Annotated in this window: 38 protein-coding genes and 2 tRNA genes; 14 read left to right on the forward strand and 26 right to left on the reverse strand. The window is 40.2% G+C overall.

Annotation, left to right across the window (positions count from 1 at the left end):
• Positions 1–88: 88 nt before the first annotated feature.
• Positions 89–1639 (forward strand): YifB family Mg chelatase-like AAA ATPase, encoded by a 1551-nt coding sequence (locus B3Y13_RS05250; protein ID WP_296693170.1) that lies wholly within the window; start codon positions 89–91, stop codon positions 1637–1639.
• A gap of 119 nt (positions 1640–1758) precedes the next feature.
• On the opposite strand, the gene B3Y13_RS05255 is transcribed toward B3Y13_RS05250, so the two are convergent.
• Positions 1759–1841: transfer RNA gene (locus tag B3Y13_RS05255), tRNA-Leu, on the reverse strand.
• 85 nt (positions 1842–1926) lie between these two features.
• Here B3Y13_RS05255 and B3Y13_RS05260 point away from each other — a divergent pair.
• Entirely contained in the window at positions 1927–3909 is a 1983-nt protein-coding gene (locus B3Y13_RS05260; RefSeq protein ID WP_296668194.1) for a RecQ family ATP-dependent DNA helicase, read from the forward strand.
• Positions 3910–3995: 86 nt separating this feature from the next.
• Here B3Y13_RS05260 and B3Y13_RS05265 read toward each other — a convergent pair whose 3' ends face one another.
• Positions 3996–5312, reverse strand: a complete 1317-nt coding sequence (locus tag B3Y13_RS05265; protein WP_296693173.1) for a DUF1015 domain-containing protein — start codon at positions 5310–5312, stop codon at positions 3996–3998.
• 545 nt (positions 5313–5857) lie between these two features.
• Between B3Y13_RS05265 and B3Y13_RS05270 the strand changes: the two genes are divergently transcribed.
• Both B3Y13_RS05270 and B3Y13_RS09915 read left to right on the forward strand, forming a co-directional pair.
• Positions 5858–6076: a hypothetical protein gene (locus tag B3Y13_RS05270; RefSeq protein ID WP_296668191.1), complete on the forward strand. Its 219-nt coding sequence runs from the start codon at positions 5858–5860 to the stop codon at positions 6074–6076.
• Positions 6077–6150: 74 nt separating this feature from the next.
• Positions 6151–6348, forward strand: a complete 198-nt coding sequence (locus B3Y13_RS09915) for a type II toxin-antitoxin system YafQ family toxin (protein ID WP_414718187.1) — start codon at positions 6151–6153, stop codon at positions 6346–6348.
• 334 nt (positions 6349–6682) lie between these two features.
• Here the strand turns inward: B3Y13_RS09915 and B3Y13_RS05275 are convergent, their stop codons facing one another.
• From B3Y13_RS05275 to B3Y13_RS05285, 3 genes are all read right to left on the reverse strand, one after another.
• The gene (locus tag B3Y13_RS05275) at positions 6683–7375 is read right to left on the reverse strand and encodes a DUF6261 family protein (protein ID WP_296693176.1); all 693 of its coding nucleotides are present in this window, start codon (positions 7373–7375) and stop codon (positions 6683–6685) included.
• Positions 7376–7730: 355 nt separating this feature from the next.
• Positions 7731–9416: an AlwI family type II restriction endonuclease gene (locus B3Y13_RS05280; RefSeq protein WP_296693178.1), complete on the reverse strand. Its 1686-nt coding sequence runs from the start codon at positions 9414–9416 to the stop codon at positions 7731–7733.
• 3 nt (positions 9417–9419) lie between these two features.
• Positions 9420–10277 carry a DNA adenine methylase gene (locus B3Y13_RS05285; RefSeq protein WP_296667884.1) on the reverse strand — a complete coding sequence of 286 codons (858 nt, stop codon included), beginning with the start codon at positions 10275–10277 and terminating at the stop codon, positions 9420–9422.
• A gap of 402 nt (positions 10278–10679) precedes the next feature.
• Here B3Y13_RS05285 and rpoN point away from each other — a divergent pair, with 402 nt between their 5' ends.
• Positions 10680–12167 (forward strand): RNA polymerase factor sigma-54, encoded by a 1488-nt coding sequence (gene rpoN, locus B3Y13_RS05290; RefSeq protein WP_296693181.1) that lies wholly within the window; start codon positions 10680–10682, stop codon positions 12165–12167.
• A 317-nt stretch (positions 12168–12484) separates the two neighbouring features.
• The gene (locus B3Y13_RS05295) at positions 12485–13402 is read left to right on the forward strand and encodes an NAD(P)/FAD-dependent oxidoreductase (protein ID WP_296667887.1); all 918 of its coding nucleotides are present in this window, start codon (positions 12485–12487) and stop codon (positions 13400–13402) included.
• A 67-nt stretch (positions 13403–13469) separates the two neighbouring features.
• Here the strand turns inward: B3Y13_RS05295 and B3Y13_RS05300 are convergent.
• A tRNA-Thr gene (locus B3Y13_RS05300) sits at positions 13470–13542 on the reverse strand.
• A 116-nt stretch (positions 13543–13658) separates the two neighbouring features.
• Between B3Y13_RS05300 and B3Y13_RS05305 the strand changes: the two genes are divergently transcribed.
• Positions 13659–15059 carry an MATE family efflux transporter gene (locus B3Y13_RS05305; protein ID WP_296667889.1) on the forward strand — a complete coding sequence of 467 codons (1401 nt, stop codon included), beginning with the start codon at positions 13659–13661 and terminating at the stop codon, positions 15057–15059.
• Positions 15060–15073: 14 nt separating this feature from the next.
• Complete coding sequence (locus B3Y13_RS05310) at positions 15074–16324, forward strand: deoxyguanosinetriphosphate triphosphohydrolase family protein (protein WP_296018264.1); 1251 nt, start codon at positions 15074–15076, stop codon at positions 16322–16324.
• 49 nt (positions 16325–16373) lie between these two features.
• Here the strand turns inward: B3Y13_RS05310 and B3Y13_RS05315 are convergent, their stop codons facing one another.
• The 3 genes from B3Y13_RS05315 to B3Y13_RS05325 all read right to left on the reverse strand — a co-directional run bounded on the left by B3Y13_RS05315 (position 16374) and on the right by B3Y13_RS05325 (position 20814).
• Positions 16374–17216 carry a M15 family metallopeptidase gene (locus B3Y13_RS05315; protein ID WP_296693183.1) on the reverse strand — a complete coding sequence of 281 codons (843 nt, stop codon included), beginning with the start codon at positions 17214–17216 and terminating at the stop codon, positions 16374–16376.
• Positions 17217–17475: 259 nt separating this feature from the next.
• Positions 17476–19107, reverse strand: a complete 1632-nt coding sequence (groL, locus tag B3Y13_RS05320) for a chaperonin GroEL (RefSeq protein ID WP_296693186.1) — start codon at positions 19105–19107, stop codon at positions 17476–17478.
• 267 nt (positions 19108–19374) lie between these two features.
• Positions 19375–20814 carry an anthranilate synthase component I family protein gene (locus B3Y13_RS05325; RefSeq protein WP_296667895.1) on the reverse strand — a complete coding sequence of 480 codons (1440 nt, stop codon included), beginning with the start codon at positions 20812–20814 and terminating at the stop codon, positions 19375–19377.
• Positions 20815–21078: 264 nt separating this feature from the next.
• On the opposite strand from B3Y13_RS05325, the gene B3Y13_RS05330 reads away from it, so the two are divergent.
• From B3Y13_RS05330 to murA, 3 genes are read left to right on the forward strand one after another with little or no spacing between them, the layout of a single operon-like run.
• Positions 21079–21549: a DUF6174 domain-containing protein gene (locus tag B3Y13_RS05330; RefSeq protein ID WP_296693188.1), complete on the forward strand. Its 471-nt coding sequence runs from the start codon at positions 21079–21081 to the stop codon at positions 21547–21549.
• Between the two features lie 43 nt (positions 21550–21592).
• Positions 21593–22759 carry a tripeptide aminopeptidase PepT gene (gene pepT / locus B3Y13_RS05335; RefSeq protein ID WP_296693189.1) on the forward strand — a complete coding sequence of 389 codons (1167 nt, stop codon included), beginning with the start codon at positions 21593–21595 and terminating at the stop codon, positions 22757–22759.
• A gap of 40 nt (positions 22760–22799) precedes the next feature.
• Positions 22800–24083, forward strand: coding sequence for a UDP-N-acetylglucosamine 1-carboxyvinyltransferase (murA, locus tag B3Y13_RS05340; RefSeq protein ID WP_296693193.1), 1284 nt, complete (start codon positions 22800–22802; stop codon positions 24081–24083).
• A 130-nt stretch (positions 24084–24213) separates the two neighbouring features.
• Here the strand turns inward: murA and B3Y13_RS05345 are convergent, their stop codons facing one another.
• The 4 genes from B3Y13_RS05345 to B3Y13_RS05360 all read right to left on the reverse strand — a co-directional run bounded on the left by B3Y13_RS05345 (position 24214) and on the right by B3Y13_RS05360 (position 29069).
• Positions 24214–26037: a hypothetical protein gene (locus tag B3Y13_RS05345; protein ID WP_296693196.1), complete on the reverse strand. Its 1824-nt coding sequence runs from the start codon at positions 26035–26037 to the stop codon at positions 24214–24216.
• Complete coding sequence (locus B3Y13_RS05350; protein ID WP_296693198.1) at positions 26034–27035, reverse strand: hypothetical protein; 1002 nt, start codon at positions 27033–27035, stop codon at positions 26034–26036. Before B3Y13_RS05350 ends, B3Y13_RS05345 begins: the two co-directional genes overlap by 4 nt.
• A gap of 505 nt (positions 27036–27540) precedes the next feature.
• Positions 27541–28089, reverse strand: a complete 549-nt coding sequence (locus B3Y13_RS05355; RefSeq protein WP_296018205.1) for an STAS domain-containing protein — start codon at positions 28087–28089, stop codon at positions 27541–27543.
• A gap of 215 nt (positions 28090–28304) precedes the next feature.
• Entirely contained in the window at positions 28305–29069 is a 765-nt protein-coding gene (locus B3Y13_RS05360; protein ID WP_296667903.1) for an SDR family NAD(P)-dependent oxidoreductase, read from the reverse strand.
• Positions 29070–29184: 115 nt separating this feature from the next.
• Here B3Y13_RS05360 and B3Y13_RS05365 point away from each other — a divergent pair, with 115 nt between their 5' ends.
• Positions 29185–29934, forward strand: coding sequence for an RNA methyltransferase (locus B3Y13_RS05365; RefSeq protein WP_296693201.1), 750 nt, complete (start codon positions 29185–29187; stop codon positions 29932–29934).
• Here B3Y13_RS05365 and B3Y13_RS05370 read toward each other — a convergent pair.
• From B3Y13_RS05370 to B3Y13_RS05385, 4 genes are all read right to left on the reverse strand, one after another.
• Positions 29882–30853, reverse strand: coding sequence for a sigma-54-dependent transcriptional regulator (locus B3Y13_RS05370; protein WP_296693203.1), 972 nt, complete (start codon positions 30851–30853; stop codon positions 29882–29884). The genes B3Y13_RS05365 and B3Y13_RS05370 overlap by 53 nt on opposite strands.
• Before the next feature lie 155 nt (positions 30854–31008).
• Positions 31009–31782, reverse strand: coding sequence for a WecB/TagA/CpsF family glycosyltransferase (locus tag B3Y13_RS05375; protein WP_296667909.1), 774 nt, complete (start codon positions 31780–31782; stop codon positions 31009–31011).
• Positions 31767–32576 (reverse strand): RsmE family RNA methyltransferase, encoded by an 810-nt coding sequence (locus B3Y13_RS05380; protein ID WP_296667911.1) that lies wholly within the window; start codon positions 32574–32576, stop codon positions 31767–31769. The genes B3Y13_RS05375 and B3Y13_RS05380 overlap by 16 nt, the downstream gene beginning before the upstream one ends.
• Entirely contained in the window at positions 32573–34081 is a 1509-nt protein-coding gene (locus B3Y13_RS05385; protein WP_296693206.1) for a S41 family peptidase, read from the reverse strand. The genes B3Y13_RS05380 and B3Y13_RS05385 overlap by 4 nt, the downstream gene beginning before the upstream one ends.
• 132 nt (positions 34082–34213) lie before the next feature.
• Between B3Y13_RS05385 and B3Y13_RS05390 the strand changes: the two genes are divergently transcribed.
• Both B3Y13_RS05390 and lgt read left to right on the forward strand, forming a co-directional pair.
• On the forward strand, positions 34214–35353 hold the full coding sequence (locus B3Y13_RS05390) for a P-loop NTPase (protein ID WP_296667915.1): 1140 nt from the start codon (positions 34214–34216) through the stop codon (positions 35351–35353).
• 45 nt (positions 35354–35398) lie between these two features.
• Positions 35399–36403, forward strand: a complete 1005-nt coding sequence (gene lgt / locus B3Y13_RS05395) for a prolipoprotein diacylglyceryl transferase (protein WP_296667917.1) — start codon at positions 35399–35401, stop codon at positions 36401–36403.
• Positions 36404–36586: 183 nt separating this feature from the next.
• Here lgt and tkt read toward each other — a convergent pair whose 3' ends face one another.
• The 9 genes from tkt to B3Y13_RS05440 all read right to left on the reverse strand — a co-directional run bounded on the left by tkt (position 36587) and on the right by B3Y13_RS05440 (position 46417).
• Entirely contained in the window at positions 36587–38554 is a 1968-nt protein-coding gene (tkt, locus tag B3Y13_RS05400) for a transketolase (RefSeq protein ID WP_296667919.1), read from the reverse strand.
• A gap of 34 nt (positions 38555–38588) precedes the next feature.
• Positions 38589–39050: a PTS sugar transporter subunit IIA gene (locus B3Y13_RS05405; RefSeq protein ID WP_296667921.1), complete on the reverse strand. Its 462-nt coding sequence runs from the start codon at positions 39048–39050 to the stop codon at positions 38589–38591.
• A gap of 18 nt (positions 39051–39068) precedes the next feature.
• Positions 39069–40523 (reverse strand): hypothetical protein, encoded by a 1455-nt coding sequence (locus tag B3Y13_RS05410; RefSeq protein WP_296018113.1) that lies wholly within the window; start codon positions 40521–40523, stop codon positions 39069–39071.
• A 273-nt stretch (positions 40524–40796) separates the two neighbouring features.
• Positions 40797–41444, reverse strand: coding sequence for a CBS and ACT domain-containing protein (locus tag B3Y13_RS05415; RefSeq protein ID WP_296018107.1), 648 nt, complete (start codon positions 41442–41444; stop codon positions 40797–40799).
• Positions 41445–41522: 78 nt separating this feature from the next.
• Positions 41523–42233 (reverse strand): ABC transporter ATP-binding protein, encoded by a 711-nt coding sequence (locus tag B3Y13_RS05420; RefSeq protein WP_349675710.1) that lies wholly within the window; start codon positions 42231–42233, stop codon positions 41523–41525.
• Between the two features lie 33 nt (positions 42234–42266).
• Complete coding sequence (locus B3Y13_RS05425; protein ID WP_296018097.1) at positions 42267–43070, reverse strand: ABC transporter ATP-binding protein; 804 nt, start codon at positions 43068–43070, stop codon at positions 42267–42269.
• Entirely contained in the window at positions 43070–44101 is a 1032-nt protein-coding gene (locus B3Y13_RS05430; RefSeq protein WP_296667990.1) for a branched-chain amino acid ABC transporter permease, read from the reverse strand. The genes B3Y13_RS05425 and B3Y13_RS05430 overlap by 1 nt, the downstream gene beginning before the upstream one ends.
• 13 nt (positions 44102–44114) lie before the next feature.
• A complete protein-coding gene (locus tag B3Y13_RS05435) occupies positions 44115–45014 on the reverse strand; it encodes a branched-chain amino acid ABC transporter permease (RefSeq protein ID WP_296667925.1) in 900 nt (299 codons plus the stop codon).
• Between the two features lie 266 nt (positions 45015–45280).
• Positions 45281–46417 carry an ABC transporter substrate-binding protein gene (locus B3Y13_RS05440; RefSeq protein WP_296667935.1) on the reverse strand — a complete coding sequence of 379 codons (1137 nt, stop codon included), beginning with the start codon at positions 46415–46417 and terminating at the stop codon, positions 45281–45283.
• Positions 46418–46692 lie beyond the last annotated feature (275 nt).

Below are 46692 nucleotides of genomic sequence, written 5' to 3' on the forward strand. Positions count from 1 at the left end.
TTTTTTTGTGAATTTTTTGTAAAATTTTTACTTTTACGGCCACTTATTATTATAGAAACTTTTTGAGAATTATTAAGGGGTCGGTTTTATGAAAATTTTTTCTTTTTCGCCGTTTGGATATGAAGGCTCGCTTGTTGCCGTTGAAGTTGATTTAAGGCGTGGAATTCCTGCTGTGGACGTTGTTGGGCTTGCGGACGGCGCTGTCAAGGAAAGCCGGGAAAGGATGCGTTCGGCGATCAGAAATTCTGGTTTTGAGTTCCCTTTGGAGCGGGTTTTAATCAGTTTGTCTCCGGCAGATTTGAAAAAAGAAGGGGCCGGTTTTGATTTGGCGCTTGCGCTGGCAGTTCTTGATGCTCAAAAAGGCAGTTTTTCTGAAAGAAGCGTGCTTGTTATGGGCGAACTTGAGCTTTCGGGGCTTTTGCGGCCTGTCCGTGGAGTTCATGCTGCTGCCGGAACCGCAAAGCTGGCAGGAATTGATTATTGCATTGTAAGTTCGCAAAATGCTGGCGAAGCAAAGGAAGTTGCAGGAATGAAGGTTTTTGCGGCGGAAAATCTAGCAGAAGCGTTTGATGCGCTTTATAAACCGGAAGTTTTTTGTGAAGGAAGAGAATTTTCTGAAGACCAGGGAGCGCCAAAAGGTTCTGTTTGGATCGAAAATGTGCTTTTTCCTCCGGTTGATGAAGGTTTTGAGATGGCGGAAATTTTCGGACAAAGAAAACTGATTCGCGCTTTGCAGGTTGCTGCGGCCGGCGGGCATAATTTGCTTGCTTTTGGGCCTCCAGGCTGCGGAAAAACGCTTGCATTGCAGAAATTTCCGGGGCTTTTGCCTCTTTTGCCGATGGAGGAATCTCAAAGCGTAACGAGAATTCACAGTTTGGCAGGGCTTTTGCCGCCGTCCGTCTCAATAATGCGAAAAGGCGATTTTAGAATGCCTCACCAGACTGCAAGCATAGAAGGAATTTGCGGCGGCGGAGTTAATTGCCGTCCGGGAGAAATTTCTTTGGCGCACAATGGAGTTCTTTTTTTAGATGAGGCTGCGGAGTTTAGGACAAGTGTTTTGCAGATGCTTCGTGTTCCTCTCGAAACCGGGACAATTACTTTGAGCCGGGCAGGACGCAGCACTGTCTATCCTGCGAATTTTCAGCTTTTGATGGCGGCAAATCCCTGTCCATGCGGAAATTACGGAGTTGAAGGAAAAATCTGTCTTTGCAGCGCACGTTCTGTGGAAATGTACTGGAGAAAATTTAGCGGGCCTCTTTTAGACAGGGTTGATTTAAGGGTTTGCGTTTCGGCAGTTGAAAAAGAAAGTAAAAATGACGGTGAAGAAAATGAAAATTTTTCAACTGGGGCTTTGCGTAAAAAAATCGCAGTGGCGGTAAAAAAACAGCGGGAGTNNGCGAGGCTTAGTCCGCAGCAAATTTCCGAATTTTGCGGCTTGAACGAAGAACAGGAACGATTTTTAGAAAATCAGCGGAAAAAAAACAGCTTGTCGCAAAGAGGAGTGAGCGCATGCTTAAAAATTGCAAGGACAATTGCTGATATGGAAAATCATTTGCGGATTGAATTTTCTGATTTAAGAGAAGCTGTCGAATTGAGAGGAAACAGCGGACCTTTAGAATTTGTTTTGCCGGGAGAATAGCTTACTTTTGCGGACGAAAAAGCCATTCTTCAAGAAAATAGATGCGAGCTTGCGGAAAAGCGTTCAAAAAACTCGCACAAAGTAAAAAAAAAGAACCTGTTAAAAAACAGATTCTTTTATACCGAAGAAGGGACTTGAACCCTTACACAGTCGCCTGCAAAAGATTTTGAGTCTTTCGTGTCTACCATTCCACCACTTCGGCAAACGCAAGTGCTATTATAGCAGAAAAAAATATTTTTCTGCAACACTATAATGCAATTTTTTTGTATAATAGGCTCGGAATAACAATGAATAAAGATTATATTGGCTGCGAACCGGAAAAAGTTTTAAAAGAAATTTTCGGCTACGATTCGTTCAGGCTTCTGCAGCGGAAAATCATTTCCAATGTGCTTAATAAAAAAGATACTCTTGCAATTATGCCGACTGGCGGAGGAAAATCCCTCTGTTACCAGATTCCCGCCTTGATTTTTGACGGAATTACTGTCGTTGTGTCGCCTCTTATTTCTCTTATGCAGGATCAAGTGGACAGTTTATTGGCTTCTGGAATAAATGCAGTTTTTTTGAACAGCACTCTTGACTGGGATAAATATCTTGAATCGATGAATTCAATTCGTCGTGGTGAAACAAAAATTCTTTATGTCTCGCCGGAAGGCTTGAGTTCTCCGAAAATTCAGGATTTGCTTCACGACAGCCACGTAAAAGTCAGCTGCATTACGATTGACGAGGCTCATTGTGTTTCTGAGTGGGGACACGACTTTAGACCGGAATTTCTTGAAATTTCTGCTGTAAGAAAACAGTTTCCAAATGCGGTTTGCCTTGCGCTTACTGCGACCGCTACGGCTCAGGTGCGGGCAGATATTATTCAAAACCTTGCGTTAAAAGAACCTGAAGTTGAAATTTCGAGCTTTGACAGGGCGAATATTTTTTTGTCGGTTGCCAGAAAAAACGATCCTGTAAGCCAGGTGGTAGACTGTATTCGCAGGCATTGGGACGAAAGCGGAATAATCTACTGTTTTAGCCGCAAGCAGGTTGATTCTCTTACGCAGATTCTTTTAAAACTCGGATACTCGGCTCTAAATTATCATGCCGGGCTTTCTGACGAGGAGCGAAAAAATCATCAGAATCAGTTTATCCGCGATCAGGTGCAGATTATGGTGGCAACTTTGGCTTTTGGAATGGGAATCGATAAGCCGAACGTGCGTTTTGTAATTCACTATGACTTGCCAAAGTCGCTTGAACAGTATTATCAGGAAATTGGACGCGCTGGACGGGATGGGCTTCCGAGCGAAGCGCTTTTGCTTTATTCCGGGGCTGATATTTTTAAAATAAGGCATTTTTTTACGGATGCCTCCGACCCTCAAAAATCAGAAAATCTCTTGCAGTCAATGACAGATTATGCTTCGGCACGTGAATGCCGGCGAAAAAAACTTTTGGCGTATTTTGGCGAATTTTATGACAACGAAAAAGAAAAAAATGCCCGCTGCTGCGACATCTGCTCAAAAGGCCCAGCTGTTCTTTCTGATATGACAATTCCCTGCCAAAAATTTATGAGCTGTATAATCCGCACAAATTCGCATTTTGGAGCGGCGTATATTGCTGATGTTCTTTTGGGTTCTAGAAGTAAAAAAATTCTCGACAATTCGCACAATATGATTTCGACATGGGGAATTGGCCGGGAACTTGACAAAGCTCAGTGGATGGAACTGGCTTCTCTTTTAATCGAAAAAAATTATCTTGTAAAAACCGGAGATTACGGCATTTTAATGCTCACAAAAGAAGGGCTTGGCGTGCTAAAAAACCGGGATAAAATTCTTCTTCCTTTTGAAAATGCCTTGCCGTCTGAAAAATCTCTCAAGGCTACGGGAACTTTTGTTCCGAAAAACCGGGCGGGCGCAGGTTCATCCGGCGGACTTCTTTTTCCAAAGCCTTCTGGAAAAAATGGAAAATCAAAAAAAACTTCTCTTCGGGCTGATTTTGTTCTTCGCAAAAAAACGGAAACTTCTTCTTTTGAGGGGAATGATGGGAATTTTCAAAAAAAAGCGCCCGACCAAAATACGCTTTTTATGATTTCCAGCTTAAAAAAGTGGCGGAAAAACAAGGCTGAAGAGATGAATGTTCCTCCGTATGTAATTTTTGGCGACAGGACTTTGCACGAGCTTGCGGCAAAAAAGCCAAAGTCGATGGACGAACTTTTAGACTGCTATGGAATCGGAGAAAACAAGGCGGCAAAATTTGGGAAGGAAATTTTGGAGCGGATTCAAAATTTTTAAAATGCATTAAAAACAAAAAAGCCACGCTCAGAAAAATGTCTTTCCGCCGTGGCTTTATCGGTTTTGTGTAGAACTGGAATTAAAAACTAAAAAAGTCTTCTCGCTTCAACATAAAATCTTTTTTCGCTAGCTTCGCCCATGCTGAATGATTTTCGAGGAAGCGGACCTCTGCCGTTGATTGTCGCAAAAAAGCAGTCTTTTGCAATCGGAGGCAGCAAAATTCCTGTATTGCCTTCTGTTTTTCCGAGTCCGACAGTCTCGTCGCTTCCGTGAATGTAATCAATCTGCGTTTTTTGAGCCTTATTTTCGGTCATAAAGCCGTCGATCACAGGCTGAAGAGCGGCGATCGCCAGATCTTTGACCGGAGTTTCGAGCATTTTGAACGAAGTTTTTCCATTTTTTGTAAAGATAAATCCGTATCGCGCGCCGTCTGCGCTCCTGGAAGCAACTTCTTTTTCAAGCTCAGATTCATTTTCCAGTTCGCAGACTTTTCCGCCAAGTTTTTGAGCAACAGTCAAAATGAGCTTTTCGCTGTCAATTCCAAACAAAACACGGTGAATCGGTTCAAAAGTCAGCCCTTCGTCATAAATGTTTACGATTTCGACAAGGGCATAGCGCACAGGAGAATCAGAAGGAAGACGGGATTTGTTTTCTTCCCAGACAGCTTTTGCTGTCGCAAGAGAGTGGTTTCCGTCGCCGACTGCAAAAAGGAAGGTGTTTCCGTCAGCATCTGTTCCGGCTTTTGCCAAATCAGAGAGCGCGCTTTCGAGCAGTTTTTCAGCGTCGCTTCCTTTTACAGCCCAGCCTGTAATATGGCCAGAATTTTGCATCAAATCGCCGTCATAAACCGGCATCTGCTTTTTTGCAAGTTTTCCGGCTCCTCCGACAAGCTCATCTTTCGGGTCGTTTGCAAGAAGCATGATATGCGGAAGCTCAAGTTTTGCGCCGTTTCTGATTTTCATTCTTGGCGGAATTCTCTCAGGAACAGTTGCTTCTGTCGCGCGAATCAAGGCTTTTGAGCCAGGTTTCCATTCGTAACTGTCCAAATCGACGCACATAACCAGGCCTTTTCGCGTGCGGCCGTAGGCGGTTTTTCTTTCAATATAGACACATTCTTCCTGCGGAGAATCAAAAACGCCTTTTTCGATGTATTCATCCATTGCAGACTGAATTTTGTGAATGCGTTCATTTTTTGAATCTTCGTCCGACTTGTCCAGATAAACTTCCGGAAAAATCAAGTTGAGCGATGACGGTTTTTCGCCGGCAATTTTTTTTGCGTTTTCCCAATATTCGCGGTCTTGAGTGTATTGGTCGCAGGCAATAACCGACCAGGTTTTCAAATCAATGTTTTTTGGCAAAAGAATCTGCGGAATAGCAGTTCCAAATTTTTCAAAAGTTTTCATTGCTTTATTCTAGCGAATTTTTACCGTGTTGGGAATTCTCTGACATCCTTGTCAATTTTTTTGTATTTGGGCGTTTCCTGGCTTTTTTTACTTTTGTTTTGCCTTTGCCGTTTTAATTTTTTTTGGAAAAAAGTTTTTTTCCTGAAAGAATATGCCAGGCCGGGCTTTTCGTGGTTCCGCCTTTCGGCTTCATTGCTTCGCTCCGCCCTGCTCCGTTCCGCAACGGCTCCGCCGCCACTACAATCCCTAACGCGTTAGCGTTAGGACGTGCGCGCCCGCCCTTTGTCATTGCCATACTTGAAATCCTCTGTCATTGCCGTACTTGAAACCCTTTGTCATTGTCGGACTTGAAACCCTTTGTCATTGCCATACTTGAAAGCCTCTGTCATTGTCGGACTTGATCCGACAATCCCGTGCAATAGATTCCCTTGTCAAGCAAGGGAATGACAATCGTTAAAAAAACAGCCCCCGCCGCAAAGCAGAAGCCACATCTTTCTTTATGGAAAATTCCGCTTTTCTATGCTATATTCAAAAAGAGGCGAAACATGACTTTAGTGATAAAAAACGCGGACAACAAACTTGTGGAAATGATAGACGCGATAAACAAGATGAGCAAAAAAGTTTATTCCTACGTAAAAGAAGATGAATATCCGGCAGAACTTGTGGAATCAATCAAAGCAGGCGAAAAAGAATACAACGCCTCAGTCAAAAACGGCACGCTGAAAACCTACGCCACCGCTCAGGAAGCGTTCGCAGATTTATGAAATACAAAATCTATTTTACGTCGGCATTTAAGAAAGACGCAAAATAGATTGCTGCGGACGAAAAGTCAAAAACAATTGAAATTATCAACAGGCTTGCAGACGGCGAAATTCTTGAGCCGAAATACTGCGACCATCAGCTGACAGGAAAACTAAAATCTTACAGAGACTGCCACATAAAGCCCGACTTAGTCCTGATTTATAAAATCGAAAAAGACATTCTCCAGCTATCCGCTTTCCGAATAGGAACACACAGCAAACTGTTCGGGAAATAAAAAAAACAGCCCCCCCCGCCGTAAAGCAGAAGCTGCCTGAAAAAATACAATGCGAAGCAGTCTTATGCAACAGCTCTCCGGGTCAAGCCCGAAGATGACATAAAACTAGCCTGTCATTGCCGTACTTGAAACCCTCTGTCATTGCCGTGCCCGCTCTTTGTCATTGCCGGACTTGAAATCCTTTGTCATTGCCATACTTGAAACCCTTTGTCATTGCCGGACTTGAAATCCTCTGTCATTGTCGTGCCCGCTCTTTGTCATTGTCGGACTTGATCCGACAATCCCGTGCAATAGATTCCCTTGTCAAGCAAGGGAATGACATTGCGAATTGAACTCACTTTCCGCGTTTTGCGACTGTTTCGTTCACGCGGTTAATTTCAGTCTCAACGCCCTTCGCAAAGTCCGCTACCGCCGTGTTTCCCACAACCGCCATCGTGTTAAGGTACGGAACAATCTTGTCGTTTATCACAGAAAGAATCGGCTTCTTGTAGCTTGACGCGCTCGCGCCCTTGCTGCCTTCCGCCTTTACAAAAGCGTCGTTCGCCGCCGTGAAGTTGTCCTGCGCCGCTCTGATTGCCGAAACCAGCTCCGCAACACCGTCCAGCTTTTCAATGCTCGCCTTCGCTTCCGCCGATGAAAAATCCCCGATCAGGCTTTCAATCATCGAGCTTTCAGAAACGTAGCTCGCGCTCAAAATGCCCGACTTCGCATACTTGTCGTAAACCGCCTTCAAGTCAAGAGCCGCAGCTTTCTTCTCCTCCACCGGAAAAACCGCGTAGCCCGAAAGAAGCGCGCCCAGATTCTTGATTGCCTCGTCGCGCCTTGAGTCCGCCTCGTCAAGATTCGACACAGCCTTGTCCTGCAAGATTGCAGCCGTAATCGCGTCGCTTAAAGTTGTAAGCTCCGCTATCTGGCCTTTTAGGAAGGTGTCTTCCTGAGCCTTTGTATCTGCGCCGAAAATGCGGATGATTGAATCCGAAAGCCCGTCCACCTCGGTGATTCTGGCTCTAGCTGTAAGTTTGTTCATAAATTCCCCCTTAGAAAACTTTTTGAACTGATAAATCGCGCTGCCAATGCAGCAGCCGCGAAACCTGATAAAAATTATAGCACGGTTTTCTATATTGTCTGATTTTATCAGATAAGTTTTTTAGCGGATTTTTGCCGATTTAAAAAACTGAACTCCGCAATCGGCGCAACGCCGAAACTGGAAATTTGAAAAAACTGTAATCGGCACAATGCCGAAGCAAGAAAATTGTAAAAGACGGCATTCGGCGCGACGCCGAACAAAGAAATTTGTAAAAGTCAGCAATCGGCGCGATGCCGAAGCAAGAAATTCTCAAAAGCCGGCAATCGGCACAATGCCGAAGCGGAAAAAATTCCGGCTAACCAAGCCAATCCAATGCCTTTTCAGTGATTTTTCTATACCAGTCCTGTTCGTTAGAGCTTGATTTTGCAATTTCTTTTGAATGCTCAAAAAAGGCTTTCACTTGGTTGGAATCTGGCGTATAGTCAGCCTTAAATGAATCTTCAATCATTTTTCTGAAAATATTCAGCGGAAGAGGAACAATAGCCGATTTTCCGCCGTAATAAGAAATATTTGTGTGGTACAGCATATAAAACTGGGCAACGCAAGCCTCATTTATCGTCGGAGCAATAAAAAGTCCGTAAGTTTCCCTGCCGCTTTCTTTCTTCAATTTGCCTAAATGGCGAGAAACAGGTTCTCCTTCCATTTCATACTGTTTTTGACCGGTTGCCGTTGTAACTTCAACAATCAAGTCAAAATCATCATAATTGCAGACAATATCCGCCATGTTTCCTTGAGCCGTTGACATAGGGTTTCCAAAATCATCAAATTTCAGGTTTGCCTTTATGTTTCCGCCGTCAAGCATTGTCATTGCGCGCCAAGTGTTCCATTCAAACATCAGAGGAACATCTGAAAGCTCGCTGTTTCGCTTTGGAATCAAATCAAATATCTGCTGTATGTCGTCATACTGCTTGTAGTCTTTTATTTCGGAAACCTGATTTCTGATTATTTCGTTTTTCTTTGCAAGAAGCGCGTCATCAAGCTTTTCTTTTAACTCAAGAATCGAAAGATTTTCATTGATTTTTTCATAAGGAAGTTCTGTTTTAAGTTTTTCAATTAACGCTGTTTTATCATCTGTTAAAAGTTTTGGAAGTTCCGGATTGCCAAGATATTCAATATATTTTTCTTCATCATCAATAAAAACAGGTTCTCTGCTTACATTTTTCAATATAAATTCAACGTCAGCCTTTTTTTCCGGCATAATTGAAAGCGACTTTCCAAGCTGAGAGATTGAAACTAACCCTGTCGAACGCAAATATCTGACACAGGCGTCCGCATAATCACGCATATTGCTCATCTTTTTATTGAAAAATTCTTTTGCAGTTTTTGTCGTGCTTTCCCTTGTTGAAAATTCTTCAGCCTCGATTTCTTCTTTATATATTTCCTGCAGTTCGTTATAAAAATACGATTGTTTAAATTCTTTATATTTTTTCGTAGTTGTTGTGCGCTGTTTTCTGAAATCTTCTATTTTTTTAACAATTTCATCAAATTTTCTGTAGTCCGTAATCTGCAGACCGAAAATCACAAGCTCATCGAATTTCAATGTTCCAAGCTTGTGTATAAGCCTTAATATTTCAAGATATGGCTTTACAAAAAACTTTGCCGCTTTTTCTGACGGCTCATGGTAAGGAGATGGAATTTGAAATTTTAAAAGCTGGCGCAGGAATATTTCTTCTGTGCGTTTTGCAGAGACAAGCTGTTTTCCAGCAGGAGTTAGGTTTATTGCAGGCGCAAGTGTTATAAAGCCTAGAGATTTTGGAGCTCTGTTTATCCTATCGCGTGCACTAAAATCAGGAGAATTTTCGCCTGAACCATGAAAAAAGTTTTCATTTCGCAATAACTGCATGAATTGAACTTGCGTCTGAACATTCCATTTTTTTCCAGAGAAATTTTTTGCAAGCAAATTAATTTCCGGAATCATTTTTTCTGGTGTTCGTGGCGAAGTTGTCATAAACACAACTTTGCTGTCAATTGACTTTGCCAAGCTCTACTCCTTGTAATTTGCAACTAAAATATGTGTTGCAGCAGCCTTAAATCTATTTCTAATGTTTACCGCATAACTTTTTTCATATTCATCGATAATTAAATTTCCATACAACTCTTCTGTTAAATGAGTTCTTCCTATTACAAGGAGAGCTTTGCATGGCAAATTTTTAAAGTCCTGAGCAAGTTTTCTATGGGCATCATCATTAAAACCGTCTTTATACTGCTCATTTCCATAATCAGAAAAAACGCAGTCATAAGGTGGATCAAGAAAAATAAAATCATCAGATTTTGCCATATCAAATATATTCTTATAATCTGAATTAAAAATTTCTGCATTTTTCAAAAGTTCTGAATGTTCTTTTGTTACAAGGGAAGTATTTAAATGCTTGTAACGTCCATAAGGAACATTGAATTCGCCTTTTGAATTGTAACGAATCATTCCAGAATACGCGGTTTTGTTTATAAAATAATATAAAAGTGCATCAGAATATTTTTTTTCAGATAAGCCATTGAACATATCTCGGATTGAATAATAAAAATCTTCATTTTTATCTTCAACACGTTCATCAGGAGTTTTTGATTTTAACACTTCAAAAGCTGAGCGGTTTTCTTCGTATATTTTTTCTACATTATCAAGTTCAATTCTTAAATTTGAATAGTCTGACTGAACTCCTTTGTAAAAAGAAATCAGTTTTTCATTTATATCGTTTATAATTGCATTTTTCGGCTCAAGATAAAAATAAAGTGCGCCTCCCCCAAAAAACGGCTCTATGTATTTGCCAGAAAACTGAGGAATGTGCTTTTGAATATTCGGAATCTCTTTAGATTTTCCGCCACGATATTTTATAAGCGGTTTCATTATAAAAACACTATACACATTTTTTGACAAAACTTCCATAGTGTTTTGCATTAGGGATTTGCAAACCTGCGGTTTGCTGCGAGATTTTGCTGACGNNTGACGCAAAACTCGGGTATTTGACGTGTGCGCTTGCGCGCACGTCCTAACGCTAATGCGTTAGGGATTGTAGGGGCGGCGTAGCCGTTCCGAAGCGTAGCGTAGGAATGGAGCGAATAGCGTAACCCCGAAAAGCCCGGCGGAGCGAGTTTGCTCTGCAAACTCGTGAAGCAAAACGAAGTTTTGCGGCGAACGCCCATGAAAAAAATTGTCCAAAATAACGTGCGGTTTTTGGGACAAGAATCGTATATAAATCTTATAAATTGCCCTCTAACGCGATGTTAAAAAAAGTTGTATAATTTATATATGTCAGAAATTCCTTCGTTTTCTTTACAGCAGCGCGTTTCTCAGCAGCAGCGGCAGGTTCAGGCGCAAAAATTGAGCCAAAAACAGCTCATGTCCTTAAAACTTCTTGCAATGTCTTCCCTCGATTTGCGCCAGGAAATTTATACGACAGTTGCCAGAAATCCTGCTCTTGTAATTACAAAAGATGCTGCGTTTGACGGCGTAAAAGATGCGAAAGTTTCTGGAATTTCTTCTGACAACCTTAAGATCGGTTCTGTAACTCAGGCTGGAAAAATTGCAAGCGACAATTTTCAGTCTGCGCTCGAATCTTCTCCAGACAATCGGGAAACTCTTTCTGAACATCTTGAGCAGCAGTTTTTGTCGGTTTTTCATTCACCTGCGCAGGAAAAAATCGGACTTGCCTTGATTCACAATTTGGACAACCGCGGATTTTTTATTTTTGACCCTTATTCGCTTTTAGACAAAAAAGATTCGGCTCAAACTCCAGAGCTTCTCGAGAAAACAATTTCTGAAATTCAGCAGCTTGATCCTGTCGGAACTTGCTGCAAAGATTTTGAGGAAAGCCTTTTTATTCAGGCAAAAGCAAATGAAAATTCTCCAAAAGCGGCGCTTTTTATTTTGGACGGACATTTTGATTTTTTAAATCCTCCGCAAATTCCAAAAATCCTAAAAAAAATCCGCAATTTTGCCCGCGAAAATCCAGATGACGCTCAAAAATTTGGCTTGATGGACTTTACCGAAACTCAAATTGAACAGGCTGTTGCTTATATCAGACAACTCAATCCTTTTCCGGCCTCAGAATTTTCGCCTTCTGACAATATCTGCATTGCGCCCGATGTTTATGTCGAAAAAAACGAGGAAACTGGTGAATATACTGTCCGCGCAAATGATGAAATTTTGCCGGTTGTTGAACTTTCCAAAGATTTCTACGAACTTTCGCTGGACAGAAGCCGGGTTACAAAATCTACCGAAGGATCTGAAAAAAAACGTTCCGAACATAGGTTTATAATGGAAAGTGTCCGCTCTGCAAATGATTTTATGGAAAGTCTTGCATTTAGAAAAAAAACGCTTTTGCTTGCCTGCCAGCAGATTGTGCGCCTTCAAAAAGATTTTTTTGAAAAAGGGCCTCGTTATTTAAAGCCGCTGCGGCAAAAAGACGTTGCGGCGATTATCAATGTTCACGAAGCGACGATAAGCCGCATGGCAAATGAAAAATATCTGCGATGCAGCCAGGGACTTTTTAAGCTTTCATTTTTCTTTACAAATGCTGTCGGTCAAAACCTGCCGGAAGAAGACATTCCAGCTTCAAAGCAGGGCGTTATGGCGGAATTGGAAAAAATTCTTGAAGAGCACAAAGATGATAAAAAACCTTTGAGCGATCAGAAAATTGCAGATATTTTGCTTGAGCGCGGAGTAAAAATTGCACGGCGGACTGTTGCAAAATACCGCTCCCAGCTGAACATAGATTCTTCGTATTCAAGACAGTAAATTGTGTGCGCAAAACCCGGTTATTTTCGTGTGCGCTTCCGCGCACGGCCGGGCTTGCAGCCCGGATGCCTGCATGCTTCGCATGCTGCGGCTTTTGCTTGCGCAAAACCCGTCTTTTTTTCGTGTGCGCTTTCGCGCACGGCCGGGCTTGCAGCCCGGATTGGAACCCCGGAGTTGCCGGAACGGCAATGAGCGGCTAGCGAAGGGTGGAAAGCCGGTTTTTGCGGCAACTGGACGGTTTAGCCGAAAAACTTTTCTTTTTAGAAAATTGCGCTCCAAATTCTTTTTAAGTTTTTAAAATATGCTAAAATTAAATTATGGTTGAAAGCAAAAAAATTTTTGATTTAGCGGTTATTGGCGGCGGGCCGGCGGGAATTTCTGCGGCAATTTATGCTCGCCGTGGCAACTTTGAGGTTTTGGTTTTGCACAACGGCGGCGGATCATTGGAAAAAGCGCACAAAATTGAAAATTATTACGGTTTTAAGGACGGAATTTCCGGGGCGGAACTTTACAATGAGGGGCTTTTGCAGGCGGAAAATTTGGGAATTGCTGTAAAAAAACTGGAAATTACGCATTTTGAGGTAAACTCAAGCGGAAATTTTGAAATTTTGGCTGGCAAACAGAAATTTGAGGCAAAATCTTTGGTTCTTGCCACGGGAAACAAAAAACTTCGTCCAAAAATCAAGGGCTTGCAGGATTTTGAAGGAAAAGGCGTCAGTTTTTGCGCTGTCTGCGACGCTTTTTTTTACAGAAAGAAAAATGTCGTAGTCATTGGAAACGGAAAATTTGCGTTGAGCGAGGCTGATGTGCTTGCAAATGTCGCTTCTTCCGTAAAAATTCTTACAAACGGTGAAAATTGCGATGAATTAAAAAAATTGAACACAAAGTATTTTGTTGATGAACGAAAAATCGAAGAAATTAAGGGCGACGAAAATTCTGGACTTGTAAACTCGCTTGTTTTTTTTGACGGAGAAATTTTAAGCGCGGACGGAATTTTTATTGCGCTGGGAGAAGCTGGCGCCGCAGACTTTGCAAAAAAAGCAGGCATTTTTTTGGACGGCGACAAAATAAAAGCTGACGAAAAAATGCAGACTAATTTTCCGGGGATTTTTGCCTGCGGAGATTGCACGGGCGGACTTTTGCAAGTAAGCAAAGCGGTTTTTGAAGGGGCATTGGCAGGTTTGAGCGCGATCGAGTTTTTGAGGAATAAACCAGGAAGTTATTCAAAAAACTGATAAAAAAGTTTTTTATGCCGCTTAAATGCAGCAAGTTGTTGAAATGCAAGGATTTAAAACAAAAAAAAGCCAACTCCCGGACTTGAACCGAGTACCTGCTCGTTACGAGGGAGCTGCTCTACCAGGTGAGCTAAGTTGGCGTACTTGGATATGTTAATAAAATTTTTTTAGAAAATCAACTATCTGTTTGTTAAGGTTTATCAACACTAACTTTTATTGCTTGATTTTATTTTTTGATTTTGGGAAAATCTTTTTTATGAATTCCCGCTCTTTCAACACTGTTGAACTTATGCTTTCCCAGCCAGTTGGGTCGCTTATTATAAAAAACGCAATTCCAACCATTATTACGATGATGGTAAGCGCGATTTACAATACGGCGGACACTTTTTTTGTAAGTCAGCTCGGAACTAGCGCTTCTGGCGCTGTCGGTGTTATTTTTTCGCTTATGACGATGATTCAGGCTGGCGGCTTTATGATTGGAATGGGTTCTGGGTCTATTACAAGCCGTGCGCTTGGCTCTGGAAACCGCCAAAAAGCGCAAACTTTTGTTTCTACGGCAATTGTCTGCGTTTTTAGCCTCGGACTTATTTTTTCGATTTTGGGAACAATTTTTAACAAGCCTCTGGTTAGACTTCTTGGCGCAACTGACACTATTTTTCCTTTTGCGCTTGATTACGCGCGTTTTATAATTTTTGGCTGCCCTTTTATGATGAGCGCCTTCGCAATGAACAATCTGTTGCGTTTTCAGGGCAAGGCCGCTTTTTCGATGATTGGAATGGTTACTGGCGGAATTTTGAATATGCTTTTAGATCCGCTTTTTATTTTTGTCTTTAAAATGGGAATTTCTGGAGCGGCGATTGCAACTTTAATAAGCCAGATTACGAGTTTTTTTATCCTGCTTTCTATGTTTTTCTTTAATCCTCAAGTTGTAAAATTCAATATAAAGTCGGTTGCAAAAAAATTTTCAGTTTATTTTGACATTGTTACGACTGGACTTCCAAGCCTTTTTCGGCAGGGCACAACTTCGGTTTCGACAATTTTTATGAATATCGGCGCGGCAAAATACGGCGCCCTTATGTCTGGTTTTGCACTGACAGCAGCTCAGACGGCAGACGCCGCGGTTGCAGGCATGTCTATCAGCAACAGGATTTGCCAGCTTTTAATGGCGGTTGCAATCGGACTTGGGCAAGGTTTTCAGCCTGTATGCGGAATAAATCTCGGCGCAAAAAAATATGACCGCGTTAAACAGGCTGTTGCTTTTTTAATAAAAGGAACTTCGCTCGCAATGGCAGTCCTTGGAACTGTCGTTTTTATCTTTGCCCCGCAAATTGCGCATTCGTTTCGTGACGATGAAGCCGTCATAAAAGTCGCTTCAATTGCTCTCAGAATGAGCTGCTGCGTTCTTGCCTTTCATTCAATTATTTTTGGTTCAACAATGCTTTTACAAACTGCCGGCGAGAAACTTTCTGCAACAGTGCTTTCGTCTCTCAGACAGGGAATTGTTTTTGTTCCAATGATTTTATGTCTGCCTTACACTGTTCAGCTTTTTGGATTTGAACCAGTTGCTGGAATTATGCTCACTCCGGCTCTGAGCGATTTGCTTTCTGCGTTCATCACTTTGCCGTTTTTAATAAAATATCTAAAAAAATTAAAGTAAGTTATAATCGAATTATGAAAAATTCATTTGAAAAAGATGCAACAAATTCTCTAAATCATAAATGGCAGGATGCGGTAAAGCGGGAAATTCCAATTTACGACCGGGGAAATTCAATTCGCTCTGTTTTTGACAGAGATTACACAAGACTTTTGCACTGCCAGGCTTTTAGCCGGTTAAAACACAAAACGCAGGTTTTTTATTCTCCGCACAACGACCACGTATGCACACGAATGGAACACGTTCTTCACGTAGCCTCAGTTTCTGACACAATCGCAAAATATCTTGGACTCAATACCGAATTGACGCAGGCGATTGCAACAGGACACGATCTGGGACACGCGCCTTTTGGCCATACCGGCGAAGAAATTTTAAACAGCCTTATGGAACAGCGTCCGGGCGCAAATGCTCCTAAAAAATTCTGGCATGAACGAAATTCTCTTTTTTTTGCAGATTATATCGAAACTCTTCCAGACCCAGACGGTTTTGAGCGTACATTGAATTTAACTTATGCTGTCCGCGACGGAATTGTCTGCCACTGTGGCGAAATTGACCAGCAGGGATTAAAACCTCGTAAAGAAAACATTCCTCTTTACGACATAAAAGTTCCAGGTTTTGTACAGCCATTCACATGGGAAGGCTGCATTGTAAAACTCAGCGACAAAATTGCATTTTTGGGAAGAGATTTGCAGGACGCACGTCGCTACCACATTCTCGACATGGGATGTTACCGTCAATTGCGCGAAATTGTAGGCAGCACTCTCGGTTTTTCAAGTTCTGGAAAAGCAATAAACACAACCGTCTTAATCAACGATATGATTGTAGACCTCTGCAAGAATTCAAGTCCGGAAAAAGGGCTTTGCTTTAGCGAGCAATATTTTAAGTTTATAAGCGAATTAAAAAAATTCAGTTTTCAAAAAATTTACAGCCATTGGCGTCTTCTTGAATTTAAAAATTATGCACAAAATGTTTTGGGAACAATTTACAGAACTTTGATGGGCACACAAAGCTTTGCAAAAAATGGAAGAATTCCATCTTCCATGCGCTATTTTAAGAATTTAAGCTCAACTTTCGAAGACTGGCTAATTCGATATTCAAATTACATTCCTCAGGACGCTCCTGACAGAAAAAAAACACTCCGCTACGAAACGCCGGTTGTTTTTGATGTAAATGAATACGAAAATTACCAAAAATGCGTAATCGAATATATTTCCGGAATGACAGACAATTTTGCAATCGCCTGCTATGATGAAATCATCAATTTTTAGAAATCTCAGTCAAAAAAGTCCGGACAATGCGAACAAAAAAAACGAAATTTTACTTTCCTTTTAAAATTTCCGGGTGATATTCAAAGTGCATATTATCAAAAATTATCCAGTTTCCGCCCCAAATAAATCCTTCATCTTCAAAAATGTCGATTATTTTTTGAGGCGGCATCCAGCGTTTTTCGAGAGGAGTGAGCATCCAGTTTTTCGGATCTTTGTCGCGCGTCCAGCTCCAAAAAATTGCTTTTCCGTAGAGCCTTTTCGGAATCAAATCGACTGCAATTCCATACGAATGAAAAGATTTTCTTCCGCCAGTACCTTCAATTACACGCCAATTGTAGGCATCTGCCGATTTTAAATTTTTTATAAATCCGTCAATTTCGGGATCTTCCTTTGCAAGGTTTAAAATCCGTGTTTCAACATTTAAGAGAGGATTTTTTATCCGTTCATGAATTTTTGTCGATTTTCCTAAAAAAGTTGAATAACTTATATGATCCTCAATTATCACCTTGGATTTTGCAGCATACAAAAAATCAAAAAAAAACATCGGCGTGCCCTGAGAAGTTTGCCTGTTTTTGCTTGAAGAAAAATTCCGTACTTCTTCGATTTCTTCAGCATTCATTTCTTTCGGATCTTTCAGTTTTGAATATTGGTAAATGAGTTTCCAATATTCATTTTTGTTTTCAAGTTCATCTTCCGGCAAAAGCCTGCCGTCCGCCCACCACAACTCTGTCTGTTTTTTTTCTTCTTTGTCCGGGAAAATCGGAGCAGAAATTTTTACAAGCCAGTCATTTTTTTCTTCATCGTAAAAACTTTCAAAAGAAACGTCAGGATAAGATTTTCTAAAAATTTCAAGCTGAACAGGCTCTTCCGGAAGCTTTTTCTCTTCTGCCAAATCGCTTATTTTTTCGGCAAAAATCGAATCCAGTTCATTTTGTTTTTTTACATTTTTTTTCTTAATTGAAAAAAAAGTCCCTATCAAAAAAAATAAAACCGCTAAAAAAATGAAAAATTTTGCTGTAAAACTTGTATGTCTGAAATTCATCTGCCTATAGAATATTTTATACCAAAATTCTTCAGTTTTAAACAAAAAAAGCACAAAAAAAAGACCTTGCTAATGATTTTCTCAAAAGCAAGGCCTTGACTAGTCTTTTCTAGTAGTCCATTCCCATTCCCGGGTTTGGAGCAGCTGCTGGAGCCGGAGGCTCTGGAATGTCTGTGATAGCACATTCTGTAGTCAGCAACATTCCTGCAACAGAAGCCGCATTCTGCAAAGCCGAGCGTGTAACCTTAACTGGGTCAATGATTCCATCATCCATAAGGTCAACCCATTTTCCAGTGCGTGCATTGTAGCCAACGCCTTTCTTCTCGTGCTTAGCTTTCTCAGCGACAACCGCACCGTCAACGCCTGCGTTCTCAGCAATCTGGCGGATTGGCTCTTCCAAAGCGCGGCGGACAATCTTGAATCCGACTTTCTCGTCGTCAGAAAGGTCTTTCGCAGCATCGTCAGTAAGAGCAGCCGCAGCTTCAAGCAACGCAATTCCGCCGCCTGGAACAATTCCTTCTTCCAAAGCCGCGCGTGTAGCCGCCAAAGTATCCTCAACACGGAATTTCTTCTCTTTCATCTCGGTCTCAGTGATTGCACCGATATTGATTACAGCAACTCCGCCCGAAAGTTTTGCGAGACGCTCCTTGAGCTTCTCCTTGTCGTAGTCAGAAGTAGATTTTTCAATTTGAGCCTTGATTTCCGCAACACGGTCGGCAATCGCTTTCTTGTCGCCTGCTCCGTCAACCAAAGTTGTGTTGTCCTTGTCGATTTTTACAGATTTAACCTGTCCAAGCTGGCTAAGGTCTGTCTGGTCAAGCTTAAGTCCAAGCTCCTCAGAGATTACAGTTCCGCCAGTCAAAATCGCGATGTCCTGAAGCATTTCCTTTCTTCTGTCGCCAAATCCAGGAGCTTTTACAGCAACGCATTTGAGTGTTCCGCGGATTGAGTTCAAAACCAAAGTTGCAAGAGCTTCGCCGTCCATATCCTCGCAGATAATTACAAGCGGCTTTCCAGTCTGAGCAACTTTTTCGAGCAATGGAAGAAGATCTTTCATTGTGGAAATTTTCTTGTCGTGAATCAAAACATAAGCGTCGCTGTAGTTGATTTCCATTCTCTCGCGGTCTGTAACAAAGTAAGAAGAGATATATCCGCGGTCAAACTGCATTCCTTCAACTGTCTTAACAGTTGTGTCCATATTCTTGGACTCTTCAACAGTGATTACGCCGTCTTTTCCGACTTTCTCGATTGCATCCGCAAGGATTTTTCCGATTTCAGGGTCGTTGTTCGCAGAAACTGTCGCAACGTGGGTAATATCATCCGAGCCTTTGACTGCGCGGCTGTTCTTTTTGATTTCCTCAACAGCAACAGCGACAGCCTTGTCAATTCCGCGCTTAACCTCGATTGGAGTAATTCCAGCGGCAACTGACTTCAATCCTTCTTTTACAATTGCGTAAGCCAAAACAGTGGCAGTTGTAGTTCCGTCGCCTGCGACATCGTTTGTCTTAGAAGCAACTTCTTTTACAAGCTGAGCACCCATATTCTCAAAAGGGTCTTTAAGCTCAACTTCCTTTGCAACGCTAACGCCGTCCTTTGTGATAGTCGGCGCGCCGAATTTCTTGTCCAGCATAACAAGACGTCCGCAAGGACCAAGTGTAACTTTTACAGCGCGTGCAATCTGCTCAACGCCAGAAAGCATCTTTTTGCGCGCATCTTCATTGAAAATCAACTGTTTTGCCATTTTCTATTTATCTCCTATAATTTTTTTTCGTTATCCAAAGCGATTTTTCATCAACTTTAACTTTAAAATATAAAAATAAATTCCAATCGGCAAGAAAATTCGTAAATGAATTCGAAATAAATTTTAAAATAATCATAATGGGCGTTTCCCGCTTGCGCGGGCCGGTTGTTCCGCACTTCCGCTACTCGCTCCATTCCAAAAGACAAAACGGTTCCCATTTTGTCTTTTGGAACGCCTTCGGCGGTGCTCCATAACCTAACGCATTTTTTATTTAGTCAAAGTATCAATCAAAGCGCCGAGCTTTTCCTGAGTTTCAGTAAATTCACGTTCAGGAGTCGAATCGTAAACAATTCCACCACCGGCCTGCAAACTAAAAATTCCATCTTTACACAAGCAAGAACGAATCGTAATGCAAAAATCTAAATCCCCGTTGTTCTGGATATATCCGACCGCCCCGGCATAAAAACGCCTTTTTATTTTTTCCAAACGGCTCAAAATCTGCATTGCGCTGATTTTAGGCGCTCCGCTCACAGTTCCTGCCGGAAAAGACGCCCTCAAAACCTGAATCGGCTTTACGCCTTCGCGCACAAAACCTTCCGTATTCGAAACAAGATGAATTACGTGGCTGTAACGCTCGCACTCCATATATTGAGGAACAGTCACGCTTCCACTCTTGCAGACTCGTCCCAAATCGTTTCTTGCAAGATCAACAAGCATAAGATGTTCGGCGCGTTCTTTTGGATTTTCACGCAGAGTTTTGCTCAATTCTTCATCTTCGGCTTCGTTTTTTCCACGATGAATTGTTCCTGCGATCGGATGAATCGACGCTTTTCCTTCACGCACGCGCACCAAACTTTCCGGAGAAGCTCCTGTCAACTGAAAATTTCCAAAATCAAGATAAAACATATAAGGCGAAGGATTTACTTTTCTCAGTTTTCCATAAACCTGCAAAGCCGTCGCCTTGCATTCGATCTGGACACGGCGGCTCGGAACCGCCTGGATTATGTCTCCGTCAACAATGTGCTTTTTAAGTTCTTCAACTTTTTGAACATATTCGCGCTTAGACTGCTCAATATCTGTCAGAATTTTATATTCAAATTTTCCAATTTCGTTTTCAACATAAGAAAAATCCATGTCGTTTATTCTTTTGACCATTTTTTCAACAGCAGCTTGAATATCGATTTTGTGCTCCTTGTAGTTAAAACCAAAAATATGCATTGTTTCGGTAAAATGGTCAAACACAATGTAAATATGTCCGGCAATAAAAAGGCTTTCAGGAATTCCAAGTTCATCTTCCTGCTCAAAAAAACGAATATTATCGCATCTTCTTGCAAACTCATAGCTCAAATATCCCATTCCAGAAGCCGGAACCGGAATATCAGAAGAATTTTCAAAATTTTTGTGCTGCTGTGCAACATACAAAAGAGCGTCCAAAATATCAGCCGGCTTTTTACGGCCAAGAGCGTCAAGAGAATCTTCCACAGGAACAAAAGGCACACGGGAGCCGTCAATTAAAAATGCAACTCCGTCATCGTCCTGAACAATCTTGAAAGCCTCCTCAGCCATCAAAATCGAGTAACGTTCACGCCCTTTTGCAAAACTTGCCGATTCCAAAATGCCAACAGCCCCGATTTTGCGGGCCAACGAATAAGGAGTATAACGCTCACTAGAAATACATTTATAAACTGAATCAAAAATATCTGACATAAAAAACCCCAATTATTGTTTCTATCAAAAGAAACAATACATCAATATTCTGTTTCTGTCAATAGAAACAAATAAAAAACAGCAACGCCTCTTATTCAAAAATTTAAGCAAATGACACTTAAGTTTTGAACAGTTTGAGTTTCATACAAAAAACTTGACATATTTAAACTTTTTGTTATATTTAGTTTTATAGCGTTTTTTTTGGAGTAGCCCATAACCTAGAAGAGGAAGAAGATAAATAAAAGAAATACTTTTTTTGCCGTTATGCTTACAGCCTGTTTTATTTCGCTTCTGACTTTTTCCTGCCATAACATTTACGGTTCCGACGGACCTGGCGACCAACCCATGGATTTTAGCGAAACTTCTTATTCCAAAAATTATGCCCTGTGGAACATAAAAAAGCCCGAAAACTACATTTTTGTTCTAAACGGCGAACTACAAGGCAATTCGGAAAAAGCATACGAAGTTCAAATTACAGTTTCCGGCAAAAATAATTCAATAAAATTCTCAGAAAAAACTAACATATCCGAAGAAGATAGCTTGATTACTTCCATAGAGGAACTGTTCCCCGCAATAAAAACAGTATCCACAGACACCAGTTCAAATTATGAAAAACTGCTTCTAAGTTACAACAAAACATACGGCTATCCAGAACTATTTTTGTATTCCGCCATTCAAAACGATTCAAAAACAGCAACTTTCAAATACATTGTAAAGAGTTTAAAACCGCTTTAACGTTCCTCTGTTTTATTTTTCGTTTTTTGCTTATAATATTTTTATGATTTTTATTTCTGACGGGCAAAAAAATGCTCTTCTTGAACGGTTTTTACGGTATGTTCAGATTTGGACAACCAGCGATAGTTCCCGTGCCGATTCGGGTTTTCAGCCTTCGACCGACAGACAGTTTGACTTAGCTCGACTTCTAAAAGAAGAACTTGAACAACTCGGTCTTTCCGACGTTCAAATTACAGAAAAATGCTACGTTTACGGTCGGTTGCAGGCTTCGGACGGAGCAAATGTTTCAGATTCATTTTGTCTTCTTGCGCACCTGGACACTGTAGAAGAATGTTCAGGTCAAAATGTAAAACCTGTTCTTACAAAAAAAGACGGCGACACAATAATTTCGACAGACGGCTCAACACTTTTGGGGGCTGACGACAAAGCAGGAATTGCCGAAATTATGCAGACACTTGCTTTTTTTAAGGAAAATCCGCAAATAAAACACGGCGAAATAGAAATTTGCTTTAGCCCGGACGAAGAAACTGGGCATGGAATGGACAACGTTCCTCTCAACCTAATAAAATCAAAACAAGCTTACACTGTAGACGGCGGAAATTTGGGTGAACTCGAAACCGAATGTTTTAACGCCTGCAAAAGCGAAATTAAATTTACAGGAATTTCAACTCATACAGGAAGCGCACGCGGCAAAATGGTAAATGCGGCGGTTATGGCGGCAAATTTTATTGCTTCAGTTCCACGACACGAAGCTCCAGAAACAACATGCGGTTTTGAAGGATTTTTTGCGCCAATGGAAATTTCCGGCACAATAGAAAAAGCAGAAGTTACTGTTTTTTTGAGAGACTTTTCCACAGAAGGAATGGAAAAACGAAAAGCCTTAATCGAAAAACTTGCACAGACAACGGCCCTGATTTTTGGCGGCAAAACAGAAGTAAAACACACTTTTCAATATGCAAACCTGAAAAACGGACTTGAAAATTCACCTCAAACCGTGCAAAAACTTGTAAACGCATACAAATCTGCCGGAATTGAGCCTGTTTTTCCTCCAATCCGCGGAGGAACAGATGGTTCACGGCTTACAGAACTGGGAATTCCAACACCAAATATTTTTACTGGCGGCCACGATTTTCATTCGCGCTCAGAGTGGGCAAGCCTGAACGAAATGAGCAAGGCATTAGAAGTCCTAATAAATTTGTGCTCAGTTTAAGCCGAAACTAAATTAAAAAAATAACACTTTGGAGAACAAAATGTTTGAATACAAAATCGAAGGCGGAATTCCAATCCGCGGAACTGTAAAAGCGAGCGGAAACAAAAATTCTGCATTGCCGTGCATTGCGTCTTCTCTTTTGACAGACGAAACTGTAATTTTGCGAAATATTCCAGACATTGAAGATACTTCGGTAATGATTTCAATCTTGCAATCGCTCGGAGCAAATGTCGAAAAAATTGAGCACCACACCTGGAAAATTGAAGCAAAAAAAATCGAAAAAACTGATATTCCAAGTGAATTGAGCAAAAAAATCCGCGCTTCAATCCTTTTTGCAGGTCCGCTCGTTGCAAGAACTGGAAAAGCTGTCATGCCGCCTCCAGGAGGCGATGTAATCGGCCGCAGACGCTTAGACACGCACTTTCTCGCTCTTCAGGAACTTGGCGCACGAATAACAGTTGACGGTCCATTCACTTTTACAGCAAACAAACTTGTCGGAGCAGATTTATTTCTTGACGAAACTTCCGTTACGGCAACAGAAAATGCAGTTATGGCGGCTGTTCTTGCAGAAGGAAGAACAAAAATCACGAATGCGGCCTCAGAACCGCACGTGCAGGATTTATGCAACATGCTCGTTGCAATGGGAGCAAAAATCTCAGGAATCGGCTCAAATATCCTTATAATCGACGGTGTAAAAAAACTACACGGAGTTGATTTTTCAATTGGACCTGATTTTATGGAAATCGGTTCATATATTGGACTTGCGGCCGCAACAAAAGGTTCAATTACAATTACTGGAATCCGCGCGGAAGACATGAGGCCTTTGCGCGTTGCATTTGGCAAGCTTGGAATAACATGGACAATCGAAGGCGACACTCTGACAGTCGCTGTCGGTCAGGAAATGAAAGTAAACACAGACTTGGGAGGAATGATTCCAAAAATTGATGATTCTCCATGGCCGGGATTTCCGCCTGATTTAACTTCGATTATGACAGTTGTTGCAACCCAGGTTGAAGGAACTGTTTTGATTTTTGAAAAAATGTTTGAAAGCAGAATGTTCTTTGTTGATAAACTTATAAGCATGGGAGCAAGAATTACTCTCTGCGATCCACACCGCGCAGTTGTTTCCGGCCCAAGTATTTTGCACGGAGATAATCTTGTTTCGCCGGATGTGCGCGCGGGCATGGCCATGGTAATTGCAGCAATGGCAGCTCATGGCGAATCGACAATTTCAAATATTTATCAGATTGAACGAGGATATGAACACCTTGTAGAAAAATTGCAAAGTCTTGGCGCGCACATAAAACGTGTGGAAATCAGCTAAAATTGCAAAAATAAAAGCTAAAAAAACAACTTACGCCAGATGCGCAGGGCGTAAGTTGCAAATTTATTTGCAATGGAGCGGACAGCGGAACCCGAAGCAGCTGGTTAGAGCGCAAATTGCCGTCCAAATTTTAATTCGTTTTTCTAGTCACAAAATAAAATACTGCAAAAAAGAATACTACAATCCAGAATCCGAGCGCAACCAAGAGGGAGGCAGTTCCGGCGACGCTCACAAGCATAAAATTAAAAAGTTCGGCAATTGACAAAATAATTTGAATAAATGCGTCGCATGCTAAAGCGCAAAATGGAATTATAAAAACCCAGACAAATTTAAAAACCTGCTCTTTGTGAATTCTAAAATTCCAGGCTAATCCTGCAAAAAAAACTAAAATTGTCATCATTATGAGCGGATAAGTAATTCGCTTTATTAAAAATGCGCCGGAAATTTCGTTGGAAAAACCGAAATTCTGCGCTTTTCCGGCAGTTTTTAAGAGCGTGTTCAAAGGCATTGTCCTCAATCCGGCGCTCTGCTCGCAAGCCGTAAAAAAATCTTCTACCGACATGGCAAGCACTGTCGAAACCGGCTGCGTTTTTTGGTCGGGATGCAAAGAATCTGAAAACTCGTATTTTGGAAGAATTATTTTTTCGCGTCCGTTTCTGTCTAGACTTTTTAACAAAATATACGGAACTCTTTTTACTTTTTGAGGCAAGTCAAGCTGAGCGTGCAAATTTTCGTCAAAAGAACTGACTGCAACTGAAAGCATTTTTGCATAAGGAACGCTGAACGACTTTATAAAACTTCCGTTTTTGGCAAAGGTTGTCACCGTCAGACCGCGCAAATACTGCACCATTCCGCCATTGTCATAAACCGGTGTAATTCCCTGAATATAAACAACATCTGTCCGTCCGTCCGAATGTTTTACCGTAAAATAAACATTCAGAAAATTTTCAAAAATCCTAAGACTGTCGGTTTCATCGATAAAAAAGCACTGTTTTTCCATACGGTTGCGTGCAATCGTTAAAAATTCCGTCACATCTGGATCTGAAGCCCATTCAATATCCTGCTTTGAAATTTCCACAAACCGATAATAAGCTTCAATATTGTCGCCTTCGGAGAGCGCCTTATACGCAGAACGCTTTTTTGCAAATAAAATTTGGTCTCGTGTTTTTGCAGAAGGAGAGACAGACTGCAAAACGTTCCATGCCTGGCTTGCAAGCCTGTGCGCTTCTTTTATGTTTATGTCTTTTTCTGAACCGGTAGTCGTGGCAAGCTGAGCAAAATAATGAGAGTCAAACCATTTGCCTTTTTCTGCCGCCATTTTTGATTTATTGATGAGAGAAGTTACCGTTTCGCCAGAAATTTCATCAAAAATATTAAGATTTCCGCCTGTTTTTACTTTTTCTGTTTCTGGAGAAATTTTCTTTATTGCTTTTAATACCGCCTCTGACTTGTCGATTAAATTTTTTCCTTCCGAACTTGCCGGTCGAATTTTTAGAATCTGGGTTCCGTAACGGTGAGCTAAAACATAATTTTCGGCAGCAAGAGATTCGTTTCCAAGCTGAATATATTCTGTCAAAAGCCGTTCAGAATTTTCAGCAAAGTTTTTTTTTCGCTGAACAACTGGAGCGGCAATTTCTGAAACTCCGCTCATAACGGCAACGAGAATCAGCGACAAAATCATAGTTCTTTTAAAATCTTTTACAATAACCGGACTAAAACGCATCTGTGCTTTTTCGGAATCAATTCCAAAATAAATCGAAAGCGCAACCAAAAAGCCGGAACTCAAAACCGCGGGCAAAAGTCTAAAAAAATACAAAAATCCACGGCAAAAAATATAAGTCCGACGATATTCTTCAAGAACAGAAGGAACTCTCCCAATAAAAGCAGAAATTCCAAGGCAAAGTGCAAAAACTAAAAAAGCATAAGAAAAAATTATTGCAGCGGACTTTCTCATCGCTCGGCCTCTTTTTTGTTTTTATATTTGAATATAAATAAGAGAATTCCAGAAACCAAAATGAAGGCAAATAAAAAAAGATTTATCGTAACAAGAAGAGGTTCTGAATTCTCAAAAATTTTTTGAATAAAATTCATTTTTCCGCCTGGTTCGACTGCAAGCAAATGCTCATTCCACGAAATCCGCAAATTTTTAAAAATAAATCCTTTATAAAAAGAATAATTCACAAGACAGACAACTCCGGCTGCAAACATTACGCTGAGCGCATTTATAAGCCGCCAGCCGCTCGTATATTGAAACGAAATTACCGAACAAAGCGCAAGAACAAAACTCAAAAACGAAATCCAGCTCAGCCAGCCGCAATTCCAGGCAGAACGTGCATTTTCTATCAAAGTTGAATAAACACGCAAAGGAACGAGCAAAACCAGAGGAAGCTTTACAACATCTCGAATCAAAGTGTCTGAATACTTTCCGTCATAAAGTTCTTCCACAGAAGAATCAAAAAACTTGACGATAGAGCCGGCTTCTCCAGTAATTCCGCTCAAATCGATAAAAAGACCGTTTGATTTTCCATTTTCTTCAACCCTGGAAAAATAAAAGACGCCTCCGGCCTCCGGTCTGAAAAAACCAGACGATAAAAGTTTTTTTTGATTATTTTCTGTTTTTTTGTTTTCGCAAGATCTTTGAAGATTAAAGCAAACTGGCACCAAACAAAACCAAGTAAGCGCGCACAAAAAAATATAGGCGCCAAGACGAAAAAAATGATTTTCCCGATGACGAATTCCATAAAAAATTATAAATCCAAGAACAACACTTACAGTCAGCGGAAAAGCAACAAAAAGGCCTCGGACAAAAAAGTTCCAGTTAAAAAAGTTCAATTTTTCGCCTGCAACCAAAAGTGTCAAATCGCAGAAAAGCATATAAATTCCGGCAGCAACAATCAATCCAAAAAAAGTTGCAACAAGATAATAAATAATCATATTAAATGCGGTCTTCATCAGCTTTTGTAAACCTCATAATCACAAGTTATCCACAAGTTGTACACACAAACTTTCGTTAGTTATTAAATTTTCGGCAAAACGAACAAACGTTATTAAAAAAAATAATTGGTTTTAAGATTTTTTTTATTTTACTAATTCCTTACAACACAATAAATTAACAAAACCAGTATTCAATTCGACAAAAAAACGTTCACAAGTCCTGCCACTTTTCATTCTAAATTTTTAACTATACACACGTTTTTAAACATTTTATCCACAAGTTATGCACAAGTATCCACAATTTATACACAAGCTTCCGCACAAAAGCACATTTTATCCACAAGCATCTTTCGCCAAACTTTGTTTTGCCCAACTTTTTTTATTTTTGACATAAAAAAATCCGCCTGCTCTTTTTATGCCAGCGGATTTTATTTTCAAAAAAGTTTTTTGTGCCGCTTCTTTTGCTCAACGTCAAAAACACAAGATTTGACACAAAAATTTACACAATTTTTTATAAAATTTTCTATCCCAAAAAAACTGAACCTTGCTGGTCAATTGCAAGAATCGACTTACATTCAGAACAGCGGAATCGTCCGCTTCTTGTCGCCTTTAGGCGTTTTGAACAAACAGGACAACTAAAAATCTTCGGAAAAACGCTTTCTTCAACCTGAGTTCCGTTTTTGAAAAAGTTGATTGCATCTCCCATCGAATCTTTTATATTAAAAAACTGACTAAAGCCCAAAAGCTGGAAAACTTCGTAAACCTTCGGCTGAATTTCAAGAAGAACAACATCCCCGCCCTTCGGTTTTACCATTTTTAAAAATGCAGTAAACGAGCCAATTCCAGTCGAAGAAACATAATTAAGAGAAGCGCAGTTAAAAATAAGATTTACATAACCTGCTTCCACAACCCTTGCAATTCTTTTTTGAAAAAAGCTCGAATTGTAAGTGTCAATGTATCCAAGCAAATATATTGTCAGGCAGTTTTCAACTTCTGGTACTTTTTCAAGATTTATTTTGAGACTGTCATCTTTTTCGTCATTAAATCCAGGAACAATATTATTGTTACTCATAAAACCCCTGCTAACATTCGATATACGGTAAATTATAAGACAAAAATCGCTATTATGTCAAATTTATCAAATTCCTGAAAATTCAAAAAACAGAGCGCATTCACCTCCCGCAACCTGCTTTTCGCAGTTTTATCCGGCAAAGCCGGACGCTTCGCGCTGCTGCAATCAGGGCTATATTTTCGGTTCACGTGCATTTTTGTTTTTGCGCGTAAAAGTCAATTCATTTTTCCAGCGTTCAAAGGACTCCATCCTCGGTCAACTTTCAACAAAACTCCGTTCAAATCGTCACTTTTTAGCAAAAATTCAGCCTTTTTAGCAATCGATTCCCTTTCAATCAATTTTTTTTCAGGCATTTTGTTTTTGCCTTCCTCAAGAATTTTTTCGCTCTGATATTCAGTTTCGGTAAAGCCCGGTAAAATCGCATTGCAGGTAATTCCATCGGAAGAAAATCCGCAGGCAACCGACTGCACAAGAACGCCAAGTCCGGTTTTTGCGCCAGCATAAGCGGCATTTGTCAAAAATTCCGAACGAAAATTTGTTCCTGTTCCGCCAAAAAGCAAAATTCTTCCAAAGTGCTTTTTTTTCATTTCAGAAAGAGCCGCGCTCACGCAAATTCCAGGAAGGGCATAATCTAAAAGCGAAATTTTCTGCCACTCAGAAAAACTCATTTTATCTAAACTTTTTTGCAAAAAAGGTCCGTAGCAGACGCACAAAATGTCTATTTTTTGGATTTCTTTTATCAGTTCGGAATTTTGCAGATTTTCAAAAGGTTCAGAATCAAAATCAAACGGCACAATTTTTATTTCCATCTTATTTTCAAATTCACTTTTTAAATTTTGTCTTGTTTTTTCAAGTTTTTGCAAATTTCGTCCATGAATTATTAAATTCGCTCCGTTTTTTAAAAGCATTCTGGAAATTTCAAAACCAATTCCACCGCTTCCACCAACAACAAGGGCGTTCTTTCCTTCAAAATTTTTCATGCAAAAAATTATACAGCAATTTTTTTTGCTAATCAAAAAAATCTAAATTAAATGACAGCTTTTTGCAAAAACGCTAAAATATCTTTATAAGTTTTTCATCTGGAGCAAAGCGCAAATGAACCTTAACAAAATTGCAATCGTCCTTGTAAATCCCGAAGAAAGCCGCAACGTTGGAGCAGTTTGCCGCGCAATGGCAAACAATGCGCTTTCTGACCTGCGGATTGTCGGGGCAAAAGAAAATTTTGACGACGAGCATGTAAGACGGCTTGCGATTCATGCGGCAGACATTTGGGAAAACGCGAAATTTTTTAATTCGATTACAGAAGCCACAAAAGACTGCGCGCTTTCCGCAGGCACAACACGCCGACGAGGAAAAAAACGCAAAGACAAACTTTTGCTCCCGGAAGAATTTGCAAAACTCGCTTCGGACATTTCAGGAACAGAAACAAGCAAAGGTCAGACTGTCGCAGCAGTTTTTGGAAATGAGCGCACAGGTCTTTCCGACGAAGAGCTTTCAGAATGTACAATCGGAGTTACAATTCCTTCTTCGCCAGGCTTTGCATCTCTCAACCTTTCGCACGCAGTTCAAATTATTGCATACCAATTTTTTAGAACGCAGACAAAAATAAGTCCAGGCTATGTTCCTGTAAACCTCGAACGTTTGGACAAAACTGTAAACACAATTTCAGAAAGTCTTAAAAAAACCGGTTTTTTCAAGGTTGCTGGAAGAGAAGACATGGAAAATTTTTGGCGCGGAATTCTTTCAAGGGCGTCTTTGAGCGAAGGCGAGGCTTCCTACATTGAAAAAACATTCACAAAAATTGCAGGTCTTGCTCAAAAAAATGAATCAATTCAGGACCAATGACATTTTTCTTGCAGTTTCTGACAGCTTTTGCCAAGCAATTTTCAAGTTCGCGAATATTTCCAGGCCAGTCGTAATCCTGAAGTTTTAAAAGTGCGTTTTTGGAAATCGAAAAATTAAGTCCGCGCTTTTTTAAGTATTCAGCTGAAAGCTCAAAAATATCTTCTTTTCTTTTTCTTAACGGCGGAATTTCAATTTCGACTGCGCTTATCCTAAAAAACAAGTCTTTCCTAAAACCGCCATTTTTTATTTTGTTCCGCAGATTTTGATTTGTTGCAAAAATAAACCTAACATCGACTTTTCGGCTTTCATCGCTTCCAATTTTTCGGATTAAACCATCCTGAACAGCAAGCAAAAGTTTTGACTGAAGATGCAGCGGAAAATCGCCAATTTCGTCAAAAAAAATCGAGCTTCCGTCCGCCCTGCCAATCAATCCTTCACGCTCACAGTTTGCATCAGTAAAGGCTCCAGTTTTTACGCCAAAAAGTTCACTTTCGAAAAGACCTTCGGATACAGCAGAAATATTTTCGGTTATGAGTTTTTTGCCTTTTTTTCCAGCAGGACTCATTTCGTGCAGAATTTTTGCAGCAAGCGACTTTCCAGTTCCACTTTCTCCAGTAAAAAGAACGCAATCTTTGTGCTTTGCCGCTTGCGCAATCTGAAGACGCAATCTTTTTACGCCCAGAGACGAGCCTGCCAAGTTAAAAGAAGAATTTTTTTGACAGACAGGATTTTCTTCATTATCAATTTCAAAACCAATCATTTTAAAAAGCAGCGGAAACCCGAACGGAAGATAAATTACATATTTTGGAATATAAGAACTGTTCTGAACCTTTGTCGTCAAAAAGAAAATTTTGTGTCCGTTCTGTTTTGTTATTTCGCCAAAAAGTCCATCACCTTTAAAAAAATCATAATCGCACAAAAAAATACAGTTCGAAAAATGCAAAAGACAATTTTTAAATGACTTTTCTGAATTTAAAACTTCAAAACAACAGAAGCCCGAAAGCGCATTTGAACACATTGAAACAAATGCCGAATTTAGTGAGAAAAAAAAGATTTTGCCTTTCAAAAAAACTCTCAAGAATTCTTTTTAAAAAGTCTGTACCAGAATACTAAAATTATATAACGCAAATACGGAAAAATGAGAAAAATTTTCAAAGGATTTTTAAAAATTTCCGGCCAAATTTCAAGTCCACGGTCAAAAGTTTTTTCGCTTACTCTTTTTACGCGATCAGAAAAAATTCCAATGCAATCTTTGTAATACAAAAAAATGCTCGAAGCAAAATTGTTCCGCCGGTTATAGGCCCACAATTTTTTTTCCTTTATTCCATCGCTCACAATTACAAGAGAAGGCGCCGCTTTATAAATTGCCTGGACTACATCTTTTTCAATATCTTTTGAATAATATCCGACGTAACGGCCGACAATTTGAAGGTTTGGCAAGGTTGAACGCAAATTTGATTCTGCTTTTTGAAGAGCCTTTTTTCGTCCTCCAAGCAAAAACAGCGATTTGTAGTGATATTCCATGACCGACAAAATTGCAATTACTGCGGAAAAAGGATTGTATCTTACAGGAACTGTTTTTTTTAAGAATTTTGCGCCCCAGATAATACTTTTTGAAACCGGCAAAATTAAATCGGCAGAATGTAAATACTTGCTAAAATTCTTTTTCTTTTTTCTGCCTTTTAGCAAATCCCAGACAGAAAGAAAGACAATCTGTTTTGAGCCAGGTTTTGCGAGAATTTCAAGAATAACGTCGTCCATGTCGCCAGGATTGCAGACGTCAACCGGAACACCAAGCAAATTTATTCTTTTTAGTTTTGAATTTTCATTTCTTAATTCTTCTGCCATATCTTTCTTCCCATTACTGCATTCTGCACGCAGGCAATGCCATAAAGCGCCGCAGTTTCGCATCTTAAAATATTTGTTTCAAAGTGAACTGGAACAATTCCATTTTTAGAAAGAATTTCTATTTCTTCGGGACTTATTCCGCCTTCCGCCCCGCAAAAAACTGCGTAATTTTTTATTTTTTCAGAATCCGAAATGACTTCGTAAAGACTTTTTGTTTTTTCGCTTCGCTCGTACAAAACGCAGGCAAAACCGCTTTCTGAATTTTCTCCGGCAATTTCTTTCCAAAGCGCACAGGCTTCATCCAACGTCAAAGTTTCTTCAATTTCGGTCAAAACTGGACTTCCGCTCTGCTGGCGAGCTTCTTTTACAATCCGCTCATAACGTGAATTGCGAAAATTCTTTTCTGCTACGCCATTTTGCGTAAATTTTCCAATCACAGGAATTATTTTTAAAACTCCACATTCTGTTGCCTGTCTCACAATCAAATCCATTTTTGAACTCTTTGCAACAAACTGAAAAAGATAAAAATTCACTTTCGGACAATATTCGCTCTGATTTTCGCCTTCTTCTTTTAAAACTTCCAAAACAGAATCGCATACTTGCAAAGTTACGGCGCGCCTGTTTTCATCAATTTTTGCAACGGTCGTACCAGAAAGTTTCCCGTCTGGCAAACGGACATAAAGCATATCACCGACAGAAAGCCTAAGAACTTGTTTTAAATAACGAAAATCTTTTCCGTTAATTTCGAGAAGTCCTTTTTTGTCTGGATTTACTGTCGAAACAAACTGCCTCATTTTTTTTCGGCAGACAGCGATTCGTCTTTTAAAGCCGCCTCTTCCTGCAATTCTTTAAGAGTTTTTGTATTTTTTAAAAGTTCATCAAATTCAGCCTTAGATCCGCTCAAAATATCAAGAGCCGCAACAAGCTGAACGTCCCAGTCCAAATCGTAAAGCATTGTGCCTTTTGTGCGGTTTACTTCGTTTCTTACGAGTTTTCTGAGTGTCGGCAAATCAATTGCAGTGTATTTTTCGTGCAATTTTTCTGCAAAATCTGCAATCTGCTTTTCCGTCATATTTTTATTCTGTTCAACGACTTTTTCAATTTCGTCGCTTTTCATCAATTCGGTATACTGTTTTTCGCCATCTTCTGTAAAATCCGGGAATAAAACTTCTCTGTCCGGCGGAATTCCGATTTTGTCGATATTAGTATCGCTCGGAGTGTAATAACGCGCCATTGTAATTTTTATGCCGTCTGTCGAAGAAAGCGGAAGCACCTGCTGAACAGAACCTTTTCCGTAAGTGCGCTGGCCAACAAGGTAAGCCAGATGATTATCTTTTAACGCGCCAGAAAGAATTTCAGAAGCAGAAGCCGAACCTTTGTTGATTAAAACTACAATAGGAATATCTTTTTTTAAAGTCGTTTTGCGTGGACTTGCCGTAAAAACAGAATTTTCAAAGGCAAGACGGCTTTTTGTCGAAACAATCGGCCCTTTATCAATAAATTTATCCGCAACATCAACAACAGACGTTATAAGTCCGCCGGGATTGTTGCGCAAATCAATTATCAAAGCAGAAATTTTTTCTTTTTTAAATGAATCCAAAGCCTGCTGAACGCGCTCTGCTGTCTGCGGTGTAAATTCAATAATTCTTACATAACCTACAGTTCCGGCTTTTTCAACTTCCTTTATTGTCCCAAATTTTACCGTCGGAACTTCAATCATCTCTCTTTTTAAAGTCACCGGAAATTCAATATTTTGTCCACGACGAATCACAAGATCAACTTTTTCTCCGACTGGACCGCGCAAAATATCCAAAACTTCGTCCATTGTTATTTTTGAAGTGTCAGTTCCGTTTGCCGAAATAATTAAATCTCCTGCCTGAATTCCAGCCTTAAATCCAGGTGCATCTTCTATGGGCGAAGCAACTTCTACATAAGCGGGTTTTTCTGAGGTAGAAACAAATGCCTTGGAAATAGAAAGTCCAACTCCTCCAAATTTTCCTTTTGTAGTGTCATTTAAACTTCTAAAAGTCGAATTGTCTAGATAGACGGTGTACGGATCGTTCAAGGCAGAAAGCATTCCTTTTAGGGCGCCCGTATATAGCGTTTCAGGGTCAACCTCATCAACATAATTTCTCTGAACAAAGTCAAAAACTCCGTTCATCATTTCCATATATTGCTGTGTACGTTTATTTATTTTCGATGTCGAATTTGAAGAAGATTCGGCAAAACATTGAGAAGCAAAGATTATTGCATAAAAATACAAAAAAACAACTTTTATGCCATGTTTAATTTTTTTCATAGCCTGTATTTTAGACTTCAATCTATTTTAAGGCAAGAGAAAGAATTAGGTTCCTTTTTTTTCGGAAAATTCATATTTTTTCTATAAAAAGAACCTCTGTATTTTCTGTTTTTACTATGGTAGAATAAAGCCATGCAAATCATTCCAATAGCAAGCGGAAAAGGAGGCGTAGGAAAAAGTCTTCTTTCTGCAAATCTCGCAATCGCACTCGGACAGGCCGGCAAAAAAGTAATTCTGGCAGACCTAGACTTAGGCGCGTCAAACCTTCATCTTGTAATCGGCCAGTTTTCTGCAAAAAAAGGAATCGGCACTTTCATTACAGGCGAAAACAAATTTGAAGACATAATCCAGCCGACAGAATACGAAAATGTTTCTTTTATCGCAGGAGATTCTGAAATTCCTGGCTTGAGCACTTTAAAAAGCGCTCAGAAAAATTCAATTATCAGGAATTTCCGCAATTTAAACTGCGACTACCTTATAATCGACCTTGGAGCAGGAACTCACCTTACAATTCTCGATTTGTTTCTTCTTTCTCCACAGGGAATTGTAGTTACAGCGCCAACAGTTACAGCGACCCTCAACGGCTATCTTTTTTTAAAAAACGCAGTTTTCCGGCTCATGGCAAGTTCATTCAAAAAAAACAGCCCGGCCTCAAAATATCTAGAAAAACTCAAAAACGATTCATCTTCTCTCCAAAGGCTTTACATTCCAAAAATGATCGAAACGCTCCGCGAAGTTGATCCGGAAAATGCAGCAGTTTTTGAAAACCGCATGAGACAATTCCATCCGCGCCTTGTCATGAATATGATTGACGAACCAAAGGATGCCGACAAAGCCCTAAAAATTCGCCGTTCATGCCAGCAATATCTCGGAATCGACGTAGAGTCTCTGGGAGTAATGTACCGCGACACATTGCAGGACAAAGCGCTTTCATCAAGGTTGCCGGTCATAAACTACAAACCAAATGCGGTAATCAGCCAGGCAATTTATAGAATTGCAGAAAAAATTCTTCAGAGCGAAACATTTCAATTTGATGATTTTTCAACAGACGTTCTCGACTCAACATACGACCTTGCAAGCGAAGAGGCAAATGACGACTATTCTCAAAAAATGTCCTATGTCGAAGACTTGGTTGGCACAGGAGCACTGAGCATGGGAGAACTTGCAGAAACTATAAAAACCCAGCAGTATGAATTAAATCAACTCAGAACCGAAAACCTGCTTTTAAAATCAAAGCTTGTAAAGGCGGCTTCTCAGGGATTTAAGATTTAAAATAAAAATACCGCCTGTTTTTTTTGAAAACACATGGAGAATAAAATGAATTTTCTACCTCTTTATATCAACTATCCGTCTTGGATTCATCCGGAAATCTTTCCTGGAGTTCCTGTTCTGGGACTTATCCGCTGGTACGGTCTTATGTACATTTTTGCGTTCGGAACAGCCTTCTTGGTTCTAAAAAAACTTCTAAAAGAAGGCGCTCTAGATGAAATTTCTCCCAACGGAACACTAAGAAAAGCCACAGAAGACGACATTTTTAGTTTTATTGCCACAGGAATCATCTTCCTTCTAATCGGCGCACGCGTTTTTTCAACCTTAATTTACGACACTTCCGGAATCTACTGGAAAAAGCCATGGCTAATTTTTTGGCCATTCAACTCTTCAGGACAGTTTACCGGACTTGCAGGAATGAGTTATCACGGAGGCTTTATCGGCGGCTTAATCGGAATGATTTTCTGGTGCAAAAAAAACAAACGCCAGACGCTCAAATGGATTGACGCAATGGTTACGGCAATCCCTCTCGGCTACACATTTGGCCGTCTTGGAAATTTTTTAAACGGAGAACTTTACGGCCGAATCACAAGCGCACCTTGGGGAATTATTTTTCCGCAAGCAGAACGTTTTTCGGCTTCATTCCAATGGGTAAAAGATTTTGCATCTCAGTGCGGACTCCAAATTTCCGGTTTGCTCGTAAATCTTCCGCGCCATCCGAGCCAGCTTTATGAAGCGTTTTTTGAAGGTCTTGTACTTTTTTCAATTCTCTGGTTTTTGCGCAAAAAAAAGCCGTTTGACGGATTTTCTGGAGCAATTTACACGATTGGATACGGAATCTTCCGCTTTTTTATCGAATATTTCCGTGAACCAGACTCAGACATTGGTTACAGAATCGCCGCCGACACAAATGCGCCTATTTACCTCAACACTTCGCTTTTCAACATTTCGACCGGGCAAATTTTGTGCATTTTAATGGTGCTCGGCGGAATTTTGCTGGCAATTTTTTCATATTCTCTTTCCAAAAAGAAAAATCAACAAAAATCCGCCTGACAAAACTTCTCTCACCACGTTTGAACTCGTTTAAAATAAAAAAACTGACTTAAAATTCATTCATCCGAATTAAAAGTCAGTTTTTATTTTTTTGGGGCTTCCCCGCTTGCGCGGGTCGGGTCTTGCAGGGTTTCATTCGCAAGCGAACGGCTTACGCCGCCCTTCCAGCCCCTAAGCCATTTATTAAGCTTCAATCAATTCAGCAAGTTTATCTGCGGTAAAACCGAGAGCCTGCGCTACATTTTTGCCTGGACCTGATTCACCAAAGCGGTCAATAGTAAACAAATCTTTGCGGCCAGTTGCAATTCCTTCCCAGCCACATCTGCAGCCGGCTTCTGCAACAATCACGCGTTTTGCTCCGCCAAAAATTTCATTCATAAATTTTTCATCGCTTTCAAACAAATTCTTGTCCAAAACCGAAACAACACGGACAGTTTTTCCTATTACTTTTTTAGCAGCGTCAAGAGCCATGTTCACTTCGGAACCAGTCGCAACGACAGCAACATCAGGATTTTCGCCGCCAGTTTTTACAACATAAGCGCCTTTTTTGATTGTCTCTTTCCAGTTTTTATCTTCTTTTTCGTAAACAGGAACATTCTGTCTTGTAAGAGCCAAAACAACCGGATGATCTTTGCTTTCCATCGCAAGATGCCAGGCAGCAACGGTCTCTTCAGCATCGCCAGGACGCAAAACCTGTACACCAGGAATCGCGCGCAAAGAAGAAAGCTGCTCAATCGGCTGGTGTGTCGGACCATCTTCGCCTACAAAAATCGAATCGTGAGTCAAATCATAGATTACAGGCTGCTTCATAATCGAAGCCAAACGAATTGAAGGACGCATGTAGTCGCTAAATACAAGATAAGTTGCCACAAACGGACGAATTCCGCCATGAGAACACATTCCAAGAGCTTCGCTTGCCATTCCAAATTCGCGGATTCCATATTCAATGGAGCGGCCTGCACGGTTAGAAGGAGTATAAGTTCCTCCATCGCACTTCATTCCAGATTTATTAGAACCTTTTAGGTCTGCGCTTCCGCCAACAAGACAAGAATATCTAAGTCCCATTGCGTTTATCATGTCGCCGCTTGCCGAACGAGTCGCAACATTTGCACCGATTTCATAAACAGGATCTTCTGCTTCTCCGTCAGCAACTCCTTCAAACGAAGCCTTCCACTGTTTTGCAAGTTCAGGATTTTCTTTCGCCCAGACTTCAAATTCTTTGTTCCAGTCGGCTTCTTTTTTAGCAAAACTGGCTTTTTTGTCTTCAAAATAACGAAGAGCTTGCGGATCGATATAGAAAAATTCTTCAGGATTTATACCAAGCGCTTTTTTAGTTTCGGCAACATCTGCTTCTCCAAGAGGTTCTCCGTGAACAACCGGAGTTCCTTGCTTTGGAGCGAATTTTCCAATTACAGACTTGAGCATAATCAAAGAAGGCTTGTCCAAACAGTTTTTTGCTTCTTCAATAAGCTTTAAAAGACCTTCAACATCATACATGTCGCCTTTTAAAACCTGCCAGCCATAAGCCTCGTAACGTTTTCCAATATCTTCTGTAAAAGTTATATCTGTCGAACCGTCAATTGAAATTTTATTCTGATCATAAAAAACAATCAGTTTTCCAAGTTTATTATGTCCTGCAAAAGAAGATGCCTCGGAAGAAACGCCTTCTTCAAGACAACCTTCGCCACAAAGAGCGTAAGTATAATGGTCAACAATTTTGTGTTCCGTTGTATTGAATTTTGCAGCCTCGATTGATTCTGCAAGCGCCATTCCAACAGCAAGAGCAATTCCCTGTCCGAGCGGACCAGATGTGTTTTCTACGCCGTCAGTCCAGCCAAATTCCGGATGTCCAGGACAAATTGAACCTACTTGACGGAAATTTTTAATGTCGTCAAGCGAAACTTTGTAACCGCTCAAATGCAAAATTGAATAAAGCAACATAGAACCGTGTCCGGCCGAAAGCACAAAGCGATCACGATCTGCCCATTTTGAATCAGCAGGATTGTGCTTTAGAACTTCTCCGTACAAAACTGCAGCGAGTTCAGCACATCCAAGCGGGAGTCCAGGATGACCTGATTTTGCTTTTTGGATAGCATCGATTGACAGACTGCGGATTGATTTTGCAACGGCAGCAATTCCTTTTGTGTCCATAATAAAACCCCTAAAATTTTTATATCAACTTAAATTAAACTCTTCGGATTAGCGGATAAAGCTCGTTTAATCCAAGTTTTAATTCAAGAGCTTTTTTAAAATCGCTTTTTGTTAAAAGCTGCGCAAGAAGAGAAATAATATGCAAATGCGATTGAACAGAACTGCTCAAAGGAATAATCAATGTCTGAACTTTTTTATTGTCCATTGCATGCATATCAATCGGATTTTTTAAATAACAGATAAAAATTCTCTGATCTTTTCGATTTTTTAAGAGCGGCTGCTGCGAATGTGGAATTGCAATTCCATTACCAACAGCAGTGCTCAGAACAGCTTCGCGGGCGCAAAGACCTTCATAAAGATTTACAGGAAGTATTTCTGAAGGAAGATTTACTTTTTCTGACAGCGATTTAAAAGCTTCAAACGGAGAATCTCCCTCAATATCTCTATAAACACCGCCAGCACGCAAATATTCACCGATGTTTGCATCAGGAACCATTCAATCCTCCGCAGAAAATCAGACAACCTTAAACTGTTCGACATAACATCTGTCCAAAGCATTTCGCAATTCAGGACAAATGTCTTCAAAATTCATTTCCATGCCTTCGAGCGACAGTTTTAACGCATCTCTGTCATCATCTTTAAATTCGTTTTCATTGGAAAGCATATCCAAAATTCTGGCAGCATGCGCAAACAACTGAGAGAGAATAACAAGCTCCTGCTGCGGAAACCGTTCGATTTTTTCACCAGCTTCATCAATATCAAAAACCAAATTCTGAACTTTTGCAAACAAGCCTAAAGCCTTGTGCCGCAACGACGCAACCGGAAAATCTGCCAACCAATTATAATGCTCACGTAATATATCACTTCTTTTTATAATTTGCAACGTAATGAATTCTTCATCTTCCTTAGAAATTTCCATTTCCTCTGGCAGAAAATCTTTAAGTATTTCTTCCGGCTTAATTTCTTTTTTGTTAAAAAGCCTGTCTTTTATAATGCAGTCAAGCAAGCATGCTGGAGGCTGCAAGGCTGGCAAACACGCCTCAAGCCCAGACCCAAGCATTTCCCGATTCCATTTTCCAACAGCAGGAACATCTTCGCCTTTTTTCCAAAGTCTTGTTTCTACGCCAAAAAGTTCCATGCTGATTTTTTTTGTCGAATTTAAAAATTCATGGATTGAACCGCAGGCTGGCGCGCAAAGCTCTTTTCTGTGCTCTAAAAACGCAAACGAAAGCTGTTGTTCCATGCTTGAGCAAGGCCCCATTTTGTCAAAACTTCCAAACAACGCTTTTTCAAGATTTTCGTTCCAAAGTTTTATTTTTCCGATTTCTTCATTCAATTCCAAAATTGTCTTTCTATGATTCAAAATCGGATAAATTTCAATAATTCCCTGATCCCAATCAGCCATTCTGCACAAAATACGATCGCCCTTATGAAAATTAAAATCCGAAATAACTTTTTCAAGCGAAATTCCTGTCAAACTGATTTTCGATGGCAGTTCAAAATTGTTATTTGCAATTTCAGATTTATTATTTATCGGGTCGGCGGCAATATACTGGCTTGCATATTCATCACCAAAAAAAGTAAAAAATTCTCTTGCCGTATTGCAATCGGTCGTCATAATTTTTTTTGGCAGAATTCTATCGTTATAAACAAATTTCAACTGCGACGAAAGCATTTCGCAATCCGCAAAAGGAATACAACGGTCGCCAGGAATAAAAAGCTTCTGCTCAAGTTCTTTAGCGGTCGGAACAAAACTAAAAAACATTCCGTTAAAAACCCCGGCATGCGTCATATAATAATGCCCTTCAAGAGCAAACACTCTGTCATCTGCCCGCAAAAATTCATCGATTTCTTCCGCTGTAGCTTTTTCACCGTAAGGCTTGAGTAATAAATTTATTTCTGTTGTCGTAAAAGGCCTGTCAAAAGTTCTCAAAAACTGCGACAAAACTTTTTCAATTTTTCCATACATACTTATAATTTACAAAATTTAAGCCCCTTCCGTCTATCAAAAACGTTTCTTTTACGGTCCTTTATAAAATAAAGCCAGAATAATTTTTAACAGCAGGGCGGCTTTTTGCGTTGCAAAAACCAGGCTTTCCGGGGTTCCGCGCTAACCGCGCTACATTGCCCAAAAGCAACGGCTTCGCCGCCCCTGCAATCCTTGCCGCAACCGTGTAACAAAAAATGCCGGCATTTCTACCGGCATTCCATTATTTTTTATTCAGCAATCTAAAAAGCGCAATTACTTTTTTTCCCGAATGTCAAGAATTTTTACATTTTCCTGTCTGATAATTTCTTCAACTGTTTCTTTGCTCAAATTGCCGATTTTTACCGTAATAATCCGCTTTGAAACATCGCTTCCGTCAGCTGTTACCACAGAAACAATATTTCCGTTTTTTGCAGCCACGGCAGTTGCAATTCTCGCAAGTTCGCCAGGTTTCTCTGCAACTTCAATCACTGCCCGAACTCCAGGCAAGGTCGCTCCAAACATCGAAATAAATGCGTTAAAAAGGTCAGTTTCGGTAATAATTCCAGAAAGAATTCCATCTTTCATTACAGGCAGACATCCGATTTTCTCAGTTGCCATTGTTCTTGCAGCCTCTTCAATCACTTCATCAAAATCAACAGTTTTTACGTTTTTTACCATTATCTTTTCAACTTTTAATTTTGAAAGAAGATAACCCAATTCATACATATCAAGTGTCGAAGCGCTGGAAGGAGCTGCTTTCTGCAAATCATTCTTTGTTATAATTCCAACCAGTTTTTTTGACTTGTCAACAACCGGAAGCTTATTGATTTTTTCTTTTATCATCAAAGCCTTTGCATCCGTCAAAGATGTATCTGGCGAAACATAAATTACATTTTTGCTCATAAAGTCACATACTTTCATAATTTCCTCCAAAAAGTTTACAGAATGGCAACCTTAAATAATTTTAAGTCGCGTTTTATAAAAAAGCAAACAAAACTATTAGCCGCCAAGATATGCAGCCTTTACAGCCGGATCTTTTATCATGTCGCTTGATTTTCCTGACGAAGAAATGCTTCCAGTTTCCAAAATATAAACTCGGTTTGCAATGCTCATCGCCTTGAACGCATTCTGTTCAACAAGCAGAATTGTCGTTCCGTCCTCATTGATTTTTTTGATAATTTCAAAAATTTCATCAACAAGAATCGGCGCAAGTCCCATGCTCGGTTCATCAAGCAAAAGAAGCTTTGGGTTTGCCATAAGTCCGCGGCCCATTGCGAGCATCTGCTGTTCTCCGCCCGAAAGAGTTCCTGCAAGCTGCTTTAAGCGCTCTTTCATTCTCGGAAAAAGCTCAAACACGTGTTCCATATCCTGCTTGATTTTTTCCTTGTCATTTCGAGTGTAAGCTCCCATTTCAAGATTGTCTTTTACAGACAAATTTGCAAAAATTCGCCTGCCTTCAGGAACATGAATCAACCCTCTGTGAACAATCTGAGCCGCCTGAAGATTTGTAATGTCTTCTCCGTCAAAAACAACAGAACCGCTCTGTTTTTTAATCAAATTTGAAATTGAATGTAAAGTTGTTGTTTTTCCAGCGCCATTCGAGCCAATAAGGGAAATAATTTCGCCTTCATTTACATCAAACGAGATGCCTTTTAGAGCGCGGATTGCACCGTAATTCACAACAAGATTTTTTACTTCAAGAATTGCCATAATTTCTCCAAAAATTTCCGATTCAAAAAATTTTTAAGCAAGATTTTCCGCTTCAGAACCCAAATAAGCTTTAATTACATCGGGATTTGATTTAATTTCCTCCGGAATTCCGCTCGCAAGAACCCGGCCGTAATTCAAAACATAAAGACGCTCACAAATTCCCATTACAAGTTTCATATCGTGTTCAATAAGAAGAATCGTCAGGTTAAATTCTTTGCGGATAAACGCAATAAGCTCCATAAGTTCCTTTGTTTCCTGAGGATTCATGCCAGCGGCAGGTTCGTCCAGCAAAAGCAGAGTTGGATTTGCAGCAAGGGCACGGCAAATTTCAAGTTTTCGCTGTTCACCGTAAGGCAAATTTGAAGAAAGTTCGTTTTCTTTTTTTTCAAGACCAAAAAGTTTAAGCAGATTCCGCACTCTTAAATTCATCACTTCTTCATCTTCAAAAAATTTTTTAGTACGCAAAATTGCGTCCCAAGGTTTAACTTTTCTCTGACTGTGCATTGCAATCCGAATATTGTCGCTTACGGTCAAATTTCCAAAAAGCCTGATATTCTGAAAAGTTCTCGCAATTCCAATCAAATTGAGCTGGGCCGGTGTTTTTTTATTTACAACCTGAGCTTTTCCATTTTTATCCCAAAAAGTAATCTGTCCGCCAGTCGGAGTGTAAACGCCAGAAAGCATATTAAAAACAGTCGTTTTTCCAGCGCCGTTCGGACCGATTAAACCGACAAGTTCGCCTTTGCGCAGTTCCATATTGAGTTCGCTGACAGCTTTAAGTCCACCAAAAACGATAGAAAGGTCATTTACCTGAAGAATCAATTTTTCATCACTCATTATTCTGCCTCCCCTTCTGCCTTTTTTGTGTCTGAAGCTTCATTTTTCGCCTTTTTAGAAAATCTGCTTTTAAGACTAAAAAATCCGTTCACAAAACTCAATTCCTTCATTCCCATAAGCCCCTGAGGTCTAAAGAGCATTACAATAATTAAAACAACCGGGTAGAACAAAAGACGGTAGTTTCCAAGGAATCGCAACGCTTCCTGAATCGCCGTCAAAACAAAGGCTGCAATAACTGTACCGCTAATGCTTCCCATTCCTCCAAGAACAACATAAATCAGCATATTTACAGAATTGTTAAACGAGGCAATATCCGGCTTAATAAAACCAACAATCGGAGCATAAAGCGCGCCCCCAAGACCGCCTATAAACGAAGCAATCACAAAACCAATCATTTTGTATTTAAAAACGCTGATTCCGTTAGAATTTGCGGCAATTTCATCTTCTCGAATAGCCTTGATTGCCCGGCCGTAAGTTGAATGTAAAAAGTTCTGCAAAAGAATAATCAGAACAACAAGCATTCCAATACTTACCAGATAACTCATTGCAGGTCCCCAAAAAAGGTCATCGCGCATAAAACTGTATTTAAAACTTTTTCCGTTCGGACCGCCAGTAACAGCTTTGAGGTTCACAAGAACTACACGCACAATTTCGCCAAAAGCAAGAGTTACAATCGCAAGATAGTCGCCTTCAAGTTTTAAAGTCGGAAATCCAATAACAAAGCCAAAAACCGCTGCCAAAAAAGGAGCAACAAGCATGGCAACAGGCAGCGGCAAACCAACATCCTGAGTAAAAATAATTACCGAATAAGCGCCTATCGCTTCAAAAGCACACTGGCCCAAAGTAAGCTGACCAACAATTCCCGTAACCATATTCACAGAAATCGCAATTACAGCATTGATTCCGCCCATTGTCAAAATCTGCGAAGTATAAGCGTCTATCAAACCAGCGCGAATTAAAACAAACGGAATTACAACCGCCGCCAGAGCCACAACTCCAGGAATTAAAAAATTGCTTTTTTTAGTATTCATCATAAACCAGCCCCTAAACCTTAACCCTTACTTTTTTGCCAAGAAGGCCGGCAGGTTTTACCAAAAGAATAACAATCAAAATACAATAGGCAATTGCATCCGCATATTGAGAAGACAGATAGGCCTTAACCATAGTTTCCGCAACACCAAGAATAATTCCGCCGACCATAGCTCCAGGAATAGAACCAATTCCGCCCAGAACAGCCGCAACAAAAGCCTTTAATCCAGGAATATATCCCATAAGAGGATCGACCTGCGGATAAGCAACAGCATAGAGAACGCCGCCTGCGCCGGCAAGAACAGAACCGATTACAAAAGTAACGGCAATAATTCTGTTCGAGTTAATTCCCATCAAACTTGCAGCGCCAAGGTCGTAACTAACAGCCTGCATTGCTTTTCCAGTTTTTGTGTAATTTACGACATAGTTCAAAACAACCATAAGAACAGCCGAAAGCAAGATTACAATAATCTGTACATTGCTTATAGAACCAATTCCAAAACTAAAATTTTTAATCGCCATTGTCGGAAAAGAACGTGGCTCCGGACCGACAAAAGGCAAAACGCGCATAACATTCTGCAAAATCAATTCAACAGCAATCGCCGTAATCAACGAATTCAACCTCGGCGCATTTCTCAAAGGTCTGTACGCAAGCCTTTCAATCGCAAGACTCAAAAGTCCGCAAAAAACCATTGCAGCAAAAAAAGCACAGACCATTCCCGCTGGAGTTGTGCCCATCGCACACAAAACAAAATATCCTGCATAAGCGCCAATCATCATAACGTCGCCATGCGCAAAGTTAATCAACTTAACAATGCCATAAACCATCGTGTACCCAAGGGCAATTAAGGCATAAATACTTCCTAACGAAAGTCCATTGATAAGCTGCTGAACAAAAATTGTTACGTTGTTCAAACTTATCCTCCAAATATATTAGTTCTATTGTATTGTAAAAAATTTTTTGTTTTTAGTAAATCAAGGCATCATGCATTATTTATAGGAGCACAATCCGCTTTCAAACCGGCTCTTCACGGTTGCGCTATCCGCTCCATCCGTCAAGACGGACGCTGCGCGCCGTTCCGATCCGGGCTAAGTTTTCGGCAAAAAAAAAGCGCCATTCCTTCGAGAAAAGCAGTTTTCTCAAATTCATGACGCCTTTGTCAAATTAAGCAAATTTAAATTTACGGCTCTACTGTAGTTTTATAAACTGTAGAAAGTTTTCCGTCAGCACCTTTTACCAATTCAAGCATTACAGCAGATTTTACAGGGTTTCGTTTTTCGTCAAAAGTAATGTGGCCTGTAACATAGTCGCCTTCAGAAGCAGCAAGAGCATCTTTTACAGCAACGCTGTCAGTTGAACCAGCGGCCAGGATTGCATTTTTAATCATATAAACTGCATCATATCCAAGAGCAGCAAAAGAAGTCGGAGTATGATTGTATTTTGCCTTATAATTTTCAACAAAAGTTTTTACTGCGCCAGTAGTTGCATCAGATGCATAGTGGTTAGAATAAAAACCGTTCAAAACTTCATCGCCGGCATTGTCAACAAGACCGTCCCAACCATCAGCACCAACAATCGGAGTATTAATTCCCTGAGCACGCAACTGTTTAGCAATAAGAGCTACAGTTCCGTAGTAATCTGGAAGGTAAACAACATCTGGTTTAGAATTCTTAATTTTTGTAAGCTGAGCGTTAAAATCTTTGTCTCCAGTGCTATAAGATTCTTTAGCAACAACAGTTCCAGAAGCAGAGAAAGTTTTTACAAAGTTTTCTGTAAGACCTACAGAGTAGTCGTTTCCAATATCATAAAGAACAGCAGCCTTTTTAGCACCAAGAGTTTCAAGCGCAAATTTAGCTCCAACAGTTCCCTGGAACGGGTCAATAAAACAAGCTCGGAAAACAAAATCTCCAGCTTCAGTAATTGCAGGAGCTGTAGCAGCAGGAGCAATCATCAAAACTTTCTGAGCCTGAGCCAAAGAAGTGATTGCCATTGTACATCCAGAAGTCAAAGAACCAACAATAAGTTTTGCTTTTTTCTGTGTAACGATTTTTTTATAAGCATTTACAGATTTTTCTGGGTTTCCTTCATCATCTTCGCTTATAATTTCAATTTTTTTACCGTTAATGCCACCAGCAGCGTTAATTTCTTCAGCCGCCAAGTTGATTCCATTCAAACAGTCAACACCGTAAACAGCTACAGCACCAGAAAGAGGTCCAATAGCACCAATTTTTACCGTTTCTCCAGCTTTTTCACCACAACCAGTAAAAGCGAAAAGTCCTGCAACAGCAAGAGCAACTGCGCCCAAAACTTTTTTCATTTGAGTCCTCCAAAAATTCAACTTAAATAAACTTTAATTATTTTCTTAATTTTAGTAAATAAAAATGAATAATAAATTTTTCACTTTTTAAAATTTTAAAGCACAAAATTCCAAAAATACTCAGACAATATTCAAAAAAATTATTTCATAATCAGCCTGAATATCGAATTAAAAAAAGACCAGTTCTTGCCGTGTCTGACAGCACGATGTCTGCATAAAAACCCGTTTAGCAATCTAATGACAAATGGCCAAGTCCGATAATGACATTAAATTAT

The organism is Treponema sp. UBA7567, from assembly GCF_002476655.1.
Taxonomy (GTDB): Bacteria; Spirochaetota; Spirochaetia; order Treponematales; family Treponemataceae; genus Treponema_D.

Excerpts from the sequence above, each read along its gene's own strand:
- B3Y13_RS05260 (WP_296668194.1), top strand. The coding sequence starts at position 1,927 with ATGAATAAAGATTATATTGGCTGCGAACCGGAAAAAGTTTTAAAAGAA.
- B3Y13_RS05265 (WP_296693173.1), bottom strand. The coding sequence starts at position 5,312 with ATGAAAACTTTTGAAAAATTTGGAACTGCTATTCCGCAGATTCTTTTG.
- B3Y13_RS05270 (WP_296668191.1), top strand. The coding sequence starts at position 5,858 with ATGACTTTAGTGATAAAAAACGCGGACAACAAACTTGTGGAAATGATA.
- B3Y13_RS05275 (WP_296693176.1), bottom strand. The coding sequence starts at position 7,375 with ATGAACAAACTTACAGCTAGAGCCAGAATCACCGAGGTGGACGGGCTT.
- B3Y13_RS05285 (WP_296667884.1), bottom strand. The coding sequence starts at position 10,277 with ATGAAACCGCTTATAAAATATCGTGGCGGAAAATCTAAAGAGATTCCG.
- rpoN (WP_296693181.1), top strand. The coding sequence starts at position 10,680 with ATGTCAGAAATTCCTTCGTTTTCTTTACAGCAGCGCGTTTCTCAGCAG.
- B3Y13_RS05295 (WP_296667887.1), top strand. The coding sequence starts at position 12,485 with ATGGTTGAAAGCAAAAAAATTTTTGATTTAGCGGTTATTGGCGGCGGG.
- B3Y13_RS05305 (WP_296667889.1), top strand. The coding sequence starts at position 13,659 with ATGAATTCCCGCTCTTTCAACACTGTTGAACTTATGCTTTCCCAGCCA.
- B3Y13_RS05310 (WP_296018264.1), top strand. The coding sequence starts at position 15,074 with ATGAAAAATTCATTTGAAAAAGATGCAACAAATTCTCTAAATCATAAA.
- groL (WP_296693186.1), bottom strand. The coding sequence starts at position 19,107 with ATGGCAAAACAGTTGATTTTCAATGAAGATGCGCGCAAAAAGATGCTT.
- B3Y13_RS05325 (WP_296667895.1), bottom strand. The coding sequence starts at position 20,814 with ATGTCAGATATTTTTGATTCAGTTTATAAATGTATTTCTAGTGAGCGT.
- B3Y13_RS05330 (WP_296693188.1), top strand. The coding sequence starts at position 21,079 with ATGCTTACAGCCTGTTTTATTTCGCTTCTGACTTTTTCCTGCCATAAC.
- pepT (WP_296693189.1), top strand. The coding sequence starts at position 21,593 with ATGATTTTTATTTCTGACGGGCAAAAAAATGCTCTTCTTGAACGGTTT.
- murA (WP_296693193.1), top strand. The coding sequence starts at position 22,800 with ATGTTTGAATACAAAATCGAAGGCGGAATTCCAATCCGCGGAACTGTA.
- B3Y13_RS05345 (WP_296693196.1), bottom strand. The coding sequence starts at position 26,037 with ATGAGAAAGTCCGCTGCAATAATTTTTTCTTATGCTTTTTTAGTTTTT.
- B3Y13_RS05350 (WP_296693198.1), bottom strand. The coding sequence starts at position 27,035 with ATGAAGACCGCATTTAATATGATTATTTATTATCTTGTTGCAACTTTT.
- B3Y13_RS05355 (WP_296018205.1), bottom strand. The coding sequence starts at position 28,089 with ATGAGTAACAATAATATTGTTCCTGGATTTAATGACGAAAAAGATGAC.
- B3Y13_RS05360 (WP_296667903.1), bottom strand. The coding sequence starts at position 29,069 with ATGAAAAATTTTGAAGGAAAGAACGCCCTTGTTGTTGGTGGAAGCGGT.
- B3Y13_RS05365 (WP_296693201.1), top strand. The coding sequence starts at position 29,185 with ATGAACCTTAACAAAATTGCAATCGTCCTTGTAAATCCCGAAGAAAGC.
- B3Y13_RS05375 (WP_296667909.1), bottom strand. The coding sequence starts at position 31,782 with ATGGCAGAAGAATTAAGAAATGAAAATTCAAAACTAAAAAGAATAAAT.
- B3Y13_RS05380 (WP_296667911.1), bottom strand. The coding sequence starts at position 32,576 with ATGAGGCAGTTTGTTTCGACAGTAAATCCAGACAAAAAAGGACTTCTC.
- B3Y13_RS05385 (WP_296693206.1), bottom strand. The coding sequence starts at position 34,081 with ATGAAAAAAATTAAACATGGCATAAAAGTTGTTTTTTTGTATTTTTAT.
- B3Y13_RS05390 (WP_296667915.1), top strand. The coding sequence starts at position 34,214 with ATGCAAATCATTCCAATAGCAAGCGGAAAAGGAGGCGTAGGAAAAAGT.
- lgt (WP_296667917.1), top strand. The coding sequence starts at position 35,399 with ATGAATTTTCTACCTCTTTATATCAACTATCCGTCTTGGATTCATCCG.
- tkt (WP_296667919.1), bottom strand. The coding sequence starts at position 38,554 with ATGGACACAAAAGGAATTGCTGCCGTTGCAAAATCAATCCGCAGTCTG.
- B3Y13_RS05405 (WP_296667921.1), bottom strand. The coding sequence starts at position 39,050 with ATGGTTCCTGATGCAAACATCGGTGAATATTTGCGTGCTGGCGGTGTT.
- B3Y13_RS05410 (WP_296018113.1), bottom strand. The coding sequence starts at position 40,523 with ATGTATGGAAAAATTGAAAAAGTTTTGTCGCAGTTTTTGAGAACTTTT.
- B3Y13_RS05415 (WP_296018107.1), bottom strand. The coding sequence starts at position 41,444 with ATGAAAGTATGTGACTTTATGAGCAAAAATGTAATTTATGTTTCGCCA.
- B3Y13_RS05420 (WP_349675710.1), bottom strand. The coding sequence starts at position 42,233 with ATGGCAATTCTTGAAGTAAAAAATCTTGTTGTGAATTACGGTGCAATC.
- B3Y13_RS05425 (WP_296018097.1), bottom strand. The coding sequence starts at position 43,070 with ATGAGTGATGAAAAATTGATTCTTCAGGTAAATGACCTTTCTATCGTT.
- B3Y13_RS05430 (WP_296667990.1), bottom strand. The coding sequence starts at position 44,101 with ATGAATACTAAAAAAAGCAATTTTTTAATTCCTGGAGTTGTGGCTCTG.
- B3Y13_RS05440 (WP_296667935.1), bottom strand. The coding sequence starts at position 46,417 with ATGAAAAAAGTTTTGGGCGCAGTTGCTCTTGCTGTTGCAGGACTTTTC.